Source organism: Candidatus Symbiopectobacterium sp. NZEC135 (assembly GCF_025962695.1).
This window is the reverse complement of the sequence record NZ_JAGFPF010000018.1, coordinates 1-57,671: the sequence shown is the minus strand read 5'-3', so window position 1 is coordinate 57,671 and position 57,671 is coordinate 1. Positions and strand designations below refer to the sequence as shown.

Sequence of the window (57,671 nt, the reverse complement as noted above, 5' to 3'; positions counted from 1 at the left end):
AGTTACACGACAAACGACAATGTTTTCTCATCCTCAATATGCAGGCCCCGTTCTCCCTAAACTGGATGACAAGCAACAATCCGCAATAACAAAGCAGCAAAGGGAGAGGATTCTATCAGGCTTGAAAGACATCGAAAGAGCAAGGAAGCAAGCGGGTTTTGAGGCTGACGATCTAAACCTCTCAGGCGGTTGGCGACAAAAATATATTTCTGATGCAGAGGTTAAGTTTCGTAATGATGAAGCCAATAAACCAAAGAAAAAAGGGCCAAAAACCGATGAAGAAAAGGCAGTAGATACCTATGATCGCCTGATTAAACAACAGCGCGAGCAACTTGCGTTGGGTAGTTCAAATACTGAGTTGGCAAAAATCAGGTATCAAACCTCTCAGGGTGAATTATCGACCCTTTCCAGTATTCAAAAGCAGGAGCTTTTACGTAATGCTGCATTGATAGATCAGGCAGAAATACGGAAGAAGGCTACTGAATACGAAAATGGTCTGATTGATTCCAATGCTAACGCTAAAGCAGCTAATGACGCGAACCTTATTGGATTTGGTGAGGGCTCCCGCGTTCGTGAGCGTATGCAGGAAATGATCAGCATTCGCCGCGAGTTTATCCAGAAAGATGATGAGCTACGGCGTCAGCATCAGGCAGGCGAAATTGATGACGAATTTTTCAATCGAGCCATTGCCCTGAATAAGCGCTATCTAGATAAACGCCTGAGTGACCAGCAGATGTATTACTCCTCACTTGATGACCAGCGCAATAACTGGATGGGCGGCATGAGTGACGGTTTTGCTGATTGGGCTGATGAAGCTACCAATTATGCCACTCAGGCATCGCAGGGCATGAAAACCGCGATGAGTGGCGCAGTAGGCTCCATCACTGAAATGCTGAACGGTAATAAAAATAGCTGGAAAGATTGGGGCGTGAGCGTCCTGAAAATCATTCAAAACGTCCTGGTTAACATGGCTGTGGCTAACGCAGCCCAATCTGCCAGCGGTGTTTTTGGTAGCTTGTTTAGTGCTGGAGTATCAGCGTTTTCCGGTGCAGCTTCGGCATCAAGCAATGCTTTTACAACTGGCGCATACAACAATCTTTCGTTCAATGCTCAGGGGGGCGTTTATCAATCACCATCGCTTAGCGCCTACAGTGGAGGTGTATACAGTACGCCGCAGCTTTTTGCTTTTGCTAAAGGTGCTGGGGTATTTGCTGAGGCAGGGCCGGAGGCCATTATGCCGCTCACTCGGGCTGCAAATGGTTCGCTCGGTGTCAGGGCGATCATGCCAGATACATCCACCGTTAATAATGGCGGCAACGTCTACGTAACCATTACTGAAAACGGCACAACATCTGTTGCGGGTAATGGTAATCAGGATTTTGCTCGTGAGTTTACGCAGATAATCCAGCGCGAATATAAAAAATTGCGTGATCGCGATTTATCTCAAGGTGGAGCCATTAACCGTGCTATCTCTGGAGGACGATAATTGGCTATCGAGACATTCAGTTTTTGCCCCCGCGTAAATCCTGAGGGCGCATTTACGCAACGAACCCGATCGATACAGTTCGGTGATGGGTATACCCAGCGGGCAGGCGATGGGATTAACAGCGAGTCACAGGGCTGGCCGTTAACGTTTGTTGGCGATCATGTGCATATTCAGCCGATCATTGCGTTCCTGCGTCGGCATAATGGGTATACCGCATTTCAATGGGTAAACCCACTCACTGAGTTAGGGCTGTATTGTTGCCCCGACGGATTTAACGTTACGGCGCTGGGTAAAAACAGTCGTGGCGACCAGGTATTTCAACTCACAGCAACGTTTGTCACCGCATATCATCCATAATCAAGGTTAATCATGGCTATAAACACCGACTCCCAAAAACTGGAGCCGGGCGCTCGCGTGCGCCTGTTTGAAGTGGATTGCACCGCATTTGATGGCCCGGAACTGTATTTCCACAATTATCCAATTCCTCATTCAGAGGAAGAAATCGCCGCAGCAGGCGGTGATGAAACAACACTTCTTGCTAAATCGATATGGTGGCAGGGTAAAGAATACAAAGCCTGGCCTGCACAGGTTGAAGGGCTGGAAATGACCAGCGATGGCAGTTCTCCGACCCCGACGCTATTGGTTGGTAATATCGATGGCACCATAACCGCGCTTTGTCTGGCTTATCAGAATCTGGCGCAAGCCACGGTGCGCGTTCACACCACGTTTGCCCACTACCTTGATGCACGTAATTTCCCCGAAGGTAATGCCGACGCTGATCCAACGCAGGAACGATTAGAAGTCTGGTACATCGACAGCAAGACCGCAGAGGATGATGAGTCAGTTACCTTTAAATTGTCATCCCCGGCAGACCTGCAAGGCATCATGATCCCCACCCGGCAGATACACAGTCTGTGCACCTGGTGCATGCGTGGTCAATATCGCGGGGCATCATGTGGTTATACCGGCACAAACTATTTTGATGCGGATGGCAACCCTGTTGACGATCCGGCGTTGGATGAATGCTCGGGGCTACTGTCAACCGGCTGTAAGCCGCGTTTTGGTGAGGATGCTGAATTGCCGTTCGGCGGTTTCCCCGGCTCTGCGCTGATTAAGAGGTGAATGGTGAAACTCAGCAAATTAATCATTACAGAAATACTGGCACATGCTGAGCACGTCTATCCCTATGAGGCGTGCGGATTAATTATCCAGAACGGGCGGAAACAGCGCTATGTGCGCTGCCGTAATCAGGCGCTGGAGCCAGAAGAACATTTCACGATGAGCCCGGAGGATTACGCAGAGGCGGAAGATAGCGGGGCCATCGTTGCCATTGTCCACAGTCACCCGGATGCCACCACACAACCGAGCCATGTTGATCAGGCTGAATGTGATGTGTCGCAACTGCCGTGGGTGATCGCCAGTTGGCCGGAGGGAGATATTCGCACCATTATGCCTGCGGAGGGTGTCAAGCCGCTGCTGGGGCGTCCTTTTGTGCACGGCATCTGGGATTGCTATACCATTGTGCGTGACTGGTATCTGTTGGAGCGAAGCATAACGCTGCCCAATTTTGAACGCGCTGATGGATGGTGGAACCGTAGCGAAAACCTTTACATGAAACATTACGCTGAGGCGGGGTTTACTGCTGTCAGCGGTGAGCTACAACCCGGTGACGTAATCATTATGCAGGTGAGAGCCAACGAGCCAAACCACGCAGGAATTTATGTTGGCAATGGTGAAATGCTCCATCACATGTACAACCAGTTGAGCCAAAAAGTCCCCTATGGCGGCTACTGGCTGGACAGAACCATAACCCGCTTGCGTTATACGGGAGGTGCTAATGCCGGTAGCCATTGAGTATCAACCCCTGAAAACCATCCGCCTTTATGGCGTTCTGGGCACAACGTTTGGGCGCGTTCATAAACTGGCAGTAGAAAGCCGACAGGAGGCCATTAAGGCGCTAAGCGTAGTCATCCCCGGCTTTGAAAAGTTTCTGCTGACCAGCAAGGCGCGGGGATTAACTTACGCAGTATTTGACGGCAAGCGAAACCTTGCGCGTGATGAACTGGATTTCAGCATTAGCCATGAAATCCGCATTGCGCCCGTAATCATCGGGAGCAAAAAAGCGGGCGTGTTTCAGACGATCCTCGGCGTCGCGTTGTTAGCCATCGGAACCTTCGCCCCCTGGGGTGCGGCATTATGGGCGAGCGATTTGGTGGGGGCAATAGGAATATCGATGGCGATCGGCGGGATAGTTCAAATGCTCACACCGATGCAAGGGGGGCTTTCAGTGCGTGAATCTCCCGACAACAAACCCTCCTACGCTTTTGGGGGGCCGGTTAACTCTATTGCTCAGGGTAATCCGGTGCCGATCCTCTATGGCCGTCGCCGAATCGGTGGCGCGATTATCTCTGCGGGTATTTACGCAGAAGACCAACAGTAATCATTATCCCTTCACACTTTTAAGCCGCTCTGAGCGGTTTTTTTATTTCTGGAGCATTCATGACGATTCGTGGTCGTAAAGGTGGCGGCGGTAATGCCCGCACGCCGGTTGAGTCACCGGATTCTATTCAGTCCACGTCCTACGCAAAAATTCTGTTGGCGCTGGGTGAGGGTGAGTTTAGCGGTGGGCTGGATGGCACCCGTGTTTTTCTGGACGGTACGCCGGTCACTGATGCTAATGGTAATGCTAACTTTTCAGGCGTGACGTGGGAGTTTCGCTCCGGTACGCCCGATCAATCCTACATCCCCGGCTTTCCTGGCGTTGAGAATGAAATTACCGTCAGCACAGAATTAACCAGCCAGATAGCCTGGGTGCGATCGCTCACCAATACTCAACTTTCAGCTGTGCGACTGCGTTTCTCCTGGTCTGCGTTGCAGCAGCAGTACGATAACGGTGATGTTGGCGGTTATCGCATTGAGTATGCGATTGATGTGGCTACGGACGGTGGCAGCTATCAGGAACTACTGAAAACAGCGGTCGACGGTAAGACTACGACGAAATATGAGCGTAGCCACCGTATTGACTTACCTGATGCAACAACCGGCTGGCAAATCCGCGTGCGCCGCATTACGCCGAATTCAACGAGCAACCGCATTGCCGATAAAATGGTTATTGATGCCGTTACGGAAATCATTGATGCGAAATTACGTTACCCGGAAACCGCGCTGCTGTTTGTTCAGTTTGATGCGAAACAGTTTCAGAATATCCCGGTTATTTCCTGTGAGCCCGACGGACGCATTATCCGCGTTCCCTCAAATTATGATCCGGTAGCCCGCACCTACAGCGGGGCATGGAACGGCACCTTTAAGTGGGCGTTCACCAATAACCCTGCCTGGGTGTATTACGACATCCAGATCAGCGATCGCTTTGGCCTTGGCAACCGCATCAAGGCTGAAAACCTCTCCGTTTCAAAATGGGCGCTGTATCAGATTGCACAGTATTGCGATCAGTTAGTACCGGATGGTCGAGGCGGTAATGGCACTGAACCACGTTTTTTATGCGATGTGTATATCCAGTCGCAGGAAGAAGCCTGGACCGTGCTCAACGATCTGGCTGCCATCTTTCGCGGTGCCACGTTCTGGGGCAACAACCAGATGAATGTGATCGCAGATATGCCGCGCGATATTGATTACATCGTGACGCGCGCCAACGTGAAAGACGGGAAATTCACCTACAGCAACGCCAGTGAGAAAACACATTATAGCCAGGCCATGGTGTCATGGTCCGATCCCGCAAACAGTTATCAGGATGCCGTTGAAGCTGTCAATGATAACAAGTTGGTTAAACGTTACGGGATTAAACAGGCCGAAGTGACGGCGATTGGTTGTATTCGCCAGACGGAGGCGATCCGCCGTGGTAAATGGATTTTACACACCAATGATGCGGATCGGGCCATTGCGTACACAATGGGGTTGGATGGCGATATTCCGGTGCCGGGTTCGATTGTTGGGGTGGCTGATTCGTTACTGGCAGGGCGTCCCCTGGGTGGTCGCATCAGTGCGGTTGCCGGACGTAACATCACACTTGATCGCGTATCGTCTGCGGTCATTGGTGAGCGTCTGATTGTTAACCTGCCGAGTGGGAAAGCAGAAGGGCGCACCATTGAGGCGGTAAACGACAACATCATTACGGTCACAACAGACTTCAGCGAAACGCCGAGCGCAGAATCTGTATGGGCGATAGATGCCACTGATTTGGCTTTGCAACTGTACCGCATTGTTGGTGTGGCTGAGGCGGATGGTGGTCTGTCATTTGACATCACCGGCGTCGAGTATGACCCGGATAAATGGGACAAGATTGATAACGGTGCGCGTATTGAATCGCGTCCGATCAGCGTTATTCCTCCTTCCGTGCAACCCGCGCCCGCAAATGTCGATATTGGCAGTTACAACACTGTCGATCAGGGCATAAACATTACGACGCTTCGGGTTACGTGGGATCGGGCTGAAAGCGCAATCGCTTATGAAGCTCAATGGCGACGGGATAATGGCAACTGGATAAATGCAGCGCGCACTTCTGCGTTGGGTTTTGAAGTGTCAGGTATTTATGCAGGACAATACCAGGCTCGCGTCCGGGCTATTAATGCGGCTGAAATCTCCAGCATGTGGGCCAACGCGCAGGAAACCCAGCTTAACGGAAAAGAAGGTAACCCGCCTGCGCTGGCGAGTTTCATCACAACGCCCCTCGTTTTCGGCATCCAGCTTAACTGGAGTTTCCCTGCTGACACAGACGATACCCTGAAAACGGAGATTCAGTATTCACCGACCAGTGATGGGCAGAATGCGTTGCTACTGGCCGATGTGGCTTACCCGACTTGCACCTATCAGCAAATGGGGCTCAGTGCTGGTCAGGCATTTTATTACAATGCCCGTATCGTTGATAAGTCAGGTAATCAAGGGCCGTGGACGGGGTGGATACGCGGGGAGTCGAGTACGGATGTTAGTGCCATCACAGATGTTGTGTTGGATGAACTCGCCCAAACTGAGGTATTCAAACGCCTGCAAGATGATGTGGAACACATGCAGTCAGATATCAGCAATACGCTCAAAGCTGAAGATGGCGAATCCTTCGCGCTGGGCATCATCAACAACGCCATCATGAACGGCGCGCAAAGCATGGCGCAGCGCAAGGAGCAGGGGGACCGCATCGCGGAAATTCGCCGCGTTGACCAGGTGATAGTGACCGACCGTGAATCCACCGCCACGTCGCTGCAACAGCTGAAGGCAGAGAACGAGGACACGCGTGGTTATGCAGTGCGCATCGATCAGGCGTTCGCGGACTATCAGGGCGCGCAAGCCATCGAAATGACGCAGATCAAGGCGGAAACCGCCGAAACCAAGGCCAATTTCCAGCAGCTTAATTCCGCTGTTGTTGATTTGACATCAGCTACGACACAATCGATACAGTTACTCACGGCAAGCGTCGATGTGGCCCAAGGGGCCGCAACCGGCGCGCAATCGTCAGCAGATGCAGCGCAGAACGCGGCGAACACGGCACAGCAGGCAGCACAGGACGCGGCAACGGCAGCGGGGAACAAGGGGGAAGTGATCTACAGCTCGTCAGCGCCGGAAGCGGAAAAGCGCCTTTCCCAAAACCTGTGGATTGATACGACCAACAACGCCAACACCCCGAAGCGTTGGAACGGTAGTGCTTGGGTGGCCGTGAGCGACAAGGCCGCTACGGACGCCGCAGCAGCCGCGCAGCAGGCACTAAATACCGCTAATCAGGCAACCGCCGCCGTCAGTATCGTGCAGACCGCCCAGGCTGAAATGAGCGGCGCTCTTGCTGCTCAGCTCAATCTCAAGGTTCAGGGAAAGCCCGCGAACGGCAAGTACGTCATTGCCGGTATCGGGATCGGAATGTCCACGGATCCGAATAACCCGAGCGTGGTGCAGACTGAGATTCTGTTCCAGGCGCAGCGCTTCGGCTTCATCATCAACCCGGCCACCGGCGAAGCGTTCATGCCGTTCTATATCGGGCCGGACGGTAAGGTTTACATCGATATGGCTGTCATAGGAACAGCGAGAGTAACGCGCCAGTACCTGTCAGATACCCTGCAATCAGATAACTATTTGGCTGGACAGCGTGGGCTGTACCTAAATTTTTCGACCGGACAAATAGAAAATAACGGGGCTACTGCGGGTGAGGGTAGAATGTCACAGACAAATAACAAAATAGAGGTGTTCGATGAAAACAACACGCGTCGCGTTCTTATTGGCAAGTACTCTTAGTGTTGCAGGATGTGCAGATCATGATCGTACGATAGGCCGCTCCTGTTCAGTGAATTACATGATTAATACATTTCCAGATCGCGGTTTAGTGCGACTGGAGGCTGATAAGATTCGCTTCGACCGTTTTGGCCGGATGGATGTACGGGTGAAAAAACAGCAAATGGTGAGATTTGTTGGATCTGGCTGGCTAAAACATGGTGAGTATTCCGACGTAAGTTGTGGAGATGAAAATGTACGGAATAAAGCTATTTGATAGAATCGGTCGAGATATTACGCAGATTATCACGCCATTATTTTATCTTGAGGCCAGCACTGAAGCTGCTGGAAGCAGGAGTTATGGAGCAATACCTGTTGGAAAATCCCTAAAGTACATGGCGACATCGTTGACACACAATAGCTCTCAACATGGACCTACCGTAACCATCAACGGATCGGGCGTCACATGGAGCAACCTGGTTGGAATTATTGTTTTCTATTGGGGGTGATAATGCCTTGGGGAGCAGTTATCACAAGAGACGACGGATCGCTGTGGCTAAGTCCTGATTTTACGCCACTCAATTTCATCGAGAAGGGCATCATCGTAGCTAACGGCGACGCCTTCGTAACATCAATTCCAACGTCTAAAAATGTGATATTTTTCATAAATCAGTCGGCAGATAACTATGTTGCCTGCCAGCAAATAGAGGTGGATGGATACCATGCTTTACGCGTGAATTCATCGTACCCCGGGACCCTTCCTATAAGGGTCTATTGTTTCGCAAATATGGCGTTACAGCCAAAAGCTAACTATGGCCTGTATTTTTACAATGCAAGCGGTGAGTTAACTTACTCGCTAGATATGTTGCCGCTCGACATGCGCACAGTTGCAGTTGATATCAGCGCTGCTGGTGTAAAACAAGATATGGGTAGACCTGTAGCTGTTATACCAACTGCATCAGGTCGAGTAATGCTGCCAAATTCAAGTGTCGGGGGATTTGATGTGTGGGACCTACATTTGGGAGCTACGGGGAATTACGTAATAAATCGTCCAAGGCTAATAGCTCAGGGGCAAAGCGGCGCTAACAACTATATCTATATTGACAGAGCGTTCTACATTTTCACAGACGTGTACGATTGAGGATCTATGATGAAAGCATGGTACACAACCGGCACCATCGCGGTGGTTCAGGGCACTAAAACTATCGTCGGCACCGGCACAGCCTGGAAGCAGGATATCAATGGGATCGGGCGCGGCCATGCCCTTATCATCAGCACGGCCACCGGCGACCGCATCTATGAGATCGACCGCGTAGACGACGATACCCATATCATCACCGTCCAGAACGTGAAGGAAGCCACCGCCTCAGGGCTCTCCTATGGCATCGTCAATTTCATGCCGTCCACGCTGCCAGACTTCGGGCGCAAGCTATCCGTCCAGCTATCCGACTATCAGACGTTCTTTGATAGTTTCCAGCAGCTCGCCACCGGCACAGGAGACGTTACCCTAACCGCTCCTGACGGCCAGACCGTCACTGTTCGCTCACAGAAGGCTTGGGATGATGCGCTGAATGGGAAGGTGACAGGGGTTAAGCAGACTGACCCGTTTGATGCTACCGCAGGCTCGCTATTGATAAACGGGGCTTGGGGGTGGGGTGGGTTAGGTCAAACATTTAACTCGGACGACGCTGCGCTGTTGGTTTCAGCTAGAAACGCTGCTTTTGGTAGTAGGGTTTTTAGAAATAACACCGTAAGTGCCTACTCTAAACAATATGCGCCGTCGCTCATGCTTAAGACTGGCGATACTTGGGCGATAGTGTCAGTCGGATATACGGTATCCGGCGTATCCGGTGGTATTAGAATTGCGGCGGGTACTAATTCAGGCTCTGCAACAACCGTTCATGAACTATGGACAGACCGAAATCTAACTAAACAAGCAAGCTCGACGGACGCGACGGTGGGGAGTGTACTTGTCCTAAATGGCGATACTGGTTCATTTGGTCTTGGTGGCACAGCGGTAAGAATGCCAGCAGATGCAGATGTAGCGGCATACCTACGAACAGTGCCGAGCGGTAAGTACGCCATATTGCCGAATGCATCTGCCAGCAATTTGCCTATTCCCGGCTCATTATCTGGATGGACGTTTGATACTTCTCGGTTCAACGCCAACCCTCTGATATCGGTAGTAGCTCGCATAACAGACGCCAGTGGCGCTATTTTTCACGGCCTAATTTCTGGCACAGGTGTTTCATGGTTTCGCGTATGGGACAGCGCAAATCTTATTAAGCAAACAGGCCCGTTTGACGCAACAGCAGGCTCGCTATTGATAAACGGGGCTTGGGGGTGGGGCGGGAAGGGATTGCAGCGCATATTTGCCAATGAAGCTGAGCAAATCGCCTTCATGAATTCAGCCGAAAATGGTAGCCAAGTGTTCCGCCCAAGCGTTTTCTCAGGTGGGGCCGAATCAACACTTCTTAAAACGTATGCGCCTGCAATTCTATTTAAATCAGAAGATACATGGGCCGCTATTAGTGTTGGGCATCATGCGCCGAGCAGCACCGTCGCACAGCGAAAAGGCGTTAAAATAGTCGCAGGAACTCAAGGCGGGCCGATACCTGTTTCATATGAGTTATGGACGGACAAAAACCTGCCAAACCCGGCAACGCTTGATACCGCACAAACTATTAGTGCAATTAAAACATTTGCCGCTGTACCAGTAGTGCAAACCGCGAGTTATCCGGGGATTTGGTTTGAATCAACGTCCATCGATAGTAGTACCGTTGGGCGAAAGACTGTCATAGAGGTTAACAGCACAGGTACGGTGTTTACTTTTATTGGGCGCAACGGCACTAATAGCACCGGGCAGCGAGTAGCCTCACTAGTCCTGCCGGTAGCAGGCGACCCCGGAGAAGTAATCCTATCATCTGGCGCACAAACAATCGCCGGGGTTAAAATATTTTCAGAAAAGGCGAGAGTCTCAAGAAATGCGCCCGGTTTAATTTTTGAGAAAACAGATATTGCATCAGGGACGTTAGGGCGATTCTTAGAACTTGACTATGAAGGGCCAAACGTTGCGCTTCTAAAGCGAATAACGCAAGGCTCAGGGACTGGACAGCAAAGCATTCGTTTTCCGTTTCCATCAGGGACGGCTGCGGGAGCGTTCACAGGTTTAGTTCAAGGGATAAACGCCGTGGCTGACTCCAACGGCTTCTGGAAAACAGCAAGCCCGGTTGTGAAGCTATTTGCAGATGGCACCAGCGAACTTACCAGCGAAGCCGAGGGCGTCACTACTGAACGCTTAAGCGAAGGCGTATACCGCATTTCTGGCTGTTTGGGCCTGAATGCCGATCTTGCCTGGGGCGGTATCGAGGGAGGTATCAGTTGCCCGAAGTGTCGCAACGGGTTGGAACGTATCTGGAATGATTATGGCGTTGAGTCTGACGGCTCTATCATCATTCGGACCTATCACCGGCCACACCCGGACGCGCCCCCTTTCGCTCGCAACGAGATTGAGGGCTACGCGAACGGCGACCCGATAGACATTCCCCGCGACACATTCATCTCGGTGCGCGTGCAGATGCCAGAACGTGAGGAATCAAAGCCGAAGGTGATGCACAGTAATGTTTACTGCAACACCGCAGCAGGCTAGACGAAGTACCCACGGCGCTCGGCTATAAGGTCGAGCGCATCTTCAAGAGTAGGGAGTGGGTCGGGGTGAATGGTCCATGCCTCGTTACCCATAACGAGTAGCGACACATAAAAACCTGAATCCTCAATCACTGCGTAGGAGCCTTCTGGGCACTGTGTCAGCTTGTCATTGTCAGCGAGCACGCAGATTCTTGTTCCGTTGAATTCTGTTATTTTCATGGGAAGCGTCATGTCCATTATGATCGTCTATCAACAGATTCTATCCTATAAAATGAAGTGAATCCCGTTAGGGTTTTACCATCATTTTACCATTGTTTTACCATCGCCAAATTTCAGGCATAAAAAAACCAACCGTAAAAGGTTGGTTTTCTTGGGATTATTTGGTCGGCACGAGAGGATTTGAACCTCCGACCCCTGACACCCCATGACAGTGCGCAGCATAAAAAAGCGTTCTCCAAAATGAAAAATATCTTTCGTAAAAACAGTGGGTTAGAAGAGCAGGATTTTGCACGTAAATTGATGTTAAACATAAATTATTTACCAATAAATCAATTGGATACGAAAATAATTTTTATCTACTGCTGCGCCACATGCACTGGTTCGAAGCGGCCGACCTGATTGTTAAAGGTATGGAAGGCGCGATCAAGAACAAGACTGTGACCTACGATTTCGAACGTCAGCTGGAAGGCGCTAAGCTGCGGAAATGTAGTGAGTTTGCTCAGGACATCATCGACAATATGTAATCGTATTGTTGCGATAAAGATCGGCGGGGGCGCTTTGCTGCCGCTGGTTTTTAACACAACGATTTTCATTTAGGAAAATGTTAGGAAAATGATTTAGGAAAATAGAATAAAAAATCACCGCACTAGTAATCGCCTTTCAACCCGACTTCACCTGAATTGTTAACCAATCTTTACCACGGTCATCGTTATAGGCATCGGTCTGATGCTGCGATTTATGCCCCAGTAAATGCCGGGTATCGACATCCCCTTGTTCACGGTAAAGCCGTTCTGCCAGCGAGCGCTGTTCATGAAAAGTGGGCGGCGTGCCACTCTCCCAACTCAACCCTGTTTTATCCCTGGCCTTACTAAAACGCATGGTAAGAGTGCGCGGCGTGACACCATCACCGCGTTTGGCCTGAGACGTGGTGTGGAAAAAATGAACCAGGTACCGGCAAAGCAGACTCACTGATGGGAGTTTTTGATGTGCTGGGCAGCCAGCGTGAAAATTTCCTCAAATGGATTGCTGGTCACCGTTCCGAGCGTCTGATGGCAGAAGGACGTGAAAACAACTTCACGGCGGATGAAATCGCCTACATGCAAACCCTGGATTGGCCTGATGTTCGGCACGATGCCGGAGCGTTTCGTGCGTATGTTGGGCGGCGAGGATACGCCGGGTAAATTTGGCAAGATGGTGGCACGTAATTTCTTTGAAACCATGGCGTTCAACCCAATCCCACAGGTAGTGAAGCCGATTGCTGAAGCCTATGTGAATTATGACTTCTTCCGTGGTGGTCCAATCGAAAACATGGCGGACAGCAACCTGATTGCTGAAGCGCGCTACAACGATCAGACCAGCCTGCTGATGCGTGGTATCGGGCAGGCAACGGGGCTATCACCCAAGATGCTCGATCATATCGTGCAGGGTTATACCGGCACGCTGGGCGCTTACGTGCTGGGGGCCAGTAACATAGTGGCGCGGCAATTCACCGATGCAGGGGAAACGCCCGCGTTACGGTTGGATGAGCTGCCGGTGATTAAATCCTTTCTGCGCGGTGCTGATCCGGCCAAGTCCACCCAGTTTGCCGATGATTTCTATCACATGATGAGTCAGGCTAACCAGATTAGCCGCACGATTAATGCTTACCGAGAGCAGGGGCGCGGCGATGATGCGCGTGCGCTACAAGAAGACAATCGCGGGTTACTGTCCAAACGCCAGGCGCTGACACGAACCCAGAAGGCGCTCCGACAGTTGAATGACCGTATCGAGATGGTGCGTATTGACCGCACGCTGAACGCAGAAGAGAAACGCGAACGTATCGATCGCATGATGGGGCAGCGCAATAAGCTGTATCAACAGGCAGTAGAAAGAGTGCATCCGTACTTCGATTGAATCCTTAACTTAAAAAGCGAAAGCCCCGGCGTGCTGCAAACACTCGGAGCTTTCTACACCTTTGAAGAAGCAAAGGAAACCTGTGTTCAATTTTAGCAAGCTAATACGTTAGTTGCGAACCATGGGTAAAAAAATCACGGTATTTGCCTATTGCCACTACCGTTCCATGTTGGGCCAACCGTTTCAGGTATACGAGTGTTATTTCCACTGCCGTTCCAGGTTGGACCAATCATAACCGGGACTGGGGTGCTTACTGGTAAATGTTGTTTTGCTTGAAGTAAAACTTCAGTACCTACAGTTACACCTACGCCAACAGGCGTTGGCAGTTTCATAAGTGTAGTCCCGATACCAACGATTAATGAGGTTGGATCATAAGAATCATTACCAGCACCACTAATTGATTGAATTTCATTGACAGTTAACTCTCTCATTTTCATCACTCCTTTTTTGAACGATTACACCATAAAAAAGCAAGGTATATAGCTGAAGAAATGAATGCGTATGAAAATACATGTAAAAAATTTATGCAGCGGATGTCCCATTGTTTTTGAATTAAAAAATCAACTAAAAACAAAACGAAAAACATAAAAAACAACAGCACAACTGAAGATAACATAAATTTAAATCTTGGAGTGATGTAATTTATAAACGGAACTAAAATACATATAAATAAAATTTTATCCATTACCCACCCCTTTTATATGTATACATATATTAAATATCGTAGCTTTCCACGCTTAAACGACAGGATTATAATGCCATTACATATAACTTTTCTTAATCATCCATTCAATTAACGTTATTTATTGTTTTATTCGAGTGGATTTATGGTGCATTGTTCGCCTTCATAACAACGAAAGGCGCGATCACCAATACAGCGATCCCAAACGGCACGGCAAAAAACGGATGCACGGTCATCATAACCGCAGCGAGAATCAAGCAAATAATGAAAGCAGTGGATGACATGTGTTATCGGCTCGTGAGACGTGTTAAAGGGTGAAAAGTAATCAATTTGAAGGGAAAAACGTTCAGTAAAATACAAAGTAGAGCACTGTTTTATAAGGATAAATTTTTTTGAAAAGTTGCCCTTAAATAATGCGCTATTTTGTATTTTTCATTAAATAAATCATGTGGTTATCTGTTCGCTTTCGGACTACTGCTGCGCCACATGCACTGGTTCGAAGCGGCCGACCTGATTGTTAAAGGTATGGAAGGCGCGATCAAGAACAAGACCGTGACCTACGATTTCGAACGTCAGCTGGAAGGCGCTAAGTTGCGGAAATGTAGTGAGTTTTCTCAGGGCATCATCGATAACATGTAATCCGCTGTTAAGTGTGGATTAACAATAGGGGCCAGATTTGGCCCCTTATTTTTTGTTCTGAAAACCTTTTTCCAAAGCCCCTCTCAAAAAAGTGTTCATAAATTATCCTGATTTGTTGCCGATAACCACTCTCACGATGAGATTGAGACTGGAATTGGCCGTGCATCCAGCATGGATGTCAGTAACAGAGCTATCGAATCCAAGTAAGATATCCATAATGACTGTTTGCGTTATAAATGCCACTAGATCAAGTGGATAACACAACCTGCACATTTTGTAATACCCACAAGGATTAAATAATAATGCATTTATTGAAACTTCGTTTAATAACGCTTGTGTAATATTTCTATCTATCATCGATTCGGGGGTAGAAAGAGAAAGATTGTTGTGCCTAATAGCTAATAGGTCTGGTAGGTACTAATTGATATGTTACAAAAGATAAAATTCAGGATGCGCTGACTAAGGTGTAGTCCTTAGCAATGTATGGCGTTTATATACACTGCTTGGTGTTCACCGAGATATAAATAAGTCTGATATAGCCACCGCTATATAAAACATTGCTACTTTGTAAGCAGATGGTGTCGTTCTATTAAATTTATGTGGGTATTTACACTATTTGTTTTTTTAGAAAAAGTGAGTCTGCGAGAAAAAATGAACAAGATATTAATTACTGGTGTTACAGGGTTTGTCGGTGGGGCTACACTGGAAAATATTATTAATAATAACCTTAGCTGTGATTTACTTCTTCTTGTTCGTGCTGACTCTTATGGTGATGCTGTCAGACGCGTTCATGATAATATGAGAAAGTTCAATGTCAGTGAGAATAAATTATCAAAAATAACGGAGGGTAATATATTATTAGGGGATCTTGGTAAGCCCGATTTATATTTAGATGATCCTCGGTTAGATAGCATAACGCATGTGATTAACTGTGCAGCCATTGCGTCATTTGGTAAGAACCCGATGATCTGGAAGGTTAACGTTGATGGTACTCTCGCTTTAGCCCGAAGAATGGCGAAGGTGAAGGGATTACAGCGGTTTCTGCATGTAGGTACGGCTATGTCATGCACGCCAGAGCCCAATACGCTTGTTGCTGAAGACACCCATTTTATTGAAAGTAAGAACCATTTTGTTGAATATACGCACTCGAAGCTGATGGTTGAAAAACTAATGCGCAAGCATTGCCCAGAAATGCCACTTTTATTTGCGCGTCCCTCTATCGTTGTTGGTCACACCAAACACGGTTGCAAACCGTCCAGCAGCATTTTCTGGGTTTTCAATATGGGGTTGATGTTACAGAAATTCATGTGTTCGATGAAAGATCGCATTGATGTTATCCCCGTAGATTACTGTGCTCAAGCCATAATCATGCTCCTTAATAGCGATCTGCCCAATGGCGAGATTGTTCATATTTCGGCAGGGGATGAACATTGTGTTCAATTTAAAGAAATTGATAATGCAATAGCTGATGCTATGCAGCGGCAGCCAGTTGGTGATAAATACGCCAAGGTCAGTTATGATGTTTTGTTAACAATGCGTCGAGATTTGAAAAAAATCTTTGGCCCCTGCAATGAGCGAATTATGCTCAAAGCCATGTATTTATACGGGCAATTTGCTGAGTTAAATGTTCGGTTTGATAATCATAAACTATTAAGTTTAGGGATGCCAAAACCACCAAAGTTTACTGATTATATTGGTTTGTGTGTGAGTAGCACTCGTCATTTATCTATACCACAACAGATGATGGTCGATTTTAAATAAAATAACGACAAATTATTCAGGATATAAAACCACAGTGTTAATCAGTACTACGCAAATCAGCCCAGCGGTAATCGCTGGGCTGATTTGGATTTAAAGAAAGGAATTATATTTTGGGCAATGATAACCGCCCGCCCGTATCGTCTACGGATTCTCTGCTACCACCATCCCAGATAGCTGCCAGCGCCTACAACGATAGCCACAACAATCATTATCATTGTGATTTTACTCATTGGTATTTCTCCTTATGTCCTTGGCAGTATCATTATATATACAGTGACTTTTCACCCTGCGGCCGTGTTTTAAAACGTCGGTGAACCCAGAGATACTGTTCAGGTGCGCGCAATATTTCGCGTTCTATGACCTTGTTGATGTAGGTTGCTGCGGCAGATTCATCGTCTTTTGGGTAATCCAGTAATTCAGGCTCAATGATTAGCGTATAGCCAGTAAGGTCTGGCTTTCTGATAAGCGTGATGGTCAGCATAGCCGCACCGGACAGACGGGAAAGGACATAAGTTCCATTGGTTGTTGCTACATCACTGACGGCAAAGAAGGGCGCAAAAGTACTGCCTTTCGGACCGTAATCCTGATCGGGAGCAAACCAGACAGCTTCTCCCTGGCGTAAGGCCGCGACCATGGCCTTCAGATTTCGGCGGTCGATCATCGCTTTGTTGGAACGCATTCTGCCTTTGGTCTGCACCCATTCCAATAGGCGATTATTGTGTGGGCGATACATCGCCATCATCGGTTGGCATTGGCCCATGGCACGACCACCCAGCTCCAGCGACATAAAGTGCACGCCAACCACCATTACACCGCGTTTATTCTCTTGTGCGCGTTGGAGATTTTGTAAACCTTGCACGTCAAACAGCTTACGAATGCGCTCGTTGGGCCAAAACCAGGCAATCCCGGTTTCGACCAGTGCCATGCCCAATGACGCAAAGTTGCCGGCAATAAGCCTTTCTTGCTCTTCGTCGTTTAACGTTGGGAAGCAGAGCTTAAGATTCCTGCGCGCGATGGTTTCTCTTCGTTTAAGAAACGGTCGCGACAATCGACCACAGAGGGCACCCAGGCGAATCAGCACGGGGTAGGGTAGTTGGACCAAGAGGAAAAGTACCGTAACACCGAACCAGGTTAGCCAGTAACGAGGGTGGAAAAAGGTAGGGCAAAAACGAACGCTCGAACTCATGATGTTCCTATACGCAGTATACAAAAAGAAAGGGATGTATCGCATAAAGAAACAGACTTTCTGTAAGCGGCACACTGGGACGAAAACCCTGATACCTGGGGGTATGTCCTCACTCCAGTAAGCTGCCTGACCTAAAGGTTTCAGGAAACGGCGCACTCCTCCTTCATACCCGCTATATGATAGAGGTAAGGTATTCCGCTTATCCAGCGATTTCATTCATCATTTTGTCAATTTGCATGTTCTTTACGAATCTCTTCGATGGCGCTCTGGTTTTATTGATGTTGTGCTTTGCAAGGTCAGGTAGCGTAATCGGGTGAGGGGGCAGTCATGTGGAACAACGCGCTAGAAAATTTGATCTCCATAGCTTTTTCACAAAATATCGTTGCTTCTAAAATGAAACAATGTTTCGTTTTTGTGGTGCGTGTGGTATTTTATGACTCTAGGACTGGATATGATTACGTTGTTCTAACGCAGTAGCCTCACAGTAAGCGCCGCGCTTCTGGTTGATCGGTATCAGATGACGGAAGTATGAAGGGGCGATTACAGAGATGCGATGATGTGAATCATATCGCTCTTAATCTCTTCGCTAAATCGATATGGGAATGGTTAAATGAGTAATTATCAGCAGCAGTTTTCTCTTGAAGGTAAAGTGGCTCTGGTCACAGGGGCCTCTTACGGTATTGGTTTTGCCATTGCCAGCGCATTGGGCGAAGCTGGGGCGACAATCGTTTTTAACGATATCAAACAAGATGCAATCGAAAAAGGCCTGGCCGCTTATAAAGACGCTGGTCTGAAAGCGCACGGTTATGTCTTTGACGTAACAGATGAAGTTGCGGTAAACGCGACGGTTAAGAAAATCGAAGAAGAAGTGGGTGTGATTGATATTCTGGTCAACAATGCCGGTATCATTCAACGCACTCCGATGCTTGAAATGGAAGTGTCTGATTTCCGTAAAGTGATCGATGTTGACTTGAACGCGCCTTTCATTGTTTCCAAGGCCGTTTTGCCGTCCATGATCAAAAAAGGTCACGGTAAAATCATCAACATCTGTTCCATGATGAGTGAACTGGGTCGTGAAACTGTCGCGGGATATGCTGCGGCAAAAGGCGGCCTGAAAATGCTGACCAAAAATATCTGTTCTGAATTTGGTGAAGCCAACATTCAATGTAACGGTATTGGCCCGGGCTACATCGCTACGCCGCAAACTGCACCGCTGCGTGAAATTCAGGCTGATGGCTCTCGTCATCCGTTTGACCAGTTCATCATTGCAAAAACACCTGCTGCACGTTGGGGTACTACCGACGATCTGAAGGGGCCTGCTGTATTCCTGGCGTCCAACGCGTCTGATTTCGTGAACGGTCACATTCTGTACGTTGACGGCGGCATCCTGGCTTACATCGGTAAGCAGCCGTAATTGTCGTTCACCAGGTTTTTGCTTGGTGAGCAACAGCGTTAACCAACAAACGGGAGCTTAGCTCCCGTTTGCCTTTTTGTTACTCAGACTGTCTGTCACTGAAAAAATGCCTAGGGCCCCACTAGGCCATTCGGCGGCATAAGAATTTCCCTTTTATCACTCCATCGAAAAACCGGCCTTTCGAAACCACGGCATCGGAAATGTATTTTTTATAAATTCTTTCCGGAACATCTAGGTACTGATAAATCTCACCGTTATGAAAGGCGATTTCCAATATGCGTTTATCGGGATCGTAACCGATCGCACGAATCCTGGAGGATGTGACTGAATGCCGCAACACCACGTATGTCCTCTATACCTGTCAGCAAAGACAAACTATACGGCATTTAGGAACGTGGCATCCAGCGTTACCTGCATATCGCGTGATAGGAAAATTGACTGCTTACTTTGTGATCTATCGCAATGTTTTTCTGTGTTGCTTACAACGTGTTTTTCATAGGGTGTTGTATATTTTTAATACAGCATGGTGCTGATCACTAGGGAGGATCTGTTGGTATGATTAATTTTGAAAAGATGATTCTCGAATACAGTGACAAGTATGCAGATTTTGCTGCATCGACAGTCGCCTTTATGGAAAGCCAGAAGCGCGAAATATGTGCTGAAACAATTGCTCAGAAAATCCCACCGGAAAAAAGAGCCTATTTTGAGACTCGGTTAGAGCATTACCGGAGCATCTATAAAGCGCAGACGCTGGTTGAGTGATGTGAGGATTGCAGCGGCACTCTGCTTTCCTTCATGTCTTACATCGCTCTCTTTGCTAAGGAAATACCATTCAGGGATGAAGTCGTTCGTGGTTTGTCAGTAAGCTACCCTTCCGCAACATAGACGTTATCACCCTCATCAGCGTGTGATCGCTATCATCATTGAATTGGGCGTTTAATAATAGTTAATCGTATTAGGGGTCAGTAACGTTACCGCTCAATAAGCGGAGGCGTTATTTTATGGGCGTTAATGGTTTTTTTGGCATCAGGCAACAGAAGTATCACGTTAATAATCATCTGAATAGTAGTGCTAAAAGGGAGGGGGCGATAACCGCCGATAACAGAACGTTGTGGGCGAATCATCTAAAATCCGCGGTGCAAATCGATGATAGGCCGACATTGTTCATCGCGGCTGATAAGAAAAAAATTTTTACAGGCACCGTGGCGCAACGTGTTAAACAGTATCAGGCAGCAAAGCGCTCTGATGTTAAACGTCAACGTGAAATAGACGCGTCCTCCCGCACGACAGAAACGTTGAGCGTCTTAGAAGGGCATTTTATCAGCGCTGCCACCAGTGCAATGTTAGCATTGGGCCGCGATCCCTCGTCATTACTGGATCAAACGCATCAGAAACGGCACGCGGAAAACAGAGCGCTTAGCAAACAGGATTTGCAGGAAGCGAAAACCATAAAGCCGCTATTGATAGACGGACTGACGAGAGCGTTTATCAATCAAGGATTTTCTGCAACAGAAGCAAAAGCGCAGGCCAAGCAAGCCTTTGCGGCGGGTTTACGTGAGGTGCTCAATGCTCAGAAATGGGAAACGATCGATACGCGTTTTCAACATAACAATGTGCACTACCAGTGTACGCTCACGCCTGCCGGGCAGATGAAGCAGGGGGAAAATGGGGTTTTTCACACTCGCTACAATGACAAAGGGATCGCTTCCTCTTCCTCGCAAGAAGCCGCCCATGCCACGAATTTATGGCTATCAGAATTCAGTGCCCTCGGTGAAAAAGGGACAATACAAAGGCTGTTTACCGGGATCCGCCACGGCATCTTGTCTCCTTTTGGATTGGCAAAAAATTCGGATGCGCGCTTTTTCGGTGCGCAAACGCGTGCTATGGAAGTGGTGACTGCCGCGCTGTTTGCTCGCCCTGAGTTGCTGCGTGACGCTGAGCAAGGGAAAACGGTGGCGCTGAATCTGGCATCAACATCATTGGTTACCGGAGGGCGCGGGGCTGAAAAAGAAATGATGGATGACCAGATGCAGGCATGGGCGCTATTGAGTCAACAGCAGCCGTTACAAGTTCCGTTAAGGGATGCTCAGGGCAATATTTATCACGCCTCGGTAAATCTGAACGTTGCGGCATTTAACTTCGGTGTCAACGAATTTGCGCTCATAGGCAATATCGGGTGGAAACAGGCAGATGGTTATAACGAAGTGGCGATGAAAACGCTGCTTGGCGATGATTTAAGCGTAACTGCGCCACCAAACGGGTGGGTGGGCGATTATTTATCACAACATCCGACGGCAGAAAATGCACAAAAAGTTCGAACGCTAAGTCAGCAGTTAAAAGCCATTTGGGCCAATAAAACGCATCATCGTGATGGTGGTGAACCCTATAAAGCAGCTTTGCGTGTTGCCCTGCTCGCCAATGAAATTGGTGCGATGCCTTGTTGGAACTGCAAGAGTGGTAAAGACCGAACTGGCATGCTGGATGCGGAAATTAAACGTGAAACAGTGAAAATGCATCAACATGACACTGGCGTGATGAAACAAACCGTGAATGTCAGTCTACCGGGAAGTTCTCTGGACAATGCGGAACAACAGTTGTTACAGACCATTTTGCTGCATGGTGGTAATAAAGAGGTGCAACAGTATAACACTGGCGCGCCGGGGAATAAGGTGGCCAAATCATTGCCAAAATTTCTGACATTGTCCACGCGTCAAAGAATCGGGGACGAGTATGCCTTTAATAATGCCCGAGGATTATCTGAGTTTGTGTAGTAACGCCAAAGATGTTGCGCTGATGTAGTTTAAATGCGTCAAATAAATAACAATAACATTGCTATTTATAAGGTGTTTTGTGTGCCATTTTAATGGGTTCGACCGACTGTAAAAACGTGAATAAACCTTGATCTAAATCACAATCGACGAACCCACTTTTTGGTGTTATGAAAATCCCGTCGTCTGGGAAATAGCCTCATTAATATAAACTGATTCGAGTAAGGTATAACGTTACGTTATGCTGCGGAGGAAATATGTCGGTTATTCGCACATGCCTTAGCCTGTTTGGTGGTGATACGGTAATTGTACGGTGTTCTAATACGTTTGATATTCATATGAGCGATTCTACACCGGAATTGCATACCACACCGGAGGTGGTGCAAAACAACAGTATTAGCATTAGTGCTGAAGATGAGGTCTATTTTACCGTACCTTATACTGGTGAGTGGAACTTAACCATTAATGCAAAGAATGATACGCCAGAGCATTCTATTAGCTATTTCCCCGCATAATAGTGGCGTTACTCAGGGATGAGATAAATAAAATAGCGAATATCTTCTATTTATGGCGCAATATATCGGTTAACGCTGATAGTGATGTAGCGCCTAAGAAATAGATTGTGTGCTATTTACTGTCGGTGATGATGTTTGGCGTTGATTGTATTATTACAGTGTTGGTTACACCGCAATGCAGCTATCTCACCCAGCCCACATTCACATCCGCTTATATTCTTAAGCGCCCTCTCCATGCCGCGGCAATAGCGCTATTTCCTCGGCAAAGGTAAGACCAATACCTTGAGTCACAGGTCGTGCTGTGATGATAATCACGCCCCATGGTTACCAATGTTGCCAAGGACATGCAATATTCCTTAATTTTAATGCCTGATGTACCCAAGCAAACAAAAAGCAGCCATATTATTAACGCTTGAACAGGTTTTTACGCATTTCTGCTACGCTTGAAGACAAGGTTTCGGCAATAAAAGTGTAAGGACGGGCCGGGTGACCAGTGAGTAGAGCGTGGCTTGAACACTGGACGTTGCAGGATTCCCCGTATCCTTGTGCGTTGGACGTACGTCATTCATCTGCACCTGTAATCCAGGCACGGCATCATTATCTTAACGTTATGAACATCGGTAGCGTAGAGGGCATTGTATGAGCCAGGCACCAAGACCAAAAGATGAGGCAAAACGCTTGGCTGCCCTGAGCGAATACGGCATCGACCATGGTCTTTGCGATCCCGGCTTGAATAATTTGCTTAATTTAGCGGCGAATGTGTTTAACGTCCCCATCGTGCTGGTGTCTTTGATCGAAGAACAACGTCAGTTACTGGCTGCCGGTTTGGGGATATCGGTGTGCGAAACGTCGCGTGAAGCCTCTTTCTGTGCGCATGCTATTTTGCGGCGCAAGATCATGGTCATTCCCGATGCCAGGCTTGATGCGCGCTTTAAAGATAATCCCATGGTTGTCGGCACGCCCCATATCCGTTTCTATGCGGGGATACCGTTACGCACGCTATCAGGTTATGCTATTGGGACATTATGCATCATTGACCTTAAACCCCGGCGTACGCTGAGCGCCCGAGATGAACATAACATGCAGGATTTAGCCGCACTGGTAATGGACAGACTGGAAATGCGGCGACTTGAATTGGCGCGAAACGCCAGTCAGGTTCGCTTTGAGAATATTGCCAACACCTCACCAGACTCAATTATCTGTGTGAATGATAAGGGAATTATCACATTTTGGAATGCGTCAGCGGAGAAAATGCTCGAATATTCTCGTGCGCAAATTACTGGCAATAACATTGATACGATTGTTCCCAAGGCGTTTATCGAAAAATTCAACGCCGTGGTGAGTGACAAGGAAGCCCTCATCAAAGGTGTCACCGTTGAGCTGAACGTTCAAAGCCGTAGCGGTGCCCTGATTCCGGTAGAACTTTCTGTTTCCATGTGGGCAGATGACTTTACCGTGAGCTACGGGGCCATTTTGCGTGATATCACCGAGCGGCGACGCAACGAAGAACGCTTGTTTTTGTTAGCGCACATGGATCCGCTAACAGGGTTAGCAAACCGAACGCTGTTGACCTCCAGTTTGGAGCAGGCGTTGAAAGATGAACCTGCCATTTGTGTCATGATGGTCGATCTGGACGGATTCAAAGATGTGAACGACAGCCTTGGGCACGCTCGGGGTGATGAAATACTGGTCAGCGTCGCGAAGAAGATACAATCTAGCGTCCGTGCAGGGGATCTCGTGGCGCGGATGGGCGGCGACGAATTTGCGGTATTGCTGCCCGGCGTAAGCGATTACAAACTCGCCGCTGAGACAGCGGAGCGCATTATCCAGGAAATATCGCAGGCGATGATCGTGGAAGAACACCAGATCAACATCAGCGCCAGCGTAGGCACAGTGCTTTATCCTATGCATGGTATTACTGCGCAGGATTTGCTGACCAGCGCCGATTTAGCGCTCTATCAGGCGAAAGCGGAGGGGCGCAACTGCCACCGCTTTTTCACGCGTGAAATGCGTGAGATCTTTCAAGCCAAGCATGCATTTCAATTGGAGTTTATCCGCGCCTACGAACAGAGTGAATTTGAGGTTTTCTATCAACCTCAAGTCAATTTGATCACCAATGAAATTATCGGTGCCGAAGCATTATTACGCTGGCGCCATCCGCAAAAAGGGTTGCTGGGACCCGGCGCGTTTTTGGCGGCGTTGGAACGTGGCCCTTGGGCTGAACGTATCGGTGACTGGGTGGTTGAAACGGCCTGTCGTCAAGCGGCGGAGTGGTGTAACGCAGGAACCAAAAATTTTCGTATCAGTATTAATTTATTCAGCGCCCAGTTCCGTTCGGGCACTCTGGCGCAAAAGATCGAACAGGTGCTGGCGCGCACCGGGCTTAATGCGGGTTCGCTGGAGTTGGAAATTACAGAAAACATCATCTTGCGCTATGACGAAAACATGTTGCAGCCGCTGAAAGTGCTGCGGGATGCGGGGATTGGTATTGCTTTTGATGATTATGGTACGGGCTACGCGTCGTTGAGCATGTTGAAAAATTATCCGGTAACCCGGCTTAAAATAGATCAAACCTTTGTGCGCGCCATGTGCGATTCGCCGCCGGATGCGGCAATCGTGCGCGCTATTCTTTATCTGGGCAAAAGTTTTGGCCTTAACGTCATTGCTGAAGGCGTGGAGACCATGGAGCAATGTGAGCGCTTGCGCAATAAAGGCTGCGAAGAGGCGCAGGGGTACCTGTTTGGTCATCCCATGATGGCAGACGATTTCACTCAGCAGTTACGCGCACAGATGGCTTCTTAATCCCGCTAACCCAGTTCCTATCCGTTATTGAGTCCACCACTTACAAACAAAAAATGGAATATAGATCACATTTTTTCTATAGTGGTGGACTTGTGCTGCGTTTGATGTGGGATGAGTTGTGCACGAAATCTTCGAAATGTTACTGGCGGTGTTCGAGCGCGCTGCGTTAATGCTGATCTGCCTGTTTTTTTTAACGCGAACCCGACAATTTCGTCAATTACTGCAAAAAGAAGATCACTCGTTACGCGAACGTGCAGCGGTCACCGCTATCTTTTCCCTGTTTGCGCTATTTGGCACCTATTCGGGCATCAACGTTGAAGGCTCTCTGGTCAATGTCAGGGTGATTGCCGTGATGTCGGGCGGCATTCTGTTTGGCCCTTGGGTGGGTATCGCGACCGGCACCATTGCCGGTGTGCACCGCTATCTGATCGATATCAACGGTATTACCTCCGTTCCGTGTCTGATTACCAGTATTATCGCGGGAATGACGGCGGGCTATATCAATCGCAAGGTGAAGAAAGAGAAACAGTGGAGCATCGGTATTTTGGGCGGCATGATGTGTGAGTCGCTGACGATGCTGCTCGTGGTGCTTTGGGCAACGCCTACCGCGCTGGGATTGGATATCGTGTCCAAGATTGCGGTGCCGATGATTGCTGGATCTGTTTGTATCGGGCTGATTGTGTTGCTGGTGCAGAGTGTGGCGAATGAAAAAGAGGTGATCGCCGCGCGACAAGCGAAACTGGCGTTGGATATCGCCCATAAAACGCTACCCTATTTCCGTAATATCAACAGTCATTCACTGGCTGCGATCTGTCGTATTATTCGCACCGAAATCAATGCCGATGCGGTTGCCATGACGAATACACAGCATATTCTGGCCTATGTTGGCGTCGGGGAAGAAAAATACAACATTGGTCATGACATTATTAGTCCTATGACGCAGCAGGTGATTCACGATGGCAAAATCATCATTAAAAATAATGATGAACAGCACCTGACGCCAGAAATCCATTCGATGATTGTCATTCCGTTACTCGAGCATGGACAGGTGACGGGGACGCTAAAAATCTATTATTGCCATGCCCACAGAATTACTTACTCATTGCAGGTGATGGCCGTCGGTTTGTCGCAACTGATGTCAACCCAAATTGAAGTTTCTCGCACCGAGCAACTGCGTGATATGGCTAATAAGGCTGAACTGAGAGCCTTGCAGAGTAAAATTAACCCCCATTTTCTCTTTAATGCGTTGAATGCTATTTCATCGTCGATCCGTATTAATCCCGATACCGCGCGTCAGCTGGTGATCAATTTGTCACGCTATCTGCGCTACAACCTTGAGTTGAACGATGACGCGTTGATTGATGTGAAAAAAGAGCTGTACCAGATTCGTGATTATATTGCCATTGAGCAGGCGCGTTTTGGCGCCAAGCTCACGGTGATTTACGACATTGATGACGATCTGGCCTATCAAATTCCTAGCCTGTTGATTCAGCCTCTGGTGGAGAATGCCATTGTGCACGGTATTCAGCCCTGCCGTGGCAAGGGCACCGTAGTGATAGCGGTAAAAGATCTGGGAGATCGATTGCGCGTGGCTGTCACTGACACCGGGCATGGTATCGATCAGCAAACGATTGAGCGTGTGGCGCGCAATGAAGTACCCGGTAATAAAATCGGTCTGCTTAATGTGCATCACCGTGTGCGATTGCTTTATGGCGATGGCCTGCACATTCGTCGATTGGAACCGGGTACGGAAATTGTCTTTTATATCCCTCGTGCGGCTGACGCTGCGGGTAGGGTGCCGGAAAATAATGTGATGTCCACGCTGGTCGCAGGAGATAAGCGGTGAAAGCCATTATTGTTGAAGATGAGTTCCTGGCGCAGGAAGAACTTAATTATCTGATTCGCCAGCACAGCGACATTGAGATTGTGGCGACGTTTGACGACGGCATGGATGTGCTTAAATACCTGCAACAAAACGACGTTGACGCCATCTTTCTTGATATCAACATTCCATCGCTCAATGGGGTATTCCTCGCGCAAAATATCAGCAAGTTTGCGCAAAAGCCGTACATTATTTTTATCACGGCGTATAAGGAACACGCGGTTGAAGCCTTTGAAGTGGATGCGTTTGACTATATTCTCAAACCGTATCATGAGGCGCGTATCGTCACCATGCTGCAAAAGTTGGAAAATGCCTGGCAGTTACGGCAATCCGGCCCTGTGCCGGAAAATAACAGCGCCGCGAATACTTCGCGCATTGGCCAACACACCATCAACTTGATGAAAGATGAGCGCATTATCGTCACTGACATCAATCAAATCTATTATGCCGCTGCGCAGGAAAAAGTGACGTTGGTCTATACCCGGCGTGAAACCTTTATTATGCCAATGAACATCACCGAGTTTTGTAGCCGATTACCGGAAGCGGTGTTTTTTCGCTGCCACCGTTCTTACTGCGTCAACCTGACGAAAATTCGCGAAATCGTTCCCTGGTTCAATAACACGTATATTCTGCGGTTGCACGAGTTGGAATTTGAAGTGCCCGTGAGCCGCAGTAAGGTAAAGACCTTTCGTGCATTGATGCGCCTGTAACGGCATTTCATTCCGTTCTGATGGCATCTCATTCCTGATGCGATCTTTTCACGTCACGCCCCTTGTAGACTGGCCGCAACACGTAAGCGGGTGGTCTACGGTGCCGGTACCATAGCCCATTTTGCTTACCTTCTTTGATGTTCCCTCCGGGAACCGTTTTACTAAGAGGTCGGCCTATGAATGCCAAACCAACACGTCGCATCCAGATCGTACTGGGTACGATCATCGCGCAAATGGGGCTGGGGACTATTTACACCTGGAGTCTGTTTAACCAACCGCTGGTCGATATTTACGGATGGTCGCTCAGCGCCGTGGCAACGACGTTTTCCATCACCAGTTTCAGCTTGGCGTTTGCAACGCTGTTTGCCGGCAAATTGCAGGAGCGTATTGGCATTCGGCGTTTAACGCTATGCGCTGGTATCGTTCTGGGCCTGGGATTAATGGCCAGCTCAGGGGTGACCTCCTTGATGGGGATGTACTTGCTGATGGGCGTTGTGGTTGGCTTTGCCGATGGCACCGCGTATATCACCACGCTGTCCAACCTGATCAAATGGTTCCCTGAACGCAAAGGGCTGATTGCCGGTGTTTCTGTCGGGGCATTTGGTACAGGAAGCCTGGTATTTAAATACATCAACAGCTTTCTGATCGCAGAAGTGGGGGCATCTCATGCCTTTTTCTACTGGGGGCTGATGGCGATGGTCATGATTGGACTGGGTAGCACCTTGCTGAAAGAGCCGCCAACGCAGGCGGCTAATGGAAAAACGGCAATTACTTACGGTACGCGGGATTTTACCTTGGGTGAAATGTTGGGAACCAAAGAAGCCTATCTGCTGTTTGTGATTTTCTTTACGGCGTGCATGAGCGGCTTGTACCTGATTGGCGTGGTAAAAGACATCGGCGTGGAAATGGCGGGTATGGACAGGCAAATGGCGGCAAACGCCGTGTCAGCCATCGCTATTTTCAACACGGTAGGGCGTATTGTGCTGGGAGCGATGTCAGATAAAGTCGGCCGCCTGCGCGTTGTTAGCGGAACGCTGCTGGTTACTGCACTGGCAGTGACGATTATGGCCTTCCTGCCATTGTCGCCCGTGCTGTTTTTCATCTGTGTCAGCGCCATTGCTTTCAGTTTTGGCGGCAATATCACCGTGTTCCCGGCCATTGTCGGCGACTTCTTCGGTCTGAAACATCACAGTAAAAACTATGGTGTCATTTATCAGGGATTTGGTATCGGTGCATTGTCCGGCTCTTTCATTGCGGCACGACTGGGCGGTTTTCATGCTACCTTTATTGCGATCGCGGTACTGTCAGCGCTGTCACTGCTGATTGCGCTGTGGATCAAACCGCCCAAGCATATCCGCACGCAACCCGATATGCCTGCGACAGTGGCGCATGCCCGCGGATAATACGCTGTACTAACGGCATAAATACCTTATTATGCAGAGCCCCTGGGTTTTACCCGGGGGCTTTTTTATGGCGCGGGTTCACGGGTATGATTCCGGTGCGATGACAGACCGAACGGTTGTGTGCGTGTCGCTACGGGCTAGGTTATTGCAAAATGTAAAGTTATGTCGTTTTAGTCATAGGAAGATTAAGAATGCTTGAAAACGGCGTGATAACCCATACCATCGTGTTGTGAGTGATGTTAATCCCTTAAGAGAGGAAATCAGACTGTTATGATGCGTATTGCGCTTTTCCTGATCACCAACCTGGCGGTGATGTTGGTATTCGGGCTGGTTCTCAGCCTGACGGGAATTCGGTCCAGCAGTGTCCAGGGGCTTATGATCATGGCTGGCCTGTTTGGCTTTGGTGGTGCGTTCGTTTCACTGCTGATGTCCAAATGGATGGCGCTACGCTCGGTGGGCGGTGAAGTGATCGAACAACCGCGTAATGAAACCGAGCGTTGGTTGCTTGAAACCGTGCGGGTTCAATCGCAGCAGGCAGGCATTGCGATGCCGCAGGTCGCTATTTATCACGCACCCGATATTAACGCCTTTGCGACGGGGGCACGGCGTGATGCATCGTTGGTGGCGGTGAGCACCGGTTTGCTGCAAAACATGAGCCGTGATGAAGCCGAGGCAGTCATTGCCCACGAAATCAGCCACGTGGCGAACGGTGATATGGTCACCATGACGCTGATTCAAGGCATTGTGAATACCTTTGTTATCTTCATCTCGCGCCTGATCGCTCAGGTGGCATCCGGTTTCCTTTCTGGCAACCGCGACGAGGGTGAAAGCAGCAACGGTAACCCGCTGGTCTATTTTGCCGTGGCAACGGTGCTGGAACTGGTGTTTGGTATTCTGGCCAGCATCATTACCATGTGGTTCTCTCGCTACCGCGAGTTCCATGCCGATGCGGGATCGGCGAAACTGGTGGGCCGTGAGAAGATGATAGCCGCATTGCAGCGTTTGAAAACCAGCTACGAGCCGCAGGAAGAAGGCAGCATGATGGCATTTTGCATCAACGGCAAATCAAAATCTTTCAGTGAGTTATTTATGTCGCACCCGCCGTTGGATAAGCGTATTGAAGCGCTGCGTAGCGGCGCTTATCTGAAATAAAACTTCCGCAAAAACAAACCATTCCACAACAGGGAGTCCATTACGGGCTCCCTGTCTGCAATAACGTGTTATCCTCTATACCTCTGTCTTGATAGCATAAATTCCTTTTTTACAGGGAAAACAGGGGATGAAAATCAGGAGAATGTTTCATAAAATAAAACCGTGATCACGGAAAAATGAAACATTGTTTCTATAATGCTGGTATTACAGATCTATCGCATCAGGGTGACGGTAAGTCGCAAGACTTGTGTCAACTGCTGGTGCTAGCCGTATTCTTTTCGATATGTTCTAAGGATTTACGATGGCCAAAGGCAAAAAGATTCCCCTCTCGTTTCATACCTATCAAGACGCAGCAACCGGCACCGAAGTGGTGCGTTTAACGCCTCCCGATGTTATTTGCCATCGCAACTATTTCTACCAGAAGTGCTTCTCCAATGATGGAAGCAAACTGTTGTTCGGCGGCGCGTTTGATGGCCCTTGGAACTACTACCTGCTGGATCTGAACACGCAGGAAGCGACACAGCTGACGGAAGGCAAGGGCGACAACACCTTTGGTGGTTTCATGTCCCCTGAAGACGATGCACTGTATTATGTGAAAAACACCCGTAACCTGATGCGTGTCGATCTGAACACGTTGGAAGAAACCACAATTTATCAAGTACCGGATGAGTGGGTAGGTTACGGTACTTGGGTTGCCAACTCCGATTGCACCAAGATGGTGGGGATCGAAATCAAGAAAGAAGATTGGCAGCCGCTGACCGACTGGAAAAAATTCCAGGAGTTCTATTTCACCAATCCGTGCTGCCGCCTGATCCGTATCGATCTGAAAACCGGCGAAGCGCAGACTATTCTGCAAGAAAAACGCTGGCTGGGTCACCCGATCTATCGTCCTGGCGATGACAACACCGTCGCGTTCTGTCATGAAGGTCCACATGACCTGGTTGATGCCCGTATGTGGTTTATCAACGAAGACGGCAGCAACATGCGTAAAGTCAAAGAGCATGCGGAAGGTGAGAGCTGCACGCACGAATTCTGGGTGCCGGATGGATCTGCCATGATCTATGTGTCTTATCTGAAAGATGACACCAATCGTTATATCCGCAGCATCAACCCGGTTACGCTGGAAGATACGCAACTGCGCGTTATGCCGCCATGTTCTCACCTGATGAGTAACTATGACGGCACGCTCCTGGTGGGTGACGGTTCCGATGCACCGGTCGATGTACAAGATGACGGTGGTTACAAAATCGAAAACGATCCGTTCCTGTATGTGTTTAATCTGCAAACCGGCAAAGAGCACCGCGTTGCACAGCACAACACCTCGTGGAAAGTGTTGGAAGGCGATCGCCAGGTCACGCACCCGCATCCCTCCTTTACGCCGGACAATAAACGCATCCTGTTTACCTCGGATGTGGATGGCAAACCAGCCCTGTATCTTGCCGCCGTACCTGATTCAGTTTGGAAGTAAACCCAAAACCCCATCCCGGCAACGGAATGGGGTTTCTTCTATTCGTCACGGTGAACTCGGTGACGAATAGAATAAGCCCTGAATATTTCGTGTTGCAGTAAGGTTGTCAGCGAGCGAGGTCCGATAAGCTTCGAGAGATAAGTGATTCGGGTCAGTGAGTGTCGCTAACGCCAGCGTAGCGCGAAGTGTAACGGGTATAATAACTTTAATAATAAGCAAGTCCCTTGATTATCGTTATTGTTTCATTGCCATAATCAGCGTGTTCCCTTTATACTAAAACCATCGTTCTATTTTTTTTAAAACAAAAAAAACTGAGTAGGGTACCCAAAAAAATGGCTATTGCAGATTTAGATAAACAGCCCGATTCCGTGTCGTCCGTCTTGAAAGTTTTTGGTATTTTGCAGGCATTAGGTGAGGAAAGAGAGATCGGTATTACGGAACTCTCCCAGCGCGTCATGATGTCTAAAAGTACAGTGTACCGTTTTTTGCAAACGATGAAGTCCTTGGGATATGTCGCGCAAGAAGGCGAATCCGAGAAGTATTCGTTAACGCTTAAGTTGTTCGAACTGGGCGCCAAGGCGTTGCAAAACGTAGATTTGATTCGTAGTGCTGATATTCAGATGCGCGAATTGTCCGCGCTGACGAAAGAAACTATCCACCTCGGTGCGTTGGATGAAGATGGTATCGTTTATATTCACAAGATCGATTCCATGTACAACCTGCGTATGTATTCTCGCATTGGTCGTCGTAACCCGCTGCACAGTACCGCCATTGGTAAAGTGTTGCTGGGATGGCGCGATCGTGACGAAGTGGTTGAAATTCTGAGCAAAGTGGAATTTACTCGTAGCACGCCGCATACGGTAGGTAGCGCTGAGGAGCTGTTGCCTTTGCTTGATACCGTACGTGTGCAAGGGTATGGGGAAGATAAGGAAGAACAGGAAGAAGGCTTGCGCTGCATCGCTGTGCCCGTCTTTGACCGTTTCGGCGTGGTGATTGCCGGGTTGAGTATTTCATTCCCCACCATTCGCTTTGCAGAAGAGAGCATGCACGAATATGTTGCCATGTTGCATCACGCAGCAAAAAATATTTCCGAGCAGATGGGCTATCACGACTATCCGTTCTGAACCGTCTTTCGCTGAACAAACGATTGCTTTCCAAAAAACCTGCCTGACGGTGGGTTTTTTAACATCTGGAGGATGAGAATAATGGCAGAGCATGTGAACCGCTATGGGCAGCCTGTCGGCGAAGCGCTTCCTTTATGGTCAGCGCGTGCGTTCCCAGGGCGTATTACGCTCACCGGGCGTTTTTGTCGGGTTGAACCATTACGTGTGGAACAGCACCTCGATGCGCTCTATACGGCATACGCCGCTGCGCCAGATGGACGCGATTGGACCTATCTGTTTGTCGGCCCGTTTCGTGACAAAGAGGAGTACCGTGCTTATCTGACCGCGACAGAACAGCAGCAGGATAGCCAGTGCTATGTGGTTATCGACACACGTACCGATAATGCGGTAGGCACGTTTTCTTTGATGCGCGTTGATGTGAGCAATGGCGTTATCGAAGTCGGTTCTGTCGTTTTTTCTTCAGCGTTAAAACGCACGCCACTTGCGACAGAAGCGCATTTTTTGCTGATGGGCTATGTCTTCGAACAACTGCACTATCGTCGCTATGAGTGGAAGTGCGATAGCCTGAATGCCCCGTCGCGCCGTGCCGCCCTGCGCTTGGGTTTTACCTTTGAGGGCATTTTCCGTCAGGCTATTGTTTATAAAGGGCGTACGCGTGATACCGCCTGGTTCTCCCTGCTGGATACCGAATGGTCACAACGCAAGCTGGATTTTCGCGATTGGCTGGCACAGGGTAACTTTGATACTGAAGGAAAACAGATCCAATCGCTCGCTGCCATCAGGCAGTCTCGGCTGAAAGGCAGTTCATGAGCAGGATGTAATAGTCGTGGGCGGCTACGAAGTGATAGTATGACCTGGATATGCTTGGGTTGAGAGTATGAGTTGGGGTTGTTGTGAATATTTTACAGATTGTTTTTATCATGTTGATGGTGCTGTTTGCCGCGCTGATATGGTTTTTTGTCAATCGCGCCAGTGTCCGTGCCAATGAAAAGATCCGCCTGCTGCAAGACATTTTGGAACAGCAACGTCTTCAAACCGCGTTGCTCCAATCGCTAGCGCCTGCCACTGCGGCTATCACGCCGTCTGAGCCTGAAGCCGTGTTGGTCCCATCGGCTGAACCCACGCCAGAATTTGATGCATTCAACGTGATTCCCGAACGTTAAGACTGATTGCAATGGCTTGGGCGCTCGTCTGCATTGCTTCTACATAACGCACGCCAGCAACCTGACGGCGTGCGTACAATAATCAAAACAGCAAATGGAAAAGTGAATACAACATGGCGGTAGAGAGTGAGCTGGAGTTAAAACGGGGATTGAAGAATCGCCATATTCAATTAATCGCCTTAGGCGGTGCGATAGGGACGGGGCTGTTTTTAGGGATATCGCAGACCATACAGATGGCGGGGCCTTCCGTGCTGTTGGGGTATGGTGTCGCGGGCATTATTGCTTTCCTGATCATGCGCCAGTTGGGCGAAATGGTGGTTGAAGAGCCGGTTGCTGGGTCGTTCAGCCACTTTGCTTATAAATATTGGGGCAGCTTTGCCGGTTTTCTCGCTGGTTGGAACTACTGGGCCATGTTTATCCTGGTGGGCATGGCTGAACTCACTGCTGTTGGAATCTATATTCAATATTGGTGGCCTGATGTGCCCACGTGGGTATCGGCGGCGGTATTTTTTGTCCTGATTAATGCCATCAACCTGGTAAACGTAAAGGTGTATGGTGAAACCGAATTTTGGTTCGCCATCATCAAAGTCCTGGCAATCCTTGGTATGATCGGGTTTGGTGCCTGGTTATTACTCAGCGGGCAGGGTGGCGCGCAGGCGACGGTACGCAACCTGTGGCAGCATGGCGGCTTTTTCCCGCACGGTATCAATAGCCTGGTGATGGCGATGGCGGTGATCATGTTCTCTTTCGGTGGATTGGAACTGGTCGGAATCACTGCTGCTGAGGCAGCCGATCCAAAGCGCTCCATCCCGCAAGCGACTAATCAGGTCGTTTACCGCATTCTGATCTTTTATATTGGCTCGCTCGGCATTCTGCTGTCGCTCTACCCGTGGCAGAACGTGGTAAGTGGCGGTAGCCCGTTTGTGATGATTTTCCATGCGCTGGACAGTAACGCCATCGCCAATGTGTTGAATCTGGTGGTATTGACTGCTGCGTTGTCGGTATACAACAGTGGGGTCTATTGCAACAGCCGCATGTTGTTTGGCCTCGCGATGCAGGGGAATGCGCCGCGTTGGTTATCTCGCGTCAATGGGCGCGGTGTACCGGTTCGGTCCATTGCGCTTTCTGCGCTGGCGACCTCGGTGGGGGTGCTGATTAACTATGTGATGCCCGGCAAGGCGTTTGAGCTTCTAATGGCGCTGGTGGTATCAACGCTGGTGATTAACTGGATCATGATTTGTGTGGCGCATCTGCGTTTTCGTCGTGCGATGGATCAGCGCGGCGTAGTGACCCATTTCAAGGCGATTTTCTACCCTTATGGCAACTACCTGTGCTTGCTTTTCCTTGCCGCCATTCTGGTCATCATGCTCATGACACCGGGTATCCGAATTTCTGTACTGTTAATCCCGGTTTGGGTGGGCGTTATCTGGTTGGGCTTTTACCTGTCTCAGCGTCGTAAGGCGGCAGAAATGCTGGCGCATGGCGTGAAAGAATAGCGGGACTAAGCGGATTTTCGCCTCATCGCCGGGGTCATTATGTTGATACCGGCGATGAAATGCAGTGAGGTATTATTCGACTTTTGCTACGTCTGTCTTGCCTGCTTTCGCATTGGCAACCGCTGCATTTGCCAGCACGATGAAATCTTCGCTGGAGTGCGTGGCACCGGTCACGCCATCCACACCTTCAGGATTTTGCTTCTCTACCAATCCCTGAGCCAGTTTGACCGTATACTCGTTAGGATTAGTGCCGCTTGCTGCCTTCATCTTCTTATTGTATTCCACATCTGTGGTTTTCAGATGACCGTCTTTTTGACTGTTGTAGTCAAATTTCACGGCGGCAATTTTCCCGTTTTTGTAAGTCACTTCGATAAACGGTTTCCACCCTTTATCATCGAAATTAACGGTTTCAGCGCGGTATGTCCCGTCTTTGATGGCTCCATCGGCAGCGTGAACACCCACAGCGAAAAGGCTTGCCACAACAAGGGGTATGAACTTCATTTTCATGGTTTCATCCTCGGTATTTTTATCAATGTATTTGTGCGTAAATGTATAAAGTAATCTGTCTGTTGGGGCCAATTTCAGGCACCAATAGTAGCGGAAGCGTACCGCTGACTTTAGTTAAATAAAGTGTTCTGCTTAACAAAACGAGGTTATTGCCATGATAATTGTGTGGTTATTTGTGATCGGTAAGACAAATGGGTAGCGATAGGCGGGAAAAATGCGGATATTCCACGTGCTAGCGGACGCGGCAAGTGACTGGTTCATCCCTGCTAATGGTGGTAGCATAAAGTTCGTCACCTATCCCACACCTCGTGGGATTTTGATTTTGTGCCAGGTGTACCAATTTAACGACGGTTGGTTAGATGGTTACACAATGTTTTGAAAACTAAATGAATTCATTTTCGCACGTGATCTTTCGTGTGGGTCACCACTGTGAATAAGGGAACTAGAATGCCTGTTATTACGCTTCCTGATGGAAGTCAGCGTCAATACGATCGTGCCGTTTCTCCTTTTGATGTGGCACTGGATATTGGTCCGGGTCTGGCGAAAGCCTGTATCGCGGGCCGCGTTAACGGTGAACTGGTGGATGCCAGCGACCTGATCGACGCCGATGCACAATTGGCGATTATTACCGCCAAGGATCAAGAGGGGCTGGAGATTCTGCGCCACTCTTGTGCGCATCTGTTGGGACACGCCATCAAGCAACTGTGGCCGGATACCAAAATGGCGATCGGCCCGGTCATCGATAATGGTTTTTACTATGACGTTGATCTAGATCGCACGCTGACGCAGGAAGATATCGATCTGCTCGAAAAGCGCATGCATGAACTGGCCGACAAAGATTACGACGTTATCAAGAAAAAGGTCAGTTGGCAGGAAGCGCGTGATGTGTTCGCTGCGCGTGGCGAGACCTATAAGGTCGCCATTCTGGATGAAAACATCAGCCACGACGATCGTCCTGGTCTGTATCATCACGAAGAATACATCGACATGTGCCGTGGTCCGCACGTGCCCAATATGCGTTTCTGCCATCATTTCAAATTGCAGAAAATCTCGGGTGCTTACTGGCGCGGCGACAGCAAAAACAAAATGTTGCAGCGTATCTACGGCACGGCTTGGGCAGACAAAAAACAGCTGGGTGCCTATTTGCAGCGTCTGGAAGAAGCCGCAAAACGCGATCACCGTAAAATTGGTAAACAGCTCGACCTGTATCATATGCAGGAAGAAGCGCCGGGCATGGTGTTCTGGCACAACGATGGCTGGACGGTATTCCGTGAACTGGAAGCCTTTGTGCGTATGAAGCTCAAAGAGTACCAGTATCAGGAAGTGAAAGGTCCCTTTATGATGGACCGCGTGCTGTGGGAAAAAACCGGCCACTGGGAAAACTATAAAGAAGCCATGTTCACGACCTCTTCAGAGAACCGGGAATATTGCATCAAGCCGATGAACTGCCCAGGGCATGTGCAGATTTTTAATCAGGGGTTGAAATCGTACCGCGATTTGCCGCTGCGTATGGCCGAATTCGGCAGTTGCCACCGTAACGAACCGTCAGGCTCCTTGCACGGATTGATGCGCGTGCGTGGGTTTACGCAGGATGACGCCCATATCTTCTGTACCGAGGAACAGGTTCGTGCAGAAGTGAATAGCTGTATCAAGATGGTGTACGACATGTACAGCACCTTCGGCTTTGAAAAAATCGTCGTTAAGCTCTCCACCCGCCCTGAAAAGCGCATCGGTAGCGATGAGATGTGGGATCGCGCTGAGCACGATTTAGCGGCTGCACTGACAGAAAACGGGATTCCGTTTGATTATCAGCCGGGTGAAGGGGCGTTCTATGGTCCGAAAATTGAATTTACTTTGCACGATTGTTTGGATCGCGCCTGGCAATGTGGTACGGTGCAGCTCGACTTTTCACTGCCGGGCCGTTTAAACGCCTCTTATGTCGGCGAAAGCAACGAGCGTCAGGTGCCGGTGATGATTCACCGCGCGATATTGGGATCTATGGAGCGCTTTATCGGCATTCTTACCGAGGAGTTCGCTGGATTCTTTCCAACCTGGTTGGCGCCGGTGCAAGCTGTGGTGATGAATATCACCGATGGACAGTCCGAATATGTCAGTGAATTGACGCGAAAACTGCAAGATGCAGGTATTCGTGTAAAAGCGGACTTGAGAAATGAGAAAATAGGCTTTAAAATCCGCGAGCACACTTTACGACGTGTTCCCTATATGCTTGTTTGCGGTGATAAAGAGGTGGAAGCGGGCAAAGTGGCCGTTCGCACCCGTCGCGGCAAGGATTTGGGAAGCATCGACGTTAACGAAGTGATCAAGCAGCTGCAACAAGAAATTCGCAGCCGTAGTCTTCATCAGTTGGAGGAATAAGGTATAAAAGGCGGAAAACGAGTTCAACCGGCGCGTCCTAATCGCATCAATAGAGAAATTCGCGCGCAAGAGGTACGTCTAACAGGCGTCGATGGCGAGCAGATTGGCATTGTCAGTCTGAATGAAGCGTTAGAGAAAGCCGAGGAAGCAGGTGTTGATTTAGTTGAAATCAGTCCTAACGCCGAGCCGCCGGTTTGCCGAATCATGGATTACGGCAAGTTCCTCTACGAGAAGAGTAAGGCCACCAAGGAACAGAAGAAGAAGCAAAAAGTTATCCAGGTTAAGGAAATCAAATTCCGTCCTGGTACCGATGATGGCGACTATCAGGTCAAACTACGCAACCTGATTCGCTTTCTGGAAGACGGTGACAAGGCCAAAATCACCCTGCGTTTTCGCGGACGTGAAATGGCGCACCAACAGATTGGTATCGAAGTGCTTAACCGCGTTCGTGACGATCTGAGTGAACTGGCAGTGGTCGAATCCTTCCCTACGAAGATCGAAGGCCGCCAGATGATCATGGTGCTCGCACCGAAGAAGAAACAGTAAGGCATTCAAGTAATAGAACCCGTGCGGTGTCCGCATCGCGCGGGTTTTGTTCGCCTTAGCTGATTCATTATATCAACAATGCGAAGTGGAAATTAACATGCCAAAGATCAAAACAGTACGTGGCGCCGCTAAACGCTTTAAAAAGACCGCCAAAGGTGGTTTTAAGCGTAAGCATGCTAACCTGCGTCATATTCTGACCAAAAAAGCGACTAAACGTAAACGTCATCTGCGTCCGAAGGGTATGGTCTCCAAAGGAGATCTGGGCCTGGTTGTCGCATGTCTGCCGTACGCATAAGTAACCTTTTTGAATCAAGAATAAGACTTTAGGAGAGAGCATATGGCTCGCGTAAAACGTGGTGTGGTTGCTCGTGCACGTCACAAGAAAATTCTGAAACAAGCGAAAGGTTACTACGGTGCCCGTTCGCGCGTTTATCGTGTTGCCTTCCAGGCAGTAATCAAAGCTGGTCAGTACGCTTACCGCGACCGTCGTCAACGTAAACGTCAATTCCGCCAACTGTGGATTGCACGTATCAATGCAGCAGCTCGCCAAAATGGCTTGTCTTACAGCAAATTCATCAACGGCCTGAAAAAAGCCTCTGTTGAAATCGACCGTAAGATCTTGGCTGATATCGCCGTATTCGACAAAGTGGCATTCTCTGCACTGGTTGAAAAAGCGAAAGCAGCCCTGGCGTAAGCCAGTGGAAAGAGGGAGCTTTGCTCCCTCTTTTCGTTTTAGGATATATCAGTGTGTCCTTGATGGCACATTGAGCGATATCCATAACGGTTGTGATTGACTTTTGATTCACGCCGATTTCCAATAAGACAGTATTGTTTGTAGTAACATTTTACTCTGAACGTGTCCGCCGGTAATAATATTGGCGATAAACATCGACACTGGTGACGCGCAAGCGTATTGACATTAAGGTAACGCAAGTATGACTACTGCTATTTTCCGTTTCTTTTTTTACTTTAGCACCTGATCTCAGGAGGCTTTGCGCGTAAGAAAAGAAACGAAAAATAGCGCTTGAAGCCTCCCGCCGGGAGGCTTTTTTGTTTGCGTTTGGTTCTAATCATGATAACTGGCCATACAGGCAGAAGAAGAGGAATGCAATGCCACATCTCGCAGAGCTGGTAGCGAATGCCAGAACAGCCATAGACGCGGCTCAGGATATTGCGACGCTGGATAATGTGCGTGTCGAATACCTGGGCAAAAAAGGGCATTTGACCCTGCAAATGACATCGCTACGCGATTTGCCCGCAGACGAACGTCCTGCGGCGGGTGCGGTTATCAACCAAGCGAAGCAGGATGTGCAAGATGCGCTGAACGTCCGCAAACACACATTGGAATCGGCGGTGCTGAACGCCCGTCTGGCAGAAGAAACCATCGATGTTTCCCTGCCGGGTCGCACCATGGAAAACGGTGGGTTACATCCGGTCACGCGCACTATCGATCGTATCGAAACCTTCTTCGGTGAATTGGGTTTCTCGGTGGCTACCGGGCCGGAAATCGAAGATGCCTATTACAACTTCGATGCGTTGAATATTCCGGGGCACCACCCCGCGCGCGCCGATCATGACACCTTCTGGTTTGATGCTACGCGTTTGCTGCGCACCCAAACCTCCGGAGTGCAAATTCGCACCATGGAAAAACAGCAGCCGCCAATCCGCATTATTGCGCCAGGCCGCGTCTATCGTAACGACTACGACCAAACCCACACGCCGATGTTCCATCAAATGGAAGGGCTGATCGTGGATAAAAACATCAGCTTTACCAACCTGAAAGGCACGCTGCACGATTTCCTGCGTAACTTCTTCGAAGAAGATTTGCAGGTACGTTTCCGTCCGTCCTATTTCCCGTTTACTGAACCGTCCGCCGAAGTGGATGTGATGGGTAAAAATGGCAAATGGCTTGAAGTGCTGGGCTGCGGCATGGTGCACCCTAACGTATTGCGTAACGTTGGCATCGATCCGGAAGTGTACTCCGGTTTCGCGTTTGGTATGGGGATGGAGCGTTTGACCATGTTGCGCTATGGCGTAACCGATTTACGCGCATTCTTCGAAAACGATCTTCGCTTCCTCAAACAGTTTAAGTAAGGCGGGTACAGTATTATGAAATTCAGTGAACATTGGCTGCGCGAGTGGGTTAACCCGGCGATCAGCAGTGACGAACTGTCAGAACAGATTACCATGGCCGGCCTGGAAGTGGATGGCGTTGAGGCAGTTGCAGGGGCGTTTCATGGTGTGGTGGTAGGCGAAGTTGTTGAATGCGGCCAGCATCCCAATGCCGATAAGTTGCGTGTCACCAAAGTTAACGTAGGCGGTGAGCGTCTGCTGGATATCGTGTGTGGCGCGCCCAACTGCCGTCAGGGGCTGCGCGTTGCTGTTGCAACCATCGGTGCCGTGCTGCCGGGCGATTTCAAAATCAAGGCCGCCAAACTGCGCGGTGAACCTTCTGAAGGGATGCTGTGCTCGTTCTCCGAACTGGGCATTTCTGAAGATCACAGCGGTATTATTGAACTGCCGCAGGATGCACCGATCGGTACCGATATTCGTGCCTATCTGGGGCTGGATGATAATGCTATCGAAATCAGCGTGACGCCTAACCGCGCCGACTGCTTGAGTATCATTGGCGTGGCCCGTGATGTTGCGGTGCTGAATCAGCTGCCGCTGACGGCGCCGGACATTACGCCGGTCGCGGCAACGATTTCCGATACTTTCCCGATCCGTGTAGAAGCGTCTGACGCTTGCCCACGCTATCTGGGGCGTGTGGTCAAAGGTATTGATGTGAAGGCGGCAACACCGCTGTGGATGCGTGAAAAACTGCGTCGTTGCGGTATCCGTTCTATCGATGCCGTGGTGGATGTGACCAACTACGTGCTGCTGGAACTGGGGCAGCCGATGCACGCTTTCGATCTGGATCGCCTGAATGGCGGTATTGTGGTGCGTCTGGCGCAGGAAGGCGAAACCCTGACGCTGCTGGATGGTAATAAAGCCACGTTGAATGCTGACACCTTGGTGATTGCCGATCACAACAACGCGCTGGCAATGGGCGGTATTTTCGGCGGTGAGCACTCCGGTGTTAACGGTGAAACTCGTAATGTGCTGCTTGAGTGTGCCTATTTCCATCCGCTGGCGATCACCGGGCGTGCCCGCCGTCACGGCTTGCACACCGATGCCTCGCACCGTTACGAGCGCGGTGTCGATCCTGCGTTACAGTACAAAGCGATGGAACGTGCGACCCAACTGCTGCTGAGTATTTGCGGTGGTGATGCTGGGCCGGTGATTGATGTGACCAATGACGCTCATTTACCTGCCCGTGCAACCATTACGCTGCGCAGAGAAAAACTGGACCGTTTGATTGGGCATGTCGTCCCTGATGAACAGGTGAGCGATATCCTGACTCGCCTTGGTTGCAGCGTGACACGCACTGACACAGGCTGGAGTGCGGTAGCACCGAGCTGGCGCTTTGACATGGAGATCGAAGAAGATTTGGTGGAAGAAGTTGCCCGTGTGTACGGCTACAACAATATTCCCAATATCCCGACCCATGCGCCGTTAACCATGACAGCGCACCGTGAAGCAGCGCTTTCGCTCAAGCGCGTGAAAACGCTGCTGGTTGACCGTGGTTATCAGGAAGCGATCACCTACAGCTTTGTCGATCCTAAAGTGCAATCGCTGATTCATCCTGGTGAAGAAGCGCTGATTCTGCCAAGCCCGATTTCCACCGACATGTCAGCGATGCGTCTGTCGCTGTGGAGCGGTTTGCTCGGGGCGGTGGTGTATAACCAAAACCGCCAGCAGAGCCGCCTGCGTCTCTTTGAAAGCGGTTTAAGATTCGTTCCTGATAGTCAGGATAAACTCGGTATTCGTCAGGATGTTATGTTAGCTGGCGTGATTACCGGGAATCGCTATGATGAACATTGGGATCTGGCGCGTCAGACGGTTGACTTCTATGACCTTAAAGGTGATTTGGAAGCGCTGCTGTCACTGACGGGTAAACTTTCGGAAATTGAGTTCAAAGCTGAATCACACCCGGCGTTGCACCCGGGCCAGAGCGCAGCGATTTATCTGGCAGGTGAAGCGGTTGGTTTCATTGGCGTAATTCATCCAGATCTGGAACGTAAACTGGATCTGAATGGCCGCACTGTGGTGTTTGAACTGAGCTGGAATAAGGTCGCAGACCGCGTGGTTCCTGATGCGCGCGAGATTTCTCGCTATCCGTCGAACCGTCGCGACATCGCGGTTGTGGTAGCAGAAAACGTTTCGGCAGGCGAAGTTTTGTCAGAATGTAAGAAAGTTGGCGCAAATCAGTTAGTTGGCGTAAACTTGTTTGACGTGTACCGAGGCAAGGGCGTGGAAGAAGGGTATAAGAGCCTGGCGATCAGTCTGGTATTGCAAGATACCTCTCGTACACTGGCAGAAGAGGATATTGCCGCTACCGTATCACAATGCGTAGAGGCACTAAAACAGCGATTCCAAGCATCCTTGAGGGATTGAACCTATGGCGCTTACTAAAGCTGAAATGTCAGAATACCTGTTTGAAAAGCTCGGGCTGAGTAAACGGGATGCCAAAGAACTCGTCGAACTTTTTTTTGAAGAAGTTCGTCGGGCTCTGGAAAATGGTGAGCAGGTAAAGTTATCGGGGTTTGGTAATTTCGATCTGCGCGACAAGAACCAACGGCCGGGACGTAACCCTAAAACGGGTGAAGATATTCCGATTACGGCGCGCCGGGTGGTCACCTTCCGTCCAGGGCAAAAGCTCAAAAGCAGAGTCGAGAACGCCTCTCCCAAAGAGTAGTTCTTACATGCGATTCACAAAAAGGCCGCGTCAGCGGCCTTTTTTTATGGCGTGATCCGGGCTCGCGGTCTGCGGTTGGGGCTCCCGCGTCGTGGGAGCCTGCCGTGGCGTATGCGCCGGCACGGGGCGGTGGTCATCAATTAAATGGCGTATTGCCAGAATAGGGTGGTGCAACAACATTCTTGGCCCCGACCAACGCATAATGGCCCGAATCTGTTCACGTTTGGCCGGTTGATAGCAATGAATGGGGCAATGCTTACAGGCGGGTTTCTCTTCGCCGAACTGGCAGCGCTCAAGGCGATTGGTGGCATAAGCTGAAAGCTGTTGATAGCGATCGGCATGCTCCACGTCAGCCGGATGGTGCTTTTCATACAGATCTATCATCAGCAGAACGGTACGCAGTTCTCGCCGGCGATATTTTCCCATTGGTTTTCGTGCCACGGTTCGTCTCTTATCCCGCCACCTATATTGGTGTATTTTAAATGCAATTTAGTGGTTGGGAAACGATGAGTGTCAAAAAAGCGGGAAAAAAAGGGAGTAGGTAGGAAAACGGCGAGAGACAACACTCTCGCCTGAAGATGACCGCATAGCGATGACGCGGTTATGCCTGACCAAACTGGGCCTGATGCAGACGGGCATAACTGCCGCTGTTATCAAGCAGAGCCTGATGGCTGCCTTGCTCAATAATCCGCCCCTCATCCACTACTACGATACGATCGGCGTTCTGAATCGTCGCCAGACGGTGTGCAATCACTAGCGTAGTGCGTCCGCTTGATAGCTCGCTCAGTGATTGCTGAATCGCCTGTTCCGTTGCCGTGTCCAGCGCCGAAGTGGCCTCGTCCAAAATCAGAATCGGTGGGTTTTTAAGGAAAATCCGCGCTATGGATAAACGCTGTTTCTGCCCCCCGGAGAGTTTCACTCCACGTTCACCGACAACGGTATTCAATCCGTCTGGCAAGGTGGCAATCAGTTCATCAAGCTTGGCGCGCTGAGCGGCGTGCATCACTTCTTCATCGCTTGCCCCCAGTTTACCGTAAGCGATGTTTTCCCGGATGGTGCCACCAAACAAAAAGACATCTTGCTGCACGATGCCGATCTGATGGCGCAAGGACGCTTGCGTCATGTTTCGGATATCAATCCCATCGATGGTAATAGCGCCCGCGTTTACGTCATAAAAACGGGGTAACAGAGAACACAAGGTGGTTTTCCCTGCGCCTGATGGACCAACGAATGCCACGGTTTCTCCTGTCTGGATAGCGAGGGTTATGTCATGCAGCGTGGGTCTTTCCGGCGAGTAGCCAAAGCTAACGTTTTCGAAGCGGATATCACCTTTCAGGTGCGTGACCGCACGGGCATCGGGGGCATCCTTGATATCAGGCACCGTATCGATCAATTGGGTGAAGCGCTTAAACCCGGCAATACCCTTCGGATAGCTCTCCAATACGGAGGTTATCTTGGCGACTGGACGGAAGAACACTTCAATCAGCAGCAGGAAACCAATAAAGCCACCGTAGGAGAGTTCACCTTGAATCACATACCATATACCCGCCAGCATGATGATCAGTTGAATCAAGCGTGTGCTGAGATAGCTCAGCGTCAGGCTCGCGGTCATGATGCGGTAGGCTTGCAGTTTTATGGTGCGATAGTTCTCATTGTCCTGCGCGAACAGCGCTTTTTCATGAGACTCATTGGCAAACGCCTTAACCACACGGATACCGCCAATGCTCTCTTCGATGCGCGCATTAAAGTTACCGACTTGGCCGAACAGACGTCGCCAGGTGTCGGTCATCTGCGCGCCGTAGCGGCTGACCAGATAGGTCATGAACGGCACAATGACCACGGTGATCATCGCCAATGGCAGATGTACGGTAGCCATCAGGATAAAGGCACCTATGAAGGTCATAATGGCGAGGAACAAATCTTCTGGACCGTGGTGAGCCACTTCGCCAACTTCTTCAAGATCTTTGGTCACATGGGTGATGATATGCCCGGTTTTCATATTATCGAAATAGCGGAACGGCAGGTTTTGCAGATGCTCAAAAGCCTGACGGCGCATATCGGTTTCGATCCCGACGCCCAGCGCATGTCCCCAGTAGTTGACGATCGCCATCAGCGCAGTGTTGAGCAAATAGACCAGCAGCAAAGCCACAGAGGCGAGTAAAATGAGTGACCAATCTTGAGCCGGTAACAGCTTGTCGATGAACGCCTTGATGGCCATCGGGAAACCCAGTTCGAGCAAACCGGCGATGATGGCGCAGCCAAAATCAAGAACAAACAGCCCCTTGTAAGGGGCGTAGTAAGCAAAAAAACGCTTTAACATACAATACGATGAAATAAGTTAAATAAATGTGAAACGCACTATAACAGGTATTGTCTGCTGAAGGGAGCACGATAAGTCCCTACTGTTTTTGTGTTTCCCGCGTTGCCCACCAACAGACCAATGAACCCAGCGTAATCATGGCGACACCCTGCCAAAAGGCCACATCGGGCACCGTATGCAGCCAAAGGGCGGCCAGCAGCGTTGAGAACACCGGCGTGAAATAAGATGCGGTGGCCAGCAATGTCATGTTGCCGCGCTGAATACCGGTATTCCAGGCGGAATAGGCAACGGCTGTCGATGCGCCCATAAACAGCAGTTCCAGTCCGGTGGTGAGTGAAAACGCCATCGGTGGACGCGATGAGGCCGCGTATTGCATCCACAGCACAACGCTAACCGCGAGGAAGAACACGGTATTGCCGCTTTTTCCCCGAGCGAGACGTTTGGTGATATTGCAATAAAGCGCCCAGGAAATGGCCGCAGCAAAGGCCAGTCCGTAGGCCAGCGGGTTGGTCAGAATGTTTTGCCACATCACTAAGGGTGACCAGTGGCTTTCGCCCTTCATCATCCAGACGATACCCACCAGCGCCAGTGCGACCCCGATCCATAGCCCAAGACTGCTTTTTTGTTGATTGATAAAAACCGCGAACAAGAGCGTGAGGCTGGGCCAAAGGTAATTGATCATGCCCATCTCCATTGCCTGAACACGATTCGCGGCAAAGCCGATGGAGAGTGACAAAAAGATTTCGTAACAGACGAAAAGCAATCCACCGCCCAATAAATAGCCTTTGGAAAAACCGCGCAGAGACGGGAATCCGGAGAACAGCACCAGGCAGAGCGTACAGGTGCTGTATATCATCGCCGCCCCGCCGACAGGGCCGAGGGCTTCGGTTAAACTGCGTAACAGACCGACAGAGGTACTCCAGAGCAAAATCGCTAACAGGCCTGCCAGCGTAGCGCGTTGTGGGGTCATATCCATGTTGATTATCATTGTTCCAAAAGCAAACGGATGCCGTTTCCGGCATCCGTGCAGCGTCTACTGCCTGCCTATCAGTGCCAGAAATCGTCAAATACAGTAACCGGAGGACGGCGCTTGTGTTCGGTCTTTTTATACCAGTTTTCGATAATGGCCGCGCGACCCGCCTCGAGCGTTTTCCCTTCCAGATAGTCATCAATCTCGTTATAGGTGACACCAAGGGCGGTTTCATCGGGTAAAGAAGGGCGATTCTCTTCCAGATCGGCCGTAGGGGCTTTGGTGTACAGGTGCTGCGGGCAGCCGAGTACCTTCAGTAGCGCTTTTCCTTGCCGTTTATTTAAACGAAAAATAGGATTGATATCTGTGCCGCCGTCACCGTATTTGGTAAAGAACCCCGTGACGGCCTCTGCGGCGTGGTCGGTGCCGACTACCAGACCCGCGTTCATGCCCGCAATGCTGTATTGCGCCTTCATGCGCTCGCGCGCTTTTTCATTGCCTTTGACAAAATCGGACAGCGTCACGCCGATGGCTGCCAGGGTGGCTTCACTCGCTTCAACAGCGGGCTTGATATTCACCGTTAACACGCGGTCCGGCTGAATGAAGGCGATGGCATCTTGGCAATCGGCTTCGTCCGCCTGAATGCCATACGGCAAACGTACAGCGATAAACTGATAACGCGTATCGCCGGTTTCGCTACGCAGTTCATTGATGGCTGTCTGGCACAGTTTGCCGGTCAGCGTAGAATCTTGCCCACCGCTGATCCCCAGTACTAACGAACGGATGAAGGGATTGGCCTTAAGATAATTCTTTAAAAAATCAACGCTGATGCGAATTTCGGCATCGGGATCGACAGTAGGTTTAACACCCAGTGCCTGGATGATCTCTTGCTGCAATGACATGGTGGCCCCCTTCCTGAACCTGTTGATACTGCGAAATAATTAGCTTGATGGTTAGAGTGTAAAGCTAATCGTCGTGAAGAAAAAGGACAAGCAGTGCGCGCGTATTATTACTTTTCTTGGCGTAAAAAGGGCCTGGTGAGACAAAAAAGGGAGGCGAATGCCGATTTGAAAAATTGCCGCGTGCCATCTAGCCTTGTCAGTGACCCATTAATGAATGAGGTAATAACATGAAAAATAATCAACTACTGATATGTCTTGGTGCTGCGGGGGCTCTCCTTCTTTCTGGGTGTTCAGCCTACAATCGTGCAGAAAGTAGTTTTACCGAGCCGGTGGTTAAAGAAGTGAAGACCGGACAGACCAAACAGCAGGTGCTGCAAATTGCTGGCGCGCCCGCGTCAGAAGTACGGTTGAAAAATGCCAGAGGCACCTGCTTTAACTACCTGTTGAAAAACCGTGATGGCACGGCACAGAACTATTTTGTGAGTTTCAACGATCGTGGGCAAGTGCTGAACAAGGGCTTCCAAAGCTGCGAAGCTTATGACACCAATCCCCAACGGTAATCACGCTTTGTGCGTATAACCGTCTGCGTAAACAAAAAACCGGCAGGGTAGACCTGCCGGTTTTTTATGACGGAATGCCCACACCTGAGTATCAGGTGTGGGACGGGTTCAAGACTGACTCATCATTGGCCGCAAAACGTACCTTGTCGGTTTGTTTCAGTAACTGGCTGGTCACAGTCCCCGCGGTCATTGAACCGCTCACATTGAGCGCGGTACGCCCCATATCGATCAAGGGTTCGATAGAGATCAGCAGAGCGACCAGCGTTACCGGCAAGCCCATGGCGGGCAAAACGATCAGTGCAGCGAAGGTCGCACCGCCGCCTACGCCCGCGACGCCAGCAGAGCTAATGGTCACGATGCCCACCAGCGTGGCAATCCACACCGGGTCCAGCGGGTTGATACCGACGGTGGGGGCAACCATCACTGCGAGCATGGCAGGATAAAGCCCGGCACAGCCGTTTTGCCCAATCGTCGTGCCAAAGGATGCGGCAAAGCTGGCGATGGATTCCGGCACGCCGATGCGGCGTGTTTGTGCCTCTATGCTGAGCGGAATGGTAGCTGCACTGGAACGGCTGGTAAACGCAAAGCTCAGCACTGGGGCAATTTTGCGAAAGAAACGCAGTGGGTTGATACCCGTTGAGGCCAACAACACCCCATGAACCACAAACATGATGCCAAGACCAAGGTAGGAGGCGACGACAAAGCTACCCAGTTTGATAATATCCTGCAAATTCGATGTCGCGACCATTTTGGTCATCAGCGCCAACACACCGTAGGGGGTCAGTTTCATCACCAGGCGAACCAACTTCATCACCCAGGATTGCAGCGTATCAATGGCTGCCAAGACGCGTTCACCCTTGGCTGCATCATCGCGATGCAGTTGCAGCGCCGCAATACCGAGCAGAGCGGCAAAAATCACCGTACTGATAATTGACGTGGGGTTAGCGCCAGTAAGCTCAGCAAAGGGGTTTTTCGGGATGAATGACAAAATCAACTGCGGCACATTCAGGTCGGACACTTTGCCCGCATAATTACTCTCAATGGCGCTGAGACGGGCAGTTTCTTGCGCCCCTTGCACCAACCCTGAAGCGCTCAGGCCAAACAGCAGGGTAACCAGCACGCCGATCAGCGCGGCGATCAGGGTGGTTAACAACAGAGTACCTAGGGTAAGTACGCTGATTTTTCCTAATGATGATGCATTGTGCAGCTTGGCAACCGAATTCAGGATTGAAACGAAAACCAGTGGCATAACAATCATTTGTAACAGCTGAACGTAACCGTTACCCACGATGTTAAACCAGGCAACGGAAGCCTTGATGACCGGATTATTGCCACCATACACCAGATGCAGCGCAAAGCCGAACAGCACGCCGATAACCAGCCCGAGCAGTACCTTTTTCGCCAGACTCCACGTTGGGTTACGGCTGGCATAAGCAAGCAGGGCGATCAACGCCAAAAAAATGATAATATTAGCCAATAGTGCAACGGACATACCGTCTCCTCCCTAAAAATGAAAACGGGCGCTAGGATAACAGCTCCTTATGGCTTGCGTTATATCAATCCTGCGTATCTTGTACGTAAATCGCATAGCGTTCACGGTGGTAAGGAAAAGCACTAGCGCAGCAACTGGCTGAATTGACTGCGGGCAGAATCATACCAGCGACAGGCCTGCTCGTAGCCGTAGCAGGCACCTGCGCGCGGAGTGTGGTACAGCGAAAAGCCAATCAGCGCCAGACAGAGTACTCGCTCGAGTTGGTTGCCTTTCTGGCTGTTGAGCAGCGGTAGGCGAAAACGCCAGCGGCAGGGCCATAGCAAGGGTACTCCGGCCGAGGTCAACATATCGGCCATGATATGGCTGAGATAGCCAATCAGCATCGCGTGGTAGGCATCGGTCGGGATTGGCCAATCGGCAGGCAATTGCAGACGGATAAAACAGATGACGGCCACAATGGCCAGCAAACTGTGGGTGAAACCTCGGTGTCCAAAGGCACGGGCGACAGGCCCGGAAATCCAGCGTAACCGTTGCCCCAATACGGATTTTGGGTGATCGATATCTGGCAGCAACGCGGTTAGCAGCGCACCCGGAATGATATGCCACCAGTCTCCGCTCGCCAGCGCTGGCGTGAGTTCTGCGTTTTTGGCAAAAATAGCGCAGGCAACGGAGAATAGCAGATGTCCTTCCGCAGTCATGGGGTTTCTCAGTGAACTGTTATTTTATCCAGTATAGAGAAATATTCCCCGCTGCGGAAGTTGTGACGGCGTAACTATTTATGTCTTGCGGTTATTTCTTGCTGCTGGCGCTGTCAACGGGCAATGCACTGATCCAGGCATCAACCAGTTGCGGCCAAACGGCGACCGGCAACCCTGTGGTGCCGCGAATGCCAAAACCGTGTTTGCCTTTTTCAAACAGGTGCATTTCCACCGGAATATGTTTCGCCTTTAGCGCAGAAAACATCACCATGCTGTTCTCAACGGAAACAGACGGATCGTCCACGGCATGTACCAAAAACGTTGGCGGGGTCTGCGTACTCACATGCTGATCCGGTGAGTAGCGCACAATACCCGCTTCGTCAGGATGCTTCCCCAGCAACTGTTTGCGTGAGCCCGTGTGGCCGATATCATCGCGCATAGAAACCACTGGATACATCAGTACCATAAAGTCAGGGCGCGCACTCAGGCGATCGATATCATCCTGCGCTGGCGTTACCGTACGGTCAAATTGAGTACCAAGGCTGGCTGCCACGTGCCCGCCGGCGGAGAATCCCATCACGCCGATGCGCTGTGGATTGAGCTTCCAGTTGGCAGCCTGTGCCCGCAACGTGCGCAACGCGCGCTGCGCATCTGCCAGTGGCGCATCAGCACCTTCTTTGTGGCCCTCTCCCGGCATGCGGTAGGTCATTACGAACAAGGTATAACCCTGCGCGTTGAAATAGGGGGCCAGATCGCTGCCTTCTTTATCCAGCACCACGCGTTGATAAGAGCCACCCGGGGTGACCAAAATTCCTACACCATTCGGTTTTTCTGGTGCATACACGGTGATTTCTGGGGCTCTTATTCCGGTGGCTGCGCGATCGCGCAGTGTCGGGTCCTTGCTGCGTTCAACCACCTCGGGTTTGGCCGATGAGGTAACTGCACCCGGCGCTTCACCTTGCGGCCAAACAGAAAAAGTGGTGTTGGCAAAACTGATCCCAGACATTGACACTAATAATGCTCCAGCAATAAGAGAACGTGAAATCATAGTATACATCCACAAGAAATTAATGAGAGGAACCGAGGGGGTAGCATGGAGAGTTTGAGCGGAAAAAAAAAGGGTGTTCATCACATCGGAGAGAAAACGAACACCCTAAAAACCACAAAATATATATCAAGAAATAACGTTCATACACGAAGAGGGTAATTCAGACACAGAATACATAAACTAAAGCTAACTATCGCAATGCTAAAATTACTGCGGTACGGCTAACAGCTAAGACGTAAAAAGGGATATTCGGGAACGCTACCACACACTGTTAACCTGAATATCCCTGTACTGCTTTTGCTTAATGTTTAATCGTTAATCACGATTAGAAGCTATATTGAACACCTACGCGGAAACGGGTCTGGCGGTGATCGGAAGTGCCATCCTGAACAACGTTACCGATAGCGGTATACGGTTTCCAGTTTTTATCCCATTTGTAGGACAGTTTGACGTCATGTTCCAATAACCAGTTGTCATTGTCATACAGAGTGACACCTGCTTTGGTGGTTTTCTTATAATCCATTTCGTAATCAACTTGCCAATCTTTCAGGAATTTATAAGAAAGCACACCGGTGATGTTATAACCACTTTCAGACGTGTAATCAGTGGCTTTGGTTGAACCGATTTTACCGCTGTTGCGTTTGTAGTAAGGACGATAGCGCAGTGAATAAGACAAGTCGTTGGTAATATTCACTTTACCGCGCAGGTAAGGGCGATAGTTGTTGGATTCAGAGCTGGAATCCATGGAGAAACCAGGTTCAATAGACCATGTTTTATCGAAGTTATAAACATAGCTTGCAACCACTTCAGTACCGTTACTGACCGGTTCGCTGAACGGACGGTTTGGCGTAGTATCTTTACCGCTTTGTTTCCATTTGGCTTCAACAGACAAACCAAAACCATTGGCAAAACGATTAGATATAGACAAACGATCTTTATGACCGGCACTAGGAGTATCCTGCATTTCATGACGATAATCAATTGTGACTGCCATTGCGTTGACGCTAACGAGCGAAGCCACGGCCAGAGCTAATAATTTTAATTTCATTTTATTATTTCCCATCGAGTAATAACATTTATGCTAAAAGACGCATTTGTGCTTATTGGAACAAGTTCTATTTTATTTATTCTCAAATTCTATTTTGTGATCCGGATCGGTTTGAGTAACAAAAAGTAAAATAGGGTTTCAAAATGTGAACTTGATCGGCGGGGAAATAAAGCGTGTTTCAATTAAAATGAAAAAATCCCTGCCATGCAGGATGACAGGGATTTAAGGTGTATATACCCGTCATACTTCAAGTTGCAGATGCGTTGGCTGCGTTCGTTCACCCGAATCACTTACTTGTGTAAGCTCATCGGGATTCATTCACTTGCCGCCTTCCTGCAACTCGAATTATTTAGTGTATATTAGGTAAACACTATTACTTCATTGCACGTTTCAAAATACGTTCAGACTGACGCTGGAAGTATTTAGACGCTTCATCAACCGTTTTCTGACCGTAGTCGATAGACTGAATGGTATCACCAAACAGGGCTACGATTTGCGGGTCATCAAAGTACGGAGACACACCGATTTCGTGCGGTAAAGTCAATGCCTGATTCAAACCGGCAACCGCATTGGAATCATCTTTGATAACGCCATCGCTACGCAGTTGTGCCACAGCTGCCTTGCTCAACGGTACGCCACGTTCCAGACCCAGCGCTTGAACACCTTCTTTGCTGTTCAGCAGGAAGTTGATCAGCATTGCCGCTTCTTTCGGGTGTTTAGACGATTTACCGATAGAGAGCATCTGAGCCGGTTTGAAGAACAGACCTGCATCTTTAGCACCTGGCAGCATCGGGTAGTTACCCAACGTCAGCTTGGCAGGCGGTTGCAGGTTATCAGAGTACTTGGTAATGGTGGAGTTCCACATGTAAGTACCAGCCCATTCGCCTGTGATCCACGGCTTCATTTCATACATGTTGCTCTTGCCGAAAGAAGCGTAGTACTTCAGGTCCGGCATAACGTGGCTATCAACCAGTTTTTTGTACATGCCGAAGAAGTCAGCCCACTGCGCGTCGGTGTACGCGAATTTCTGGGTTTTCACGTCGATAGCCGGGATGCCGTACTTCTGAACCATGTAAGAGTTCAGCAGTGCCAGCGTATCCTGGTGCTCCATGATGACAGGGTAGTACTGGGTGCCCAGTTTTTCTTTGAACACTTTACCGGCGTTCAGCAGTTCGTCCCAGGTTTTCGGGTATTCCAGGCCAGCTTTTGCCCAAGTATCGGTGTTGTAGTAGAACACACGTGCAGTAACAGAGATCGGAATGCCGTTCAGCTTGCCGTCAACGGTGGTGTTGTTCAGTTCTTTTTGTTCGAACTGCGCTAGGTCGATAACCCCTTTCTGTTTGTTCAGATCGTAGAAACCGTCACCGTTTTTGGAGAAAATCGGCAGCCAGTTCCAGTTGGTCTGCATCACGTCAGGCTCGGTGTTACCGGCGATCTGTGTGGTCAAACGTGCCAGGTGGCCGTCCCAACCGGTGTATTCTGCTTTAACGGTGATGTTCGGATTTGCCTTTTGGAAATCTTCAATCGCTTTCAGCGTCTGTTGGTGACGGCCATTGCCGCCCCACCAGGACATACGCAGTTCAACGTTATCAGCTGCAAAAGATTGATGCGCCAGCAATGCCAGAGATGAGGCTATCAATGTATGTAGGATCGCTTTTTTCATCGGTAACTACTCCTGTTAAAGAGAGATATTTTGTTCTGTTTTTGCATCAAAGATATGGCACTTATCCATATCAAACTTAAAGAACACCTGACGGTTCAGGCCATTCTTAATAATCAATCGAGCATCCTCAGAAGGAATACGACTGGTTATCTCAAAGCCATCAACCTTTATGTACATAAAGAATTCATGACCCATGTTCTCTACGCGTACCAGTTCGCCGACAGAGTGGTTGTCTTCAAACTGTGTGTCGGAAACAGAGACATATTCAGGGCGAACGCCGAAGAAGATATCCTGTGTCAGGTGAGAGCGAACTTTATCCTGCTGTGCAGCATTCAGGGGCAGGGTGTAACCCCCTACGTGCAGAGCAATCTGACCGTTAGTTTCGACCAGTTTGCCCGGTTTGATGTTCATTTCTGGCGCGCCGATAAAGCCTGCCACGAACATGTTTTTCGGATAGTGGTACAGGTTATCCGGCGTATCCACCTGCATGATGTGACCCAGTTTCATCACGCAGATACGGTCGCCCATGGTCATGGCTTCAGTCTGGTCGTGGGTAACGTAGACGCTGGTTGCCGGCTTGCCGCTTTTCTTCAGCTGTTTGTGCAGGTCAGAAATACGGATACGCATGGAAGCACGCAGTTTGGCATCCAGGTTGGACAACGGTTCGTCAAACAGGAACACGTCCGGTTTTTTCACGATAGCGCGGCCTACGGCTACACGCTGTGCCTGACCACCGGACAACTGACGCGGCAGACGATCCATCAGGTCTTCCAGCTCCAGAATTTTGGCCGCTTCGTTAACCTGTTCTTCAATCTTCTCTTTTGACAATTTTGCCAGTTTCAGACCGAACGCCAAGTTCTCACGCACCGTCATGTGCGGATACAGTGCATAGTTCTGGAACACCATGGCAATACCACGATCTTTCGGCACCAGGTTGTTAACGATGCGCTCACCAATGCGAACTTCACCGCCACTGATGGTTTCCAGACCCGCCAGCATACGCAGGGTAGTGGACTTGGCACAGCCAGACGGTCCAACGATAACCATGAACTCACCGTCTTTGATGGTCAGATCGATACCGTGAACTGCTTTGAAACCGTTGGAATACACTTTTTCCAGTTTATTGAAAACTACTTCAGCCATGATAAATCCTCTATTAACCTTTAATTCCGCTGCTGGTCACGCCCTGAACAAAGTAGCGCTGTGCCAAGAAGAAAATGATGATGGATGGCAGGATCGAAATACTTGCCATTGCTAAGATTTCGTTCCAAGGTGCGCCTTCTGTTACGTCGATGGACATTTTCAGAGCCAACGCAATCGGGTATTTATCCACGCTGTAGACATAGATCAGCGGGCCGATAAAGTCGTTCATAGACCACATGAACTGGAACAATGCGACAGAGATGATGGCCGGTTTCAGAATCGGCGTAACCACATACCACAGCACCTGCCAGGAATTACAGCCGTCAATCTGTGCTGCTTCTTCCATATCACGCGGTACACCGCGCAGGAACTGAATCAACATGAAGACGAAGAACCCTTGGGTTGCAAATGCACAAGGCAGATACAACGGCATATAGCTGTTCAGCATGCCCATTTCACGGAACATGATGTACTGAGGAATCAACAGTACCGTGCTTGGCAGCAGCATGGTCGCGATCAATGTTCCAAACCAGAAGTTTTTCCAAGGAATCTCGAAGCGGGCAAAGCCATACGCAACGATAACCGAAGAGATAATGGTCAGGATCACTTTCGGGATTACAAACTTGAACGTGTTCAGCATGTAATGACCGAAGTTGTATTCCGTACCGGTTTTCCAACCGTTAACGAAACCATCGCTGGTCGGGTTATCAGGAAACAGGCCCAGTGTGGTAAAGATTTCATGGTTCGGTTTGAACGATGCAGAGAACATCCACGCCAGTGGATAGAGCATCAACAGACCAACAAACAACAAAACAACATAGCGTACAGCCGCATTCATTTTTTCTTTACGCAACGTACGACGAACTTCTGCTTCTGCGAGGGCTTGCGCCGATGACAGATTAGAATGGATATCAGCCATTTTTTCCTCCTTTATCGGCGGAGTAGAACACCCAGTATTTAGACGACTTGAACGAGATTGATGCGAACACAGCAACGACCAGGAACAATACCCATGCCAACGCTGCACCATAACCCATATCGAAATACTTGAACGCCGTATCGTAGATATAGAGCGAGAACAGGTAGGTGTAGTGGGTCGGGCCACCGCCGGTAATGACATACGGTGCGGTAAACTCTTGGAACGCCTGCGTGGTCTGCATGATGAAGTTGAAGAAAATAACCGGCGTAATCAACGGTACCGTTACTTTCAGGAACATCTGCCATTTAGACGCACCATCGATCATCGCAGCTTCATACTGGGACTGCGGTACGTTCTGCAACGCGGCAAGGAAGATAACCATCGCGGAACCGAACTGCCATACGCGCAACAGCGTGACTGACATCAGCGCCAGTGAAGGCTCACCCAGCCAGTTGATAGCATCGAAACCGAATACGGCCAGGAAGCTGTTCAACAGGCCATCGATGGCGAACAGGGCACGCCACAACACGGCAATGGCTACGCTACTACCGAGAATAGACGGTACATAGTAAGCAGTACGGAAGAAACCGATACCACGCAATTTGAAATTGAGCACAAATGCAATCAGCAGTGCGAAAATCAATTTCAACGGAATGGTCAGGAATACATAGGCAAAGGTAACCCACAGGGATTTCCAGAAGAGGTCATCTTCCAGGAACATCCGATGATAGTTTTCCAAACCCGTAAACTCAGGTGGATTCATCAGGTCATATTCAGTAAAACTGAGCACGAACGATGAAATAAAGGGGAAAGCGGTAAAAACTATCAACCCTATTATATAAGGGGAGATATAGGCTAGCCCCAGCCTTTTGTTTTCATTCATAATGCTTACCTACTTAGTAATTGAGAACCATTAAAATAAAAATCAATGTGTTAATAACTCTGGATAAATTAATTCCACGTCATAAACAATTCTGTTTTCCCCATTAAAGCGAAAATCACCGTGGACGTATCCACCCTGCGTCAAAAGTGCCGGTACCGCGTCACGTTTACCGTGACAAGC

General features: G+C 49.5%; 51 protein-coding genes, 1 tRNA gene, 5 pseudogenes and 1 other annotated feature (1 of these 58 running past the window's edge). Of the genes and pseudogenes, 37 read left to right on the top strand and 20 right to left on the bottom strand.

The annotated features are described in order from the left end of the window. From J5224_RS11570 to J5224_RS11530, 9 genes and pseudogenes are all read left to right on the top strand, one after another. On the top strand, positions 1 to 1,486 hold the final stretch of the coding sequence (locus J5224_RS11570) for a phage tail tape measure protein (protein ID WP_264625518.1). The gene continues 1,790 nt to the left of window position 1, outside the view; the window shows 1,486 of its 3,276 coding nt (coding positions 1,791-3,276); the start codon falls outside the window, past its left edge; its stop codon occupies positions 1,484 to 1,486. Beyond that, on the top strand, positions 1,487 to 1,843 hold the full coding sequence (locus J5224_RS11565; RefSeq protein ID WP_264625517.1) for a phage tail protein: 357 nt from the start codon (positions 1,487 to 1,489) through the stop codon (positions 1,841 to 1,843). Positions 1,844 to 1,855: 12 nt separating this feature from the next. After that, entirely contained in the window at positions 1,856 to 2,608 is a 753-nt protein-coding gene (locus J5224_RS11560; RefSeq protein WP_264625516.1) for a phage minor tail protein L, read from the top strand. Continuing rightward, a complete protein-coding gene (locus J5224_RS11555) occupies positions 2,609 to 3,340 on the top strand; it encodes a C40 family peptidase (protein WP_264625515.1) in 732 nt (243 codons plus the stop codon). Next, the gene (locus tag J5224_RS11550; protein WP_264625514.1) at positions 3,324 to 3,926 is read left to right on the top strand and encodes a tail assembly protein; all 603 of its coding nucleotides are present in this window, start codon (positions 3,324 to 3,326) and stop codon (positions 3,924 to 3,926) included. Before J5224_RS11555 ends, J5224_RS11550 begins: the two co-directional genes overlap by 17 nt. Positions 3,927 to 3,985: 59 nt before the next feature. Further along, positions 3,986 to 7,471: pseudogene (locus J5224_RS11545) on the top strand (phage tail protein); the annotation flags it as partial. A 202-nt stretch (positions 7,472 to 7,673) separates the two neighbouring features. Next, positions 7,674 to 7,970 carry a hypothetical protein gene (locus tag J5224_RS11540; RefSeq protein ID WP_264625544.1) on the top strand — a complete coding sequence of 99 codons (297 nt, stop codon included), beginning with the start codon at positions 7,674 to 7,676 and terminating at the stop codon, positions 7,968 to 7,970. Positions 7,971 to 8,159: 189 nt separating this feature from the next. After that, complete coding sequence (locus tag J5224_RS11535) at positions 8,160 to 8,834, top strand: hypothetical protein (protein ID WP_264625512.1); 675 nt, start codon at positions 8,160 to 8,162, stop codon at positions 8,832 to 8,834. Positions 8,835 to 8,840: 6 nt separating this feature from the next. Further along, positions 8,841 to 11,342 carry a hypothetical protein gene (locus J5224_RS11530; RefSeq protein ID WP_264625511.1) on the top strand — a complete coding sequence of 834 codons (2,502 nt, stop codon included), beginning with the start codon at positions 8,841 to 8,843 and terminating at the stop codon, positions 11,340 to 11,342. Here J5224_RS11530 and J5224_RS11525 read toward each other — a convergent pair. Then, positions 11,339 to 11,578 (bottom strand): hypothetical protein, encoded by a 240-nt coding sequence (locus J5224_RS11525; RefSeq protein ID WP_264625510.1) that lies wholly within the window; start codon positions 11,576 to 11,578, stop codon positions 11,339 to 11,341. The two genes, J5224_RS11530 and J5224_RS11525, sit on opposite strands and share 4 nt — an antisense overlap. A gap of 144 nt (positions 11,579 to 11,722) precedes the next feature. After that, positions 11,723 to 11,937, bottom strand: a tRNA-Pro gene (locus J5224_RS11520). On the opposite strand from J5224_RS11520, the pseudogene J5224_RS11515 reads away from it, so the two are divergent. After that, positions 11,917 to 12,084: pseudogene (locus tag J5224_RS11515) on the top strand (NADP-dependent isocitrate dehydrogenase); the annotation flags it as partial. The gene J5224_RS11520 and the pseudogene J5224_RS11515 overlap by 21 nt on opposite strands. Before the next feature lie 136 nt (positions 12,085 to 12,220). Here the strand turns inward: J5224_RS11515 and J5224_RS11510 are convergent. Continuing rightward, positions 12,221 to 12,514, bottom strand: a pseudogene (locus J5224_RS11510) (tyrosine-type recombinase/integrase); the annotation flags it as partial. 17 nt (positions 12,515 to 12,531) lie between these two features. Here J5224_RS11510 and J5224_RS11505 point away from each other — a divergent pair. Then, complete coding sequence (locus J5224_RS11505) at positions 12,532 to 12,741, top strand: hypothetical protein (protein ID WP_264625509.1); 210 nt, start codon at positions 12,532 to 12,534, stop codon at positions 12,739 to 12,741. Continuing rightward, positions 12,680 to 13,453, top strand: coding sequence for an LPD38 domain-containing protein (locus J5224_RS11500; protein WP_264625508.1), 774 nt, complete (start codon positions 12,680 to 12,682; stop codon positions 13,451 to 13,453). The genes J5224_RS11505 and J5224_RS11500 overlap by 62 nt, the downstream gene beginning before the upstream one ends. A gap of 134 nt (positions 13,454 to 13,587) precedes the next feature. On the opposite strand, the gene J5224_RS11495 is transcribed toward J5224_RS11500, so the two are convergent. Next, a complete protein-coding gene (locus J5224_RS11495; RefSeq protein ID WP_195313036.1) occupies positions 13,588 to 13,884 on the bottom strand; it encodes a hypothetical protein in 297 nt (98 codons plus the stop codon). A gap of 722 nt (positions 13,885 to 14,606) precedes the next feature. Between J5224_RS11495 and J5224_RS11490 the strand changes: the two are divergent. Beyond that, positions 14,607 to 14,774 (top strand): annotated as a pseudogene (locus tag J5224_RS11490) (NADP-dependent isocitrate dehydrogenase); the annotation flags it as partial. A 651-nt stretch (positions 14,775 to 15,425) separates the two neighbouring features. Then, positions 15,426 to 16,535, top strand: a complete 1,110-nt coding sequence (locus J5224_RS11485) for an SDR family oxidoreductase (protein WP_264625507.1) — start codon at positions 15,426 to 15,428, stop codon at positions 16,533 to 16,535. Positions 16,536 to 16,797: 262 nt separating this feature from the next. Here the strand turns inward: J5224_RS11485 and lpxP are convergent, their stop codons facing one another. Beyond that, entirely contained in the window at positions 16,798 to 17,721 is a 924-nt protein-coding gene (gene lpxP, locus J5224_RS11480; protein WP_264625506.1) for a kdo(2)-lipid IV(A) palmitoleoyltransferase, read from the bottom strand. A 610-nt stretch (positions 17,722 to 18,331) separates the two neighbouring features. On the opposite strand from lpxP, the gene J5224_RS11475 reads away from it, so the two are divergent. Beyond that, on the top strand, positions 18,332 to 19,135 hold the full coding sequence (locus J5224_RS11475) for a gluconate 5-dehydrogenase (protein ID WP_264625505.1): 804 nt from the start codon (positions 18,332 to 18,334) through the stop codon (positions 19,133 to 19,135). Positions 19,136 to 19,256: 121 nt separating this feature from the next. Here the strand turns inward: J5224_RS11475 and J5224_RS11470 are convergent, their stop codons facing one another. Beyond that, positions 19,257 to 19,475, bottom strand: coding sequence for a KTSC domain-containing protein (locus J5224_RS11470; RefSeq protein ID WP_264625504.1), 219 nt, complete (start codon positions 19,473 to 19,475; stop codon positions 19,257 to 19,259). 215 nt (positions 19,476 to 19,690) lie between these two features. Between J5224_RS11470 and J5224_RS11465 the strand changes: the two genes are divergently transcribed. The 13 genes from J5224_RS11465 (at position 19,691) to J5224_RS11405 (ending at position 35,618) form a co-directional block, all read left to right on the top strand. Then, complete coding sequence (locus J5224_RS11465; protein WP_264625503.1) at positions 19,691 to 19,897, top strand: DNA polymerase III subunit theta; 207 nt, start codon at positions 19,691 to 19,693, stop codon at positions 19,895 to 19,897. A gap of 440 nt (positions 19,898 to 20,337) precedes the next feature. Beyond that, positions 20,338 to 21,906: an inositol phosphate phosphatase SopB gene (locus J5224_RS11460; RefSeq protein ID WP_264625502.1), complete on the top strand. Its 1,569-nt coding sequence runs from the start codon at positions 20,338 to 20,340 to the stop codon at positions 21,904 to 21,906. Between the two features lie 254 nt (positions 21,907 to 22,160). Further along, on the top strand, positions 22,161 to 22,418 hold the full coding sequence (locus J5224_RS11455) for a hypothetical protein (RefSeq protein ID WP_264625501.1): 258 nt from the start codon (positions 22,161 to 22,163) through the stop codon (positions 22,416 to 22,418). Positions 22,419 to 23,057: 639 nt separating this feature from the next. Next, positions 23,058 to 25,220, top strand: coding sequence for a putative bifunctional diguanylate cyclase/phosphodiesterase (locus tag J5224_RS11450; RefSeq protein ID WP_264625500.1), 2,163 nt, complete (start codon positions 23,058 to 23,060; stop codon positions 25,218 to 25,220). A gap of 118 nt (positions 25,221 to 25,338) precedes the next feature. Continuing rightward, positions 25,339 to 27,066, top strand: a complete 1,728-nt coding sequence (locus J5224_RS11445) for a sensor histidine kinase (protein ID WP_264625499.1) — start codon at positions 25,339 to 25,341, stop codon at positions 27,064 to 27,066. Then, positions 27,063 to 27,812 carry a LytR/AlgR family response regulator transcription factor gene (locus tag J5224_RS11440; RefSeq protein ID WP_264625498.1) on the top strand — a complete coding sequence of 250 codons (750 nt, stop codon included), beginning with the start codon at positions 27,063 to 27,065 and terminating at the stop codon, positions 27,810 to 27,812. The genes J5224_RS11445 and J5224_RS11440 overlap by 4 nt, the downstream gene beginning before the upstream one ends. A 176-nt stretch (positions 27,813 to 27,988) precedes the next feature. Beyond that, positions 27,989 to 29,215, top strand: coding sequence for an OFA family MFS transporter (locus J5224_RS11435; protein ID WP_264625497.1), 1,227 nt, complete (start codon positions 27,989 to 27,991; stop codon positions 29,213 to 29,215). Between the two features lie 270 nt (positions 29,216 to 29,485). Continuing rightward, the gene (gene htpX, locus J5224_RS11430) at positions 29,486 to 30,367 is read left to right on the top strand and encodes a protease HtpX (RefSeq protein WP_264625496.1); all 882 of its coding nucleotides are present in this window, start codon (positions 29,486 to 29,488) and stop codon (positions 30,365 to 30,367) included. 301 nt (positions 30,368 to 30,668) lie between these two features. Continuing rightward, positions 30,669 to 31,835, top strand: coding sequence for an oligogalacturonate lyase (ogl, locus tag J5224_RS11425; RefSeq protein WP_264625495.1), 1,167 nt, complete (start codon positions 30,669 to 30,671; stop codon positions 31,833 to 31,835). A gap of 332 nt (positions 31,836 to 32,167) precedes the next feature. Then, positions 32,168 to 32,959, top strand: coding sequence for a DNA-binding transcriptional regulator KdgR (gene kdgR, locus J5224_RS11420; protein WP_264625494.1), 792 nt, complete (start codon positions 32,168 to 32,170; stop codon positions 32,957 to 32,959). A gap of 81 nt (positions 32,960 to 33,040) precedes the next feature. Next, positions 33,041 to 33,769, top strand: coding sequence for a GNAT family N-acetyltransferase (locus J5224_RS11415; protein ID WP_264625493.1), 729 nt, complete (start codon positions 33,041 to 33,043; stop codon positions 33,767 to 33,769). A 110-nt stretch (positions 33,770 to 33,879) separates the two neighbouring features. Next, positions 33,880 to 34,122, top strand: a complete 243-nt coding sequence (locus tag J5224_RS11410) for a YebO family protein (protein ID WP_413544668.1) — start codon at positions 33,880 to 33,882, stop codon at positions 34,120 to 34,122. Between the two features lie 113 nt (positions 34,123 to 34,235). After that, a complete protein-coding gene (locus J5224_RS11405; RefSeq protein ID WP_264625491.1) occupies positions 34,236 to 35,618 on the top strand; it encodes an amino acid permease in 1,383 nt (460 codons plus the stop codon). 72 nt (positions 35,619 to 35,690) lie between these two features. On the opposite strand, the gene J5224_RS11400 is transcribed toward J5224_RS11405, so the two are convergent. After that, positions 35,691 to 36,125 (bottom strand): FMN-binding protein, encoded by a 435-nt coding sequence (locus tag J5224_RS11400; protein ID WP_264625490.1) that lies wholly within the window; start codon positions 36,123 to 36,125, stop codon positions 35,691 to 35,693. 447 nt (positions 36,126 to 36,572) lie between these two features. Here J5224_RS11400 and thrS point away from each other — a divergent pair, with 447 nt between their 5' ends. The 8 genes from thrS to ihfA all read left to right on the top strand — a co-directional run bounded on the left by thrS (position 36,573) and on the right by ihfA (position 43,845). Further along, the gene (thrS, locus tag J5224_RS11395; protein ID WP_264625489.1) at positions 36,573 to 38,501 is read left to right on the top strand and encodes a threonine--tRNA ligase; all 1,929 of its coding nucleotides are present in this window, start codon (positions 36,573 to 36,575) and stop codon (positions 38,499 to 38,501) included. 3 nt (positions 38,502 to 38,504) lie between these two features. Further along, complete coding sequence (infC, locus tag J5224_RS11390) at positions 38,505 to 39,047, top strand: translation initiation factor IF-3 (RefSeq protein WP_222161056.1); 543 nt, start codon at positions 38,505 to 38,507, stop codon at positions 39,045 to 39,047. 97 nt (positions 39,048 to 39,144) lie between these two features. Then, a complete protein-coding gene (gene rpmI, locus J5224_RS11385) occupies positions 39,145 to 39,342 on the top strand; it encodes a 50S ribosomal protein L35 (RefSeq protein WP_109054964.1) in 198 nt (65 codons plus the stop codon). A 42-nt stretch (positions 39,343 to 39,384) separates the two neighbouring features. Further along, positions 39,385 to 39,741 carry a 50S ribosomal protein L20 gene (gene rplT, locus J5224_RS11380; RefSeq protein WP_009112987.1) on the top strand — a complete coding sequence of 119 codons (357 nt, stop codon included), beginning with the start codon at positions 39,385 to 39,387 and terminating at the stop codon, positions 39,739 to 39,741. 236 nt (positions 39,742 to 39,977) lie between these two features. After that, positions 39,978 to 40,102, top strand: a sequence feature (Phe leader region). Further along, on the top strand, positions 39,983 to 40,027 hold the full coding sequence (gene pheM / locus J5224_RS11375; RefSeq protein WP_195313495.1) for a pheST operon leader peptide PheM: 45 nt from the start codon (positions 39,983 to 39,985) through the stop codon (positions 40,025 to 40,027). (Overlaps the previous feature by 45 nt.) Positions 40,103 to 40,157: 55 nt before the next feature. Further along, positions 40,158 to 41,141: a phenylalanine--tRNA ligase subunit alpha gene (gene pheS / locus J5224_RS11370; protein ID WP_264625488.1), complete on the top strand. Its 984-nt coding sequence runs from the start codon at positions 40,158 to 40,160 to the stop codon at positions 41,139 to 41,141. A gap of 15 nt (positions 41,142 to 41,156) precedes the next feature. Further along, the gene (gene pheT / locus J5224_RS11365) at positions 41,157 to 43,544 is read left to right on the top strand and encodes a phenylalanine--tRNA ligase subunit beta (protein WP_264625487.1); all 2,388 of its coding nucleotides are present in this window, start codon (positions 41,157 to 41,159) and stop codon (positions 43,542 to 43,544) included. 4 nt (positions 43,545 to 43,548) lie between these two features. Next, positions 43,549 to 43,845 (top strand): integration host factor subunit alpha, encoded by a 297-nt coding sequence (ihfA, locus tag J5224_RS11360; protein ID WP_009112984.1) that lies wholly within the window; start codon positions 43,549 to 43,551, stop codon positions 43,843 to 43,845. 30 nt (positions 43,846 to 43,875) lie between these two features. Here the strand turns inward: ihfA and J5224_RS11355 are convergent, their stop codons facing one another. From J5224_RS11355 to nadE, 4 genes are all read right to left on the bottom strand, one after another. After that, positions 43,876 to 44,286: a nitrous oxide-stimulated promoter family protein gene (locus J5224_RS11355; RefSeq protein ID WP_264625486.1), complete on the bottom strand. Its 411-nt coding sequence runs from the start codon at positions 44,284 to 44,286 to the stop codon at positions 43,876 to 43,878. Positions 44,287 to 44,446: 160 nt separating this feature from the next. Beyond that, entirely contained in the window at positions 44,447 to 46,165 is a 1,719-nt protein-coding gene (locus J5224_RS11350) for an ABC transporter ATP-binding protein (RefSeq protein WP_264625485.1), read from the bottom strand. Between the two features lie 79 nt (positions 46,166 to 46,244). Beyond that, positions 46,245 to 47,135 carry an aromatic amino acid DMT transporter YddG gene (gene yddG, locus J5224_RS11345; protein WP_264625542.1) on the bottom strand — a complete coding sequence of 297 codons (891 nt, stop codon included), beginning with the start codon at positions 47,133 to 47,135 and terminating at the stop codon, positions 46,245 to 46,247. Positions 47,136 to 47,212: 77 nt separating this feature from the next. Next, positions 47,213 to 48,037: an ammonia-dependent NAD(+) synthetase gene (gene nadE / locus J5224_RS11340; protein WP_264625484.1), complete on the bottom strand. Its 825-nt coding sequence runs from the start codon at positions 48,035 to 48,037 to the stop codon at positions 47,213 to 47,215. A 227-nt stretch (positions 48,038 to 48,264) separates the two neighbouring features. Here nadE and osmE point away from each other — a divergent pair, with 227 nt between their 5' ends. Further along, positions 48,265 to 48,597, top strand: coding sequence for an osmotically-inducible lipoprotein OsmE (gene osmE / locus J5224_RS11335; protein ID WP_196906997.1), 333 nt, complete (start codon positions 48,265 to 48,267; stop codon positions 48,595 to 48,597). A gap of 91 nt (positions 48,598 to 48,688) precedes the next feature. Here osmE and J5224_RS11330 read toward each other — a convergent pair whose 3' ends face one another. The 9 genes and pseudogenes from J5224_RS11330 to J5224_RS35555 all read right to left on the bottom strand — a co-directional run. Further along, a complete protein-coding gene (locus J5224_RS11330; protein ID WP_264625483.1) occupies positions 48,689 to 50,089 on the bottom strand; it encodes an L-cystine transporter in 1,401 nt (466 codons plus the stop codon). 122 nt (positions 50,090 to 50,211) lie between these two features. Next, complete coding sequence (locus tag J5224_RS11325) at positions 50,212 to 50,787, bottom strand: metal-dependent hydrolase (protein WP_264625482.1); 576 nt, start codon at positions 50,785 to 50,787, stop codon at positions 50,212 to 50,214. A gap of 91 nt (positions 50,788 to 50,878) precedes the next feature. Continuing rightward, the gene (gene paeX / locus J5224_RS11320; RefSeq protein ID WP_264625481.1) at positions 50,879 to 51,835 is read right to left on the bottom strand and encodes a pectin acetylesterase PaeX; all 957 of its coding nucleotides are present in this window, start codon (positions 51,833 to 51,835) and stop codon (positions 50,879 to 50,881) included. 325 nt (positions 51,836 to 52,160) lie between these two features. Further along, the gene (locus tag J5224_RS11315; RefSeq protein ID WP_264625480.1) at positions 52,161 to 52,883 is read right to left on the bottom strand and encodes an oligogalacturonate-specific porin KdgM family protein; all 723 of its coding nucleotides are present in this window, start codon (positions 52,881 to 52,883) and stop codon (positions 52,161 to 52,163) included. Between the two features lie 373 nt (positions 52,884 to 53,256). Continuing rightward, the gene (locus tag J5224_RS11310; RefSeq protein ID WP_264625479.1) at positions 53,257 to 54,546 is read right to left on the bottom strand and encodes an ABC transporter substrate-binding protein; all 1,290 of its coding nucleotides are present in this window, start codon (positions 54,544 to 54,546) and stop codon (positions 53,257 to 53,259) included. Between the two features lie 15 nt (positions 54,547 to 54,561). Further along, a complete protein-coding gene (locus J5224_RS11305) occupies positions 54,562 to 55,689 on the bottom strand; it encodes an ABC transporter ATP-binding protein (RefSeq protein WP_264625478.1) in 1,128 nt (375 codons plus the stop codon). A gap of 13 nt (positions 55,690 to 55,702) precedes the next feature. Then, a complete protein-coding gene (locus J5224_RS11300) occupies positions 55,703 to 56,608 on the bottom strand; it encodes a carbohydrate ABC transporter permease (protein WP_264625477.1) in 906 nt (301 codons plus the stop codon). Further along, positions 56,601 to 57,491, bottom strand: coding sequence for a carbohydrate ABC transporter permease (locus J5224_RS11295; RefSeq protein ID WP_195313325.1), 891 nt, complete (start codon positions 57,489 to 57,491; stop codon positions 56,601 to 56,603). The genes J5224_RS11300 and J5224_RS11295 overlap by 8 nt, the downstream gene beginning before the upstream one ends. A gap of 42 nt (positions 57,492 to 57,533) precedes the next feature. Beyond that, positions 57,534 to 57,671 (bottom strand): annotated as a pseudogene (locus tag J5224_RS35555) (exopolygalacturonate lyase); the annotation flags it as partial.

What these genes read in the sequence shown, in the direction of transcription:
- J5224_RS11560 (WP_264625516.1), top strand. Translation starts at nt 1,856, where the DNA reads ATGGCTATAAACACCGACTCCCAAAAACTGGAGCCGGGCGCTCGCGTG.
- J5224_RS11555 (WP_264625515.1), top strand. Translation starts at nt 2,609, where the DNA reads ATGGTGAAACTCAGCAAATTAATCATTACAGAAATACTGGCACATGCT.
- J5224_RS11550 (WP_264625514.1), top strand. Translation starts at nt 3,324, where the DNA reads ATGCCGGTAGCCATTGAGTATCAACCCCTGAAAACCATCCGCCTTTAT.
- J5224_RS11540 (WP_264625544.1), top strand. Translation starts at nt 7,674, where the DNA reads ATGAAAACAACACGCGTCGCGTTCTTATTGGCAAGTACTCTTAGTGTT.
- J5224_RS11535 (WP_264625512.1), top strand. Translation starts at nt 8,160, where the DNA reads ATGGAGCAACCTGGTTGGAATTATTGTTTTCTATTGGGGGTGATAATG.
- J5224_RS11530 (WP_264625511.1), top strand. Translation starts at nt 8,841, where the DNA reads ATGATGAAAGCATGGTACACAACCGGCACCATCGCGGTGGTTCAGGGC.
- J5224_RS11525 (WP_264625510.1), bottom strand. Translation starts at nt 11,578, where the DNA reads ATGGACATGACGCTTCCCATGAAAATAACAGAATTCAACGGAACAAGA.
- J5224_RS11505 (WP_264625509.1), top strand. Translation starts at nt 12,532, where the DNA reads ATGGGAGTTTTTGATGTGCTGGGCAGCCAGCGTGAAAATTTCCTCAAA.
- J5224_RS11500 (WP_264625508.1), top strand. Translation starts at nt 12,680, where the DNA reads ATGTTCGGCACGATGCCGGAGCGTTTCGTGCGTATGTTGGGCGGCGAG.
- J5224_RS11495 (WP_195313036.1), bottom strand. Translation starts at nt 13,884, where the DNA reads ATGAGAGAGTTAACTGTCAATGAAATTCAATCAATTAGTGGTGCTGGT.
- J5224_RS11485 (WP_264625507.1), top strand. Translation starts at nt 15,426, where the DNA reads ATGAACAAGATATTAATTACTGGTGTTACAGGGTTTGTCGGTGGGGCT.
- lpxP (WP_264625506.1), bottom strand. Translation starts at nt 17,721, where the DNA reads ATGAGTTCGAGCGTTCGTTTTTGCCCTACCTTTTTCCACCCTCGTTAC.
- J5224_RS11475 (WP_264625505.1), top strand. Translation starts at nt 18,332, where the DNA reads ATGAGTAATTATCAGCAGCAGTTTTCTCTTGAAGGTAAAGTGGCTCTG.
- J5224_RS11465 (WP_264625503.1), top strand. Translation starts at nt 19,691, where the DNA reads ATGATTAATTTTGAAAAGATGATTCTCGAATACAGTGACAAGTATGCA.
- J5224_RS11455 (WP_264625501.1), top strand. Translation starts at nt 22,161, where the DNA reads ATGTCGGTTATTCGCACATGCCTTAGCCTGTTTGGTGGTGATACGGTA.
- J5224_RS11450 (WP_264625500.1), top strand. Translation starts at nt 23,058, where the DNA reads ATGAGCCAGGCACCAAGACCAAAAGATGAGGCAAAACGCTTGGCTGCC.
- J5224_RS11435 (WP_264625497.1), top strand. Translation starts at nt 27,989, where the DNA reads ATGAATGCCAAACCAACACGTCGCATCCAGATCGTACTGGGTACGATC.
- htpX (WP_264625496.1), top strand. Translation starts at nt 29,486, where the DNA reads ATGATGCGTATTGCGCTTTTCCTGATCACCAACCTGGCGGTGATGTTG.
- ogl (WP_264625495.1), top strand. Translation starts at nt 30,669, where the DNA reads ATGGCCAAAGGCAAAAAGATTCCCCTCTCGTTTCATACCTATCAAGAC.
- kdgR (WP_264625494.1), top strand. Translation starts at nt 32,168, where the DNA reads ATGGCTATTGCAGATTTAGATAAACAGCCCGATTCCGTGTCGTCCGTC.
- J5224_RS11415 (WP_264625493.1), top strand. Translation starts at nt 33,041, where the DNA reads ATGGCAGAGCATGTGAACCGCTATGGGCAGCCTGTCGGCGAAGCGCTT.
- J5224_RS11410 (WP_413544668.1), top strand. Translation starts at nt 33,880, where the DNA reads ATGTTGATGGTGCTGTTTGCCGCGCTGATATGGTTTTTTGTCAATCGC.
- J5224_RS11405 (WP_264625491.1), top strand. Translation starts at nt 34,236, where the DNA reads ATGGCGGTAGAGAGTGAGCTGGAGTTAAAACGGGGATTGAAGAATCGC.
- J5224_RS11400 (WP_264625490.1), bottom strand. Translation starts at nt 36,125, where the DNA reads ATGAAAATGAAGTTCATACCCCTTGTTGTGGCAAGCCTTTTCGCTGTG.
- thrS (WP_264625489.1), top strand. Translation starts at nt 36,573, where the DNA reads ATGCCTGTTATTACGCTTCCTGATGGAAGTCAGCGTCAATACGATCGT.
- rpmI (WP_109054964.1), top strand. Translation starts at nt 39,145, where the DNA reads ATGCCAAAGATCAAAACAGTACGTGGCGCCGCTAAACGCTTTAAAAAG.
- rplT (WP_009112987.1), top strand. Translation starts at nt 39,385, where the DNA reads ATGGCTCGCGTAAAACGTGGTGTGGTTGCTCGTGCACGTCACAAGAAA.
- pheS (WP_264625488.1), top strand. Translation starts at nt 40,158, where the DNA reads ATGCCACATCTCGCAGAGCTGGTAGCGAATGCCAGAACAGCCATAGAC.
- pheT (WP_264625487.1), top strand. Translation starts at nt 41,157, where the DNA reads ATGAAATTCAGTGAACATTGGCTGCGCGAGTGGGTTAACCCGGCGATC.
- ihfA (WP_009112984.1), top strand. Translation starts at nt 43,549, where the DNA reads ATGGCGCTTACTAAAGCTGAAATGTCAGAATACCTGTTTGAAAAGCTC.
- J5224_RS11350 (WP_264625485.1), bottom strand. Translation starts at nt 46,165, where the DNA reads ATGTTAAAGCGTTTTTTTGCTTACTACGCCCCTTACAAGGGGCTGTTT.
- yddG (WP_264625542.1), bottom strand. Translation starts at nt 47,135, where the DNA reads ATGACCCCACAACGCGCTACGCTGGCAGGCCTGTTAGCGATTTTGCTC.
- nadE (WP_264625484.1), bottom strand. Translation starts at nt 48,037, where the DNA reads ATGTCATTGCAGCAAGAGATCATCCAGGCACTGGGTGTTAAACCTACT.
- osmE (WP_196906997.1), top strand. Translation starts at nt 48,265, where the DNA reads ATGAAAAATAATCAACTACTGATATGTCTTGGTGCTGCGGGGGCTCTC.
- J5224_RS11330 (WP_264625483.1), bottom strand. Translation starts at nt 50,089, where the DNA reads ATGTCCGTTGCACTATTGGCTAATATTATCATTTTTTTGGCGTTGATC.
- J5224_RS11325 (WP_264625482.1), bottom strand. Translation starts at nt 50,787, where the DNA reads ATGACTGCGGAAGGACATCTGCTATTCTCCGTTGCCTGCGCTATTTTT.
- paeX (WP_264625481.1), bottom strand. Translation starts at nt 51,835, where the DNA reads ATGATTTCACGTTCTCTTATTGCTGGAGCATTATTAGTGTCAATGTCT.
- J5224_RS11315 (WP_264625480.1), bottom strand. Translation starts at nt 52,883, where the DNA reads ATGAAATTAAAATTATTAGCTCTGGCCGTGGCTTCGCTCGTTAGCGTC.
- J5224_RS11310 (WP_264625479.1), bottom strand. Translation starts at nt 54,546, where the DNA reads ATGAAAAAAGCGATCCTACATACATTGATAGCCTCATCTCTGGCATTG.
- J5224_RS11305 (WP_264625478.1), bottom strand. Translation starts at nt 55,689, where the DNA reads ATGGCTGAAGTAGTTTTCAATAAACTGGAAAAAGTGTATTCCAACGGT.
- J5224_RS11300 (WP_264625477.1), bottom strand. Translation starts at nt 56,608, where the DNA reads ATGGCTGATATCCATTCTAATCTGTCATCGGCGCAAGCCCTCGCAGAA.
- J5224_RS11295 (WP_195313325.1), bottom strand. Translation starts at nt 57,491, where the DNA reads ATGAATGAAAACAAAAGGCTGGGGCTAGCCTATATCTCCCCTTATATA.